Annotated in this window: 55 protein-coding genes (2 of these 55 cut by a window edge); 28 read left to right on the forward strand and 27 right to left on the reverse strand. The window is 61.1% G+C overall.

Going from position 1 to position 57334, the window contains the following annotated elements:
* The 3 genes in view from HS101_14005 to HS101_14015 are tightly spaced (at most 11 nt apart) and all read right to left on the reverse strand, a layout consistent with a single transcriptional unit that may run on beyond the window.
* A protein-coding gene (locus HS101_14005; GenBank protein ID MBE7507379.1) for a hypothetical protein crosses the window boundary here: on the reverse strand, nucleotides 1-149 show its 5' portion. Its footprint begins 556 nt before the window's first position; 149 of the gene's 705 nt are visible here — the first part of the coding sequence; the start codon lies at nucleotides 147-149; its stop codon lies beyond the left edge, outside the window.
* A complete protein-coding gene (locus tag HS101_14010) occupies nucleotides 109-810 on the reverse strand; it encodes a hypothetical protein (protein MBE7507380.1) in 702 nt (233 codons plus the stop codon). Before HS101_14010 ends, HS101_14005 begins: the two co-directional genes overlap by 41 nt.
* Before the next feature lie 11 nt (nucleotides 811-821).
* A complete protein-coding gene (locus tag HS101_14015; protein ID MBE7507381.1) occupies nucleotides 822-1331 on the reverse strand; it encodes a DUF2752 domain-containing protein in 510 nt (169 codons plus the stop codon).
* Nucleotides 1332-1414: 83 nt separating this feature from the next.
* On the opposite strand from HS101_14015, the gene HS101_14020 reads away from it, so the two are divergent.
* The gene (locus tag HS101_14020; protein ID MBE7507382.1) at nucleotides 1415-1723 is read left to right on the forward strand and encodes a DUF962 domain-containing protein; all 309 of its coding nucleotides are present in this window, start codon (nucleotides 1415-1417) and stop codon (nucleotides 1721-1723) included.
* The gene (locus HS101_14025; GenBank protein ID MBE7507383.1) at nucleotides 1720-2796 is read left to right on the forward strand and encodes a site-specific DNA-methyltransferase; all 1077 of its coding nucleotides are present in this window, start codon (nucleotides 1720-1722) and stop codon (nucleotides 2794-2796) included. Before HS101_14020 ends, HS101_14025 begins: the two co-directional genes overlap by 4 nt.
* A gap of 113 nt (nucleotides 2797-2909) precedes the next feature.
* On the opposite strand, the gene HS101_14030 is transcribed toward HS101_14025, so the two are convergent.
* Nucleotides 2910-3503 (reverse strand): hypothetical protein, encoded by a 594-nt coding sequence (locus HS101_14030; protein MBE7507384.1) that lies wholly within the window; start codon nucleotides 3501-3503, stop codon nucleotides 2910-2912.
* A gap of 88 nt (nucleotides 3504-3591) precedes the next feature.
* On the opposite strand from HS101_14030, the gene HS101_14035 reads away from it, so the two are divergent.
* Nucleotides 3592-3963, forward strand: coding sequence for a transposase (locus HS101_14035; GenBank protein MBE7507385.1), 372 nt, complete (start codon nucleotides 3592-3594; stop codon nucleotides 3961-3963).
* Complete coding sequence (locus HS101_14040) at nucleotides 3960-4541, forward strand: IS630 family transposase (protein MBE7507386.1); 582 nt, start codon at nucleotides 3960-3962, stop codon at nucleotides 4539-4541. The genes HS101_14035 and HS101_14040 overlap by 4 nt, the downstream gene beginning before the upstream one ends.
* Here the strand turns inward: HS101_14040 and HS101_14045 are convergent.
* The 3 genes from HS101_14045 to HS101_14055 form a co-directional block, all read right to left on the reverse strand.
* Nucleotides 4516-5169 (reverse strand): hypothetical protein, encoded by a 654-nt coding sequence (locus HS101_14045; protein ID MBE7507387.1) that lies wholly within the window; start codon nucleotides 5167-5169, stop codon nucleotides 4516-4518. The two genes, HS101_14040 and HS101_14045, sit on opposite strands and share 26 nt — an antisense overlap.
* Nucleotides 5170-6010: 841 nt before the next feature.
* Entirely contained in the window at nucleotides 6011-7399 is a 1389-nt protein-coding gene (locus HS101_14050) for an APC family permease (GenBank protein MBE7507388.1), read from the reverse strand.
* Between the two features lie 44 nt (nucleotides 7400-7443).
* Entirely contained in the window at nucleotides 7444-8349 is a 906-nt protein-coding gene (locus HS101_14055) for a phosphoribosylaminoimidazolesuccinocarboxamide synthase (GenBank protein ID MBE7507389.1), read from the reverse strand.
* Nucleotides 8350-8590: 241 nt separating this feature from the next.
* Here HS101_14055 and HS101_14060 point away from each other — a divergent pair, with 241 nt between their 5' ends.
* Nucleotides 8591-8902, forward strand: a complete 312-nt coding sequence (locus HS101_14060) for an HU family DNA-binding protein (protein MBE7507390.1) — start codon at nucleotides 8591-8593, stop codon at nucleotides 8900-8902.
* 283 nt (nucleotides 8903-9185) lie between these two features.
* Nucleotides 9186-9806 (forward strand): TraR/DksA C4-type zinc finger protein, encoded by a 621-nt coding sequence (locus HS101_14065; protein ID MBE7507391.1) that lies wholly within the window; start codon nucleotides 9186-9188, stop codon nucleotides 9804-9806.
* A 47-nt stretch (nucleotides 9807-9853) separates the two neighbouring features.
* Here HS101_14065 and HS101_14070 read toward each other — a convergent pair whose 3' ends face one another.
* On the reverse strand, nucleotides 9854-10210 hold the full coding sequence (locus HS101_14070; protein ID MBE7507392.1) for a hypothetical protein: 357 nt from the start codon (nucleotides 10208-10210) through the stop codon (nucleotides 9854-9856).
* Nucleotides 10211-10491: 281 nt separating this feature from the next.
* On the opposite strand from HS101_14070, the gene infA reads away from it, so the two are divergent.
* Nucleotides 10492-10716, forward strand: a complete 225-nt coding sequence (gene infA, locus HS101_14075) for a translation initiation factor IF-1 (GenBank protein ID MBE7507393.1) — start codon at nucleotides 10492-10494, stop codon at nucleotides 10714-10716.
* A gap of 33 nt (nucleotides 10717-10749) precedes the next feature.
* On the opposite strand, the gene HS101_14080 is transcribed toward infA, so the two are convergent.
* The 4 genes from HS101_14080 to recA form a co-directional block, all read right to left on the reverse strand.
* Entirely contained in the window at nucleotides 10750-11607 is an 858-nt protein-coding gene (locus HS101_14080; protein MBE7507394.1) for a PhoH family protein, read from the reverse strand.
* A gap of 134 nt (nucleotides 11608-11741) precedes the next feature.
* A complete protein-coding gene (locus tag HS101_14085; protein ID MBE7507395.1) occupies nucleotides 11742-12653 on the reverse strand; it encodes a phosphatidate cytidylyltransferase in 912 nt (303 codons plus the stop codon).
* Nucleotides 12654-12691: 38 nt separating this feature from the next.
* A complete protein-coding gene (locus HS101_14090) occupies nucleotides 12692-14002 on the reverse strand; it encodes a hypothetical protein (protein ID MBE7507396.1) in 1311 nt (436 codons plus the stop codon).
* Entirely contained in the window at nucleotides 13999-15165 is a 1167-nt protein-coding gene (gene recA, locus HS101_14095; GenBank protein ID MBE7507397.1) for a recombinase RecA, read from the reverse strand. Before recA ends, HS101_14090 begins: the two co-directional genes overlap by 4 nt.
* Nucleotides 15166-15480: 315 nt before the next feature.
* Here recA and HS101_14100 point away from each other — a divergent pair, with 315 nt between their 5' ends.
* Nucleotides 15481-16572, forward strand: a complete 1092-nt coding sequence (locus HS101_14100) for an NAD-binding protein (GenBank protein ID MBE7507398.1) — start codon at nucleotides 15481-15483, stop codon at nucleotides 16570-16572.
* Nucleotides 16573-16591: 19 nt separating this feature from the next.
* On the opposite strand, the gene HS101_14105 is transcribed toward HS101_14100, so the two are convergent.
* Genes HS101_14105 through HS101_14115 form a run of 3 tightly spaced genes read right to left on the reverse strand, consistent with a single transcriptional unit; the run spans nucleotide 16592 to nucleotide 18695 of the window.
* Entirely contained in the window at nucleotides 16592-17599 is a 1008-nt protein-coding gene (locus tag HS101_14105; GenBank protein ID MBE7507399.1) for a hypothetical protein, read from the reverse strand.
* Nucleotides 17600-17601: 2 nt separating this feature from the next.
* The gene (locus tag HS101_14110) at nucleotides 17602-18168 is read right to left on the reverse strand and encodes a zf-HC2 domain-containing protein (GenBank protein MBE7507400.1); all 567 of its coding nucleotides are present in this window, start codon (nucleotides 18166-18168) and stop codon (nucleotides 17602-17604) included.
* On the reverse strand, nucleotides 18165-18695 hold the full coding sequence (locus HS101_14115) for a sigma-70 family RNA polymerase sigma factor (protein ID MBE7507401.1): 531 nt from the start codon (nucleotides 18693-18695) through the stop codon (nucleotides 18165-18167). The genes HS101_14110 and HS101_14115 overlap by 4 nt, the downstream gene beginning before the upstream one ends.
* 263 nt (nucleotides 18696-18958) lie before the next feature.
* Between HS101_14115 and HS101_14120 the strand changes: the two genes are divergently transcribed.
* A complete protein-coding gene (locus HS101_14120) occupies nucleotides 18959-19222 on the forward strand; it encodes a PEP-CTERM sorting domain-containing protein (protein ID MBE7507402.1) in 264 nt (87 codons plus the stop codon).
* Here HS101_14120 and HS101_14125 read toward each other — a convergent pair.
* Nucleotides 19207-20853 (reverse strand): hypothetical protein, encoded by a 1647-nt coding sequence (locus HS101_14125; GenBank protein MBE7507403.1) that lies wholly within the window; start codon nucleotides 20851-20853, stop codon nucleotides 19207-19209. The two genes, HS101_14120 and HS101_14125, sit on opposite strands and share 16 nt — an antisense overlap.
* On the reverse strand, nucleotides 20850-21701 hold the full coding sequence (locus HS101_14130; GenBank protein ID MBE7507404.1) for an NAD(+)/NADH kinase: 852 nt from the start codon (nucleotides 21699-21701) through the stop codon (nucleotides 20850-20852). The genes HS101_14125 and HS101_14130 overlap by 4 nt, the downstream gene beginning before the upstream one ends.
* Before the next feature lie 359 nt (nucleotides 21702-22060).
* Here HS101_14130 and HS101_14135 point away from each other — a divergent pair, with 359 nt between their 5' ends.
* The 9 genes from HS101_14135 (at nucleotide 22061) to cls (ending at nucleotide 33624) form a co-directional block, all read left to right on the forward strand.
* The gene (locus HS101_14135; GenBank protein MBE7507405.1) at nucleotides 22061-23356 is read left to right on the forward strand and encodes a type II secretion system F family protein; all 1296 of its coding nucleotides are present in this window, start codon (nucleotides 22061-22063) and stop codon (nucleotides 23354-23356) included.
* A 59-nt stretch (nucleotides 23357-23415) separates the two neighbouring features.
* Nucleotides 23416-24294 carry a type II secretion system protein gene (locus HS101_14140; protein ID MBE7507406.1) on the forward strand — a complete coding sequence of 293 codons (879 nt, stop codon included), beginning with the start codon at nucleotides 23416-23418 and terminating at the stop codon, nucleotides 24292-24294.
* The gene (locus HS101_14145; protein MBE7507407.1) at nucleotides 24291-25283 is read left to right on the forward strand and encodes a type II secretion system protein; all 993 of its coding nucleotides are present in this window, start codon (nucleotides 24291-24293) and stop codon (nucleotides 25281-25283) included. The genes HS101_14140 and HS101_14145 overlap by 4 nt, the downstream gene beginning before the upstream one ends.
* 1 nt (nucleotide 25284) lies before the next feature.
* Entirely contained in the window at nucleotides 25285-26484 is a 1200-nt protein-coding gene (locus HS101_14150; GenBank protein MBE7507408.1) for a hypothetical protein, read from the forward strand.
* On the forward strand, nucleotides 26481-27929 hold the full coding sequence (locus HS101_14155) for a hypothetical protein (protein ID MBE7507409.1): 1449 nt from the start codon (nucleotides 26481-26483) through the stop codon (nucleotides 27927-27929). Before HS101_14150 ends, HS101_14155 begins: the two co-directional genes overlap by 4 nt.
* 115 nt (nucleotides 27930-28044) lie before the next feature.
* Entirely contained in the window at nucleotides 28045-29418 is a 1374-nt protein-coding gene (locus HS101_14160) for a dipeptidase (GenBank protein ID MBE7507410.1), read from the forward strand.
* A gap of 177 nt (nucleotides 29419-29595) precedes the next feature.
* Complete coding sequence (locus tag HS101_14165) at nucleotides 29596-30675, forward strand: PEP-CTERM sorting domain-containing protein (protein MBE7507411.1); 1080 nt, start codon at nucleotides 29596-29598, stop codon at nucleotides 30673-30675.
* 247 nt (nucleotides 30676-30922) lie between these two features.
* Nucleotides 30923-32053, forward strand: a complete 1131-nt coding sequence (locus HS101_14170; GenBank protein ID MBE7507412.1) for an aminotransferase class V-fold PLP-dependent enzyme — start codon at nucleotides 30923-30925, stop codon at nucleotides 32051-32053.
* 122 nt (nucleotides 32054-32175) lie between these two features.
* Entirely contained in the window at nucleotides 32176-33624 is a 1449-nt protein-coding gene (gene cls, locus HS101_14175) for a cardiolipin synthase (GenBank protein MBE7507413.1), read from the forward strand.
* 1044 nt (nucleotides 33625-34668) lie between these two features.
* Here the strand turns inward: cls and HS101_14180 are convergent.
* Nucleotides 34669-35505 (reverse strand): FRG domain-containing protein, encoded by an 837-nt coding sequence (locus HS101_14180; GenBank protein ID MBE7507414.1) that lies wholly within the window; start codon nucleotides 35503-35505, stop codon nucleotides 34669-34671.
* A gap of 134 nt (nucleotides 35506-35639) precedes the next feature.
* On the opposite strand from HS101_14180, the gene moaC reads away from it, so the two are divergent.
* A complete protein-coding gene (moaC, locus tag HS101_14185; GenBank protein ID MBE7507415.1) occupies nucleotides 35640-36146 on the forward strand; it encodes a cyclic pyranopterin monophosphate synthase MoaC in 507 nt (168 codons plus the stop codon).
* On the opposite strand, the gene HS101_14190 is transcribed toward moaC, so the two are convergent.
* Together HS101_14190 and HS101_14195 are read right to left on the reverse strand one after the other, a co-directional pair.
* Entirely contained in the window at nucleotides 36143-37984 is a 1842-nt protein-coding gene (locus HS101_14190; GenBank protein MBE7507416.1) for a redoxin domain-containing protein, read from the reverse strand. The genes moaC and HS101_14190 overlap by 4 nt on opposite strands.
* A 129-nt stretch (nucleotides 37985-38113) precedes the next feature.
* Nucleotides 38114-38794: a DUF480 domain-containing protein gene (locus HS101_14195; protein MBE7507417.1), complete on the reverse strand. Its 681-nt coding sequence runs from the start codon at nucleotides 38792-38794 to the stop codon at nucleotides 38114-38116.
* 244 nt (nucleotides 38795-39038) lie between these two features.
* On the opposite strand from HS101_14195, the gene HS101_14200 reads away from it, so the two are divergent.
* Entirely contained in the window at nucleotides 39039-40127 is a 1089-nt protein-coding gene (locus HS101_14200) for a hypothetical protein (GenBank protein MBE7507418.1), read from the forward strand.
* 97 nt (nucleotides 40128-40224) lie between these two features.
* Nucleotides 40225-42426 (forward strand): GreA/GreB family elongation factor, encoded by a 2202-nt coding sequence (locus HS101_14205; protein ID MBE7507419.1) that lies wholly within the window; start codon nucleotides 40225-40227, stop codon nucleotides 42424-42426.
* A 23-nt stretch (nucleotides 42427-42449) separates the two neighbouring features.
* Here HS101_14205 and HS101_14210 read toward each other — a convergent pair whose 3' ends face one another.
* The gene (locus HS101_14210) at nucleotides 42450-43745 is read right to left on the reverse strand and encodes a hypothetical protein (GenBank protein MBE7507420.1); all 1296 of its coding nucleotides are present in this window, start codon (nucleotides 43743-43745) and stop codon (nucleotides 42450-42452) included.
* Between the two features lie 210 nt (nucleotides 43746-43955).
* Between HS101_14210 and HS101_14215 the strand changes: the two genes are divergently transcribed.
* The 3 genes from HS101_14215 (at nucleotide 43956) to HS101_14225 (ending at nucleotide 47754) form a co-directional block, all read left to right on the forward strand.
* A complete protein-coding gene (locus tag HS101_14215) occupies nucleotides 43956-45107 on the forward strand; it encodes a terpene cyclase/mutase family protein (protein MBE7507421.1) in 1152 nt (383 codons plus the stop codon).
* 253 nt (nucleotides 45108-45360) lie between these two features.
* Nucleotides 45361-46386, forward strand: a complete 1026-nt coding sequence (gene pip, locus HS101_14220) for a prolyl aminopeptidase (GenBank protein MBE7507422.1) — start codon at nucleotides 45361-45363, stop codon at nucleotides 46384-46386.
* A 33-nt stretch (nucleotides 46387-46419) separates the two neighbouring features.
* Nucleotides 46420-47754 (forward strand): tetratricopeptide repeat protein, encoded by a 1335-nt coding sequence (locus HS101_14225; GenBank protein ID MBE7507423.1) that lies wholly within the window; start codon nucleotides 46420-46422, stop codon nucleotides 47752-47754.
* Nucleotides 47755-47769: 15 nt separating this feature from the next.
* Here HS101_14225 and HS101_14230 read toward each other — a convergent pair whose 3' ends face one another.
* Both HS101_14230 and HS101_14235 read right to left on the reverse strand, forming a co-directional pair.
* Nucleotides 47770-49314 carry a hypothetical protein gene (locus HS101_14230; GenBank protein MBE7507424.1) on the reverse strand — a complete coding sequence of 515 codons (1545 nt, stop codon included), beginning with the start codon at nucleotides 49312-49314 and terminating at the stop codon, nucleotides 47770-47772.
* Nucleotides 49315-49328: 14 nt separating this feature from the next.
* Nucleotides 49329-50261, reverse strand: coding sequence for a murein L,D-transpeptidase (locus HS101_14235; GenBank protein MBE7507425.1), 933 nt, complete (start codon nucleotides 50259-50261; stop codon nucleotides 49329-49331).
* Nucleotides 50262-50345: 84 nt separating this feature from the next.
* Between HS101_14235 and HS101_14240 the strand changes: the two genes are divergently transcribed.
* Nucleotides 50346-51119 (forward strand): MBL fold metallo-hydrolase, encoded by a 774-nt coding sequence (locus tag HS101_14240; GenBank protein ID MBE7507426.1) that lies wholly within the window; start codon nucleotides 50346-50348, stop codon nucleotides 51117-51119.
* Nucleotides 51120-51565: 446 nt separating this feature from the next.
* On the opposite strand, the gene HS101_14245 is transcribed toward HS101_14240, so the two are convergent.
* Nucleotides 51566-52303 (reverse strand): IS3 family transposase, encoded by a 738-nt coding sequence (locus HS101_14245; GenBank protein ID MBE7507427.1) that lies wholly within the window; start codon nucleotides 52301-52303, stop codon nucleotides 51566-51568.
* Between HS101_14245 and HS101_14250 the strand changes: the two genes are divergently transcribed.
* Entirely contained in the window at nucleotides 52269-52577 is a 309-nt protein-coding gene (locus HS101_14250; GenBank protein MBE7507428.1) for a transposase, read from the forward strand. The genes HS101_14245 and HS101_14250 overlap by 35 nt on opposite strands.
* Nucleotides 52578-52848: 271 nt before the next feature.
* On the opposite strand, the gene HS101_14255 is transcribed toward HS101_14250, so the two are convergent.
* Together HS101_14255 and HS101_14260 are read right to left on the reverse strand one after the other, a co-directional pair.
* The gene (locus tag HS101_14255) at nucleotides 52849-53988 is read right to left on the reverse strand and encodes a DNA topoisomerase IV subunit A (protein MBE7507429.1); all 1140 of its coding nucleotides are present in this window, start codon (nucleotides 53986-53988) and stop codon (nucleotides 52849-52851) included.
* 70 nt (nucleotides 53989-54058) lie between these two features.
* On the reverse strand, nucleotides 54059-54748 hold the full coding sequence (locus tag HS101_14260) for a hypothetical protein (GenBank protein MBE7507430.1): 690 nt from the start codon (nucleotides 54746-54748) through the stop codon (nucleotides 54059-54061).
* A gap of 154 nt (nucleotides 54749-54902) precedes the next feature.
* Between HS101_14260 and HS101_14265 the strand changes: the two genes are divergently transcribed.
* Together HS101_14265 and HS101_14270 are read left to right on the forward strand one after the other, a co-directional pair.
* Complete coding sequence (locus HS101_14265) at nucleotides 54903-56036, forward strand: alanine--glyoxylate aminotransferase family protein (GenBank protein MBE7507431.1); 1134 nt, start codon at nucleotides 54903-54905, stop codon at nucleotides 56034-56036.
* An 85-nt stretch (nucleotides 56037-56121) separates the two neighbouring features.
* The gene (locus HS101_14270; GenBank protein ID MBE7507432.1) at nucleotides 56122-56949 is read left to right on the forward strand and encodes a hypothetical protein; all 828 of its coding nucleotides are present in this window, start codon (nucleotides 56122-56124) and stop codon (nucleotides 56947-56949) included.
* Nucleotides 56950-57250: 301 nt separating this feature from the next.
* On the opposite strand, the gene HS101_14275 is transcribed toward HS101_14270, so the two are convergent.
* On the reverse strand, nucleotides 57251-57334 hold the 3' portion of the coding sequence (locus tag HS101_14275; GenBank protein ID MBE7507433.1) for an IS256 family transposase. Its footprint extends 1203 nt past the window's final position; only the last 84 of its 1287 coding nucleotides appear in the window; its start codon lies off the right edge, out of view — the gene reads right to left on this strand; it ends in the stop codon at nucleotides 57251-57253.

The raw sequence follows: 57334 nt of genomic DNA on the forward strand, positions 1-57334 counted from the left end.
GCCATGTTCGCGCAGGAGGCGCAGGCGAACATCAGAAGGACGCACCCGACGCTTGCCGAGACTTGCCGCAGCCGGACCGCCCGATGCCTGATGCCGATCTGTCCAAAACTAACGAGCATCTCGGCCTCGCAGTGATTCCTTGTGATCATAAAACTTCTTCGCGACCGCCTGCCCAAACTGCTCGATGGCCGCACGGAGCAGGTCATACTCATCCATATCGGTGATGCTCGCCTCGCCGCTGGGCGGGAAGGTGGCGGAAATGTCTGTGGTGTACAACGAATCGGGCCGGGCCGCGTCGGAGCCGTCGTAAAGGCTCACCGATCCGTGCACGCGGCCCTTGCGCAGCTCCCGCGTGTCCGCTGCACGCGTCGTGTATTCCAGTAAGTCGATGCGCAGGACGAGGTCGCAGTTCAGTTCGCGGGCCACGTCGTGATGCGACATGCCCTGCCAGTCGAGCCCCGAATTTTCCTGGAAATCGGCAATCTTCTTACCCGAGATGAAGCGGGCGTCCGGCAGATTGCGCTTCATTTCGTAGATAACAGCATCGCACACGCGCCGCCGCGCCTTGGGGTCGACGTCCAGCGTGGCGTGATCGGCCCAGACGACGACGCCGACCGTGGCCTTGCCGATCTTGCCGTACTCCGCCTTGACGTCCTTCGTCTCATCGGGCGTCAAAAAATAGAGCGCCTGACAGCCGAAGGAAAACTGAATCACGGCCAGGAGCGAATAGAAAGTCAGCCGGCGCAAGATCGCCGGATTGCGAGTGCCGCGTGACACGCGGTTGGCCTTTTGGATTTCTGTGGTCGTCATGAGGGCTGAGCCTATCTTGCCGGGAGCGATCCCGCCAGCAGTCCGTGTGCCATTTTGAATCCCCATCCGGCGAACAGCATCAAGCCGAATCCCACCGTCAGCCGAATCGGCCCCAGCCGCTCCCAGTTCACCACCGGCGCGCGGCCGCGCACGAGAATGTAGAGCGACAGGATCAATCCGCCGATCGTCGCCAGGCACAGCACCTCGCCGGCCGGCTGCACGATAAACGCCTTGATCGGATGCCCGTGCATCAATTCGGCGAACGACGTCGTCATCCCGCAGGTCGGGCACGGCAATCCCGTGGTCAGGATGAACCCGCAGGGCCATGCCCCGAAGAGCGCCTCGTGCGTGCCGTAGCCGCGCGGGTCGGGCTTGAGCAGGACGGCGATCGTCAGCACCGCCAGGCAGCCCAGCGCCGTCAGGGCCGCGATGCCGCGCGTCCCGCGCCGCACCGGGATAAACGGCCCGAAGTACGGAAATTCAATCGGCCGGGCGATGGAAAGTTCGGTGGGTTGGTCCACGAATACATTGTTACGCCCTCCCCGGGAACTTCAATGCGGTTCGGCCCTTTTCCCGGCGGATGATTTCTCTACACTGGCGGCCTATGAAACCCACCTGGCTACAGAATTGGTTGGAGCGGCACCAGAACCGCACCTCCTTCATGCTGCACATGGTCGGCATTCCGCTGACCATCGCCGCGCTCGTGCTCGCCGGGGTGCAGCTTACCGAATCGCGATGGGACCTCTGGTGGCGGCCGGCCCTGCTCTTTGTCGCGGGGTATCTGCTCCAGTGGATCGGCCACCTCATCGAAGGCAACGACATGGGCGAGATCATCCTCGTCAAAAAAATGCTGGGCAAGCCGTACGTCGCTGTGTCCCCGCGATACGCCAAACCGGCAGGAGGCCGCTCATGAAGCCGAAGATCGGCAAGGTCAATCACGGTGACTGCATCGCCGGCATGGACGCCCTGCCGCGCGGCAGCGTCGATCTCGTCTTCGCCGATCCGCCGTTCAACATCGGCTACGACTACGATGAATACGACGACCGACAGGAGCACGCCGCCTACCTCGCATGGTCGCGCGACTGGATGGCTGCCGCCTGGCGCGCCCTGAAGCCCAGCGGGTCGTTCTGGCTGGCCATCGGCGACGAGTACGCGGCGGAGTTGAAGCTCATCGCCCAGGGCGATTACCCAACGCTGCCGCTCGTCGAGTCGGCGAAGAAGGCCCTCCCCGCTTCCTCCAAGACATCCAAGGCCACCAGAACTTCTACGAAGAAAGGCCGACCCGCGAAGGCCGACAAGATCGCCCCGCCGCCGGGCTTTACCTGTCGAAGCTGGGTCATCTGGTATTACACCTTCGGCGTCCATTGCAAGCGCAAGTTCACCCGCAGCCACGCCCACCTGTTTCACTTCGTCAAGGACCCCGACGACTTCACCTTCAACGTCGACGCCATTCGGGTGCCATCGGCGCGGCAGCTCGTCTATGCCGACAAGCGGGCCAACCCCACCGGCCGGATTCCGGACGACACGTGGATGATGCCCATCGGCACGCCGACGGCGGGCGGCTTCATCCTTCGGCCGCAGGACATCCCCACGGGTTTCACGCCGGAGAGCGACACGTGGTATTTCTCGCGCGTGGCCGGCACCTTCAAGGAGCGCGAGGGCTGGCACGGCTGCCAGATGCCGGAGCAGCTTCTGGGCCGGATCATCCGGGCCTGCTCGAACGAGGGCGACGTGGTGCTCGACCCCTTCGCCGGCAGCGGCACGACGCTGGCCGTGGCGAAAAAGCTCTCGCGGGAGCCGGTCGGCTTCGAGCTTTCGAAGCAATACTTCGACCAGGCCGCCGCCCGATTGAAGGCCGCCAAGGCCGGAACGGCGCTCGACGGAGTCGAGGACCCGCTGACCAGCGCCCCAAAGACCGGCACGCCGCGGAATGCGCCCAAGCGAAAAACCGCGACGAAGGAAGACGACCTCCTGTTCGCCGTCTGATCTGTTCGGCAAGCTTTCCGTCGCGCCTTTGGCCGCCATTGGGCCGTTAGTTTCAAGGTGACACAAGCGTTTGCGGACGCTTGCAACTCGCCGTGCCTCTGAGCGCTACCTTTTCAACCGCGGAATCGCTCTTTGAGAGAAACAATCTCTCCATTAATCACGCGTCCATGGCGCAAAGCATTCGCAAGGCCGCCAAATTGTGCATCAGCCAGACCGCCAAGTTGGGGGCCGTAGTGTGCAAAATAATCGCACATGATTGATGAAAATGTAGCAAAGTCCCCTTCGAAGGCGTGCACTCCCATTTTCCACCAAGAAACTGAGAATGCTGACGCAACCCGCTCCCACCAGGACTCTCTCGTGTCGGAATTGATAATGTAGATTCGATCGGGGCCGGTAGTGTCCCGAATTCCCTCCGCGAGAAGTCGGCTCATGAAGGCGTCGGTCTCTGGAAAGCTATAGCCAACAATAACTATCGCTCGTGCCTTTTTGATGTTGCGAATGGCCGATCGCCACTGCGCCTGAATGGCACTTTGCGAACTCGTCTTCTCAAGTGCAGGTGCAACGATGAGCGGTTCACTGCCTGCCTTTTCATTGGTGAAACTCGATTGCTGGCACTTCCATTCCGTAATGCTTGGCGGACTGCCGCGATAGCTACTCGGCCACCACATCAATTCGGCAGGCCCATCAGACGCGGTAAACCAATTCACCGATCCGTGAAGCTTAGAGCAGATTGCGCGTCCCTCTAGCGCCATAGTGCACTAGAGGTTAGGCTGGTTGCCGAAGGAGTACTTTGGCATGGAAGCCTATTCGATGGATCTGCGAAAACGGGTGCTGGCGGCGTGCGATGCCGGGCATGGGACCACGCGGGTTGCGAAGTCGTTCGAGGTGTCGCCGGCCTGGGTTCGGCGACTGAAGCAGCGACGGCGTGAGCTCGGCACCATCGCGCCGTTGCCGCATCGGGCCGGACCGATCCCGAAGCTCAACGACGCTCGAAAGGCGCGGCTCCGCAGGCTGGTGGAGACCCAGCCCGATGCGACCCTGGCCGAACTGCGCGACCGGCTGGGTCTGGAGGTCACCCTGGGCCACCTTTGCCGCACGCTCCACAAGATGAAGCTGTCGCTAAAAAAAAGTCGCTCTTTGCGGATGAGCAGAACCGTCCGGACGTGAAGGCGGCGCGGCAGCGCTGGCAGGCGGCGCTGGGCGGCCTCGATCCGGATCGCCTTGTTTTTATTGATGAGAGCTCGGCCAAGACCAACCTGACGCGGCTGCGGGGCCGCGCCCCGCGCGGGCAGCGGGTCAAGGCCCATGCGCCCAATGGCCGTTGGCAGACCACGACGATGCTCTGCGGACTGCGGCTGAGCGGACCCACCGCGCCGATGCTGTTGCCCGGGGCGATCGATGGCGCGGCCTTCACGGCCTATGTCCGCCAGGTTCTCGCGCCCACCCTCAAGCCGGACGACATCGTGGTGATGGACAACCTGGCCTCGCACCACGCCCCGGGCGCGATGGAGGCCATCGCTCAAGTCGGCGCCACCGCTTTGTTCCTGCCGCCGTACTCGCCCGACTTCAATCCGATTGAACCGATGTGGTCAAAGGTGAAGCAGTACCTGCGAAGTGCGGCGGCGCGAAGCTTCGAGCCGTTGTGCAAGGCGATGGGCCGCGCGATTGCCGCCGTGACGCCCGGCGATGCCATCGGCTACTTTACGCACTGCGGAATCGCTACAGAAATGCGCAAACCGCTCTAATAACTTCGACCGCTTGGGGCCCGTCTTCATGCTGAGAGTTTCGGAATTTGGCGTTGTGAATAAAAACCTCCCCCAGCGGCGTTTCAATTCCCGGATAGTGAATCAATAGGGGATTGCCCTCCGCAACCGACCTGAGGTCCGCGATCGCGCTCTCTAGATTGAGATCGTAATTCGTCGTGATAATCACGGGACGCGGGCATTCGCTACGCTGGCTTCCAATAATCAGAGATTGGAGTGCCAAGCGGAAAGTCAGATATCCGCAAGGGCGCTTGCTCCGCGTCCTTCTGCATACATCCCAGATCACCCTAGAAATGGCTTTGGAAGTTCCGCGCTCGAAGTCTTCCTCGGCAATCTCCATTATTTGTGCCTGAGTCATAAGCTGCTCTACATCATCCCACCAGCGATCGAAGATTCGAGATATCGACGCACAGCTGTTGCGAAACTCAAAGGTCCGTTCGTAGTCCCTCCGGATCTTGTCAGATGCTGTGCGCATTCTCGATCTGGCGACTTCCAAAAAGCGAGCCATGACCGGCACCTCACAGTCGGCCGAGCAGCCCGCTCCGAGAAGGAACACAATGGTTCCGCGCTCACTATCAAGTGTCTCGAATCTACTTTCAGACTCGTCCATTTGTTTGCCTCCTTCGTGCCTCCAAGTCGTAGGACCGCATTAATCCTACCGCGCGTGCAACCCATTTGCTCATCCGCGCCAAGCACGGGACGACTTGAACCGCCGCAAATTCGAAGGCAGGAATAGAAACACGAATAAGGCGACTTTTCCCTTCTATGACTCACTCCGGGGCACATCAGGCGGGGTACATCAGGGGCATTCGATTCTTCTTTGACTTTCGCGCCGTCATTCGAACGCGGTCCTCGTCAGGCCGTTTCAACGGCCTTTCCCGAAGGGCCATTAGGCCGGGGCTTGAGCCCCGGTCGACCGAGCCCGACGCCATAGGCCCGCCCCGCTCTCCCACCCCCCGCCGATGCCGCGTTCGTGATGATTCGATGATTGACGACTTGCGGCATCGGCGGGGGGTGGGAGAGCGCTTCCTTCTCAACCGATCCCGGCCCTAAAGGACCAGTCTAATAGCCCTTCGGGAAAGCCCCGTGAACGGGACTCAATTCGAGGCCGCCGGCTCGATCCGAACTTCTCCCTGTTCGCTGCAAACCAACTCAAACCGCGCGAACGGCGAGCAAGGGTAGACATGCGGGAGGCGATACCGTCATGATTGGCACGCAATCAACGAACTCAAGAAAAGCCGATTCCGGTTTTCACGCGCACTTTCCAAAAAACCACCTAAAAGTCGCACCGCCCCAACTCGTGACCGCCACATGTGTTGGCACAATTCCCGTGAGGCTTGTGTCACCTTATGTCACCTTCGATTTTGCTCGACTTGCGCGCGATCGGCGCGCTGGTCTTCACCCTCGACACCTTGGCCCCTCGATCCCTTGGCCCCTTTTTTCGCCTATTGTCACCTTGGATCTTGGCCGATTCGGCCGCCTCCATGGGCCCACCGCCAGACCACGTAGAGCAGGGCCAGCCCCACCAGCAGAGCGATGGTCCACAGACTATCCCGGCTCCCGGTTTGAAGATCATCCACCACGATGCTCACCGCGAGGGCCAACTCAATCCCGATCAGAAGGACGGCCACGAATGGGCCGGCCGGTGTGTAAAATACGTCGGGCCGTTCGGCATTGCCTGCCATTCTCTCCCGCCGGCGGAAAACCAGCAGACTTGCATAGGTGAGCCCGAAGAGGACCGTGCTGCCGAGAAAATAAATTCGCAAAATGCCCGCGAAGTCCCGGTATAGAACAAACGAGCAGGCAAGTGCGCCGCCGACAAGAATCGATCCGATCGGCGCCTGGTTCCGGCTCATCCTTCCGAGGACCTTGAATGTGAGCCCGTCGCGTGCCAGGGCGTATGTCACCCGCACGTTGGCAAGAAAGACGGAGCTGATCGCCCCGAGGCAGATCAGCGCGCTGGCCGCCAGAATCAACTCGTCCGCCCCCCAACCGGTCTTGCGCGCGAAGATCAGCGAGGGCACGCTCGTTCGCCCCGCCATCTCGCCCGGCGTCACCGCACAGAGGAGGGCATAGTTATAGAAGCAATAGACGACCGTGAGCGTGCCGACCGTCGTGAGCAGGGCCAGCGGCAGGGCCCGGCGCACATCGCGCGTTTCCTCCGCCAGCTTGGCCGCGTCCGTGGCCCCGCTGTAGGCCCAGTAGGCCGGAATCAGCGCCAGCAGGAAACCGTTCAGCGAAGAGTGCCCGACGATCCCCGAGTCAGCCGGCGGGGTCGCGGGAGTCACCCGGCCGGCCATCAGCATGGCCCCGACGGCAATCGCCAAAAGCGCGAGGGTCTTCAGGAAGGTGAGAATGTTCTGCGTGACCGCGCCGCTGCGCAGGCCGAGGCCGTTGACGATCATCACCGCGATGATGGCCGCGCAGCCGAGCCTGGGCTCCGCCCAGGTCTGCTCCATCATCAGCAATTGCGCGAGAAAGGTACCGAATGCCGCGGCGATGGTGCCCGCCCCACCGCCGACGATGAAGACCGTGAACGACCAACCGAAGAAAAACGCCGCGAACTCGCCATACGCCTCTTTGAGAAATTGATACTCGCCACCGGCCTTCGGCAATCGTGTCGCCAGTTCCGCCGTCACCATGCTCTGAAGCAATGTGATGACGCCCGCCGCCAGCCACACCCCAAGAATGACCCACGGCGAACTGAGGTGCTTGGCCGCTTCCCCCGGCGTGGCGAATATGCCCGATCCGATGGCTCCGCCGATCCCGACGCACGCGACGCTGACAGGTCCGAGCAGACGACGCAGCGCGGTTTGCGTTGCCGGACCGACTTGCGACATGCTGGCCCTCGCCGATGCTCAGTAAGAATAAACTCGCGCGGCCGTCATGCCTCAAATGTTTCGCCGGTCAGACGCTCGTACGCCTCGATGTATCGCGCGCTCGTCGCGGCGATGACGTCCTCCGGCAGTCTCGGCGCCGGGTCGGTCTTGTCCCACTTCCCCGCGTCGCAAAGGCCCTGGAGAAAATTGCGGACGAATTGCTTGTCGAAGCTCTCCTGGTCGCGGCCCGGTTCGTACTTGTCGGCCGGCCAGAATCGGCTGGAGTCCGGCGTCAGCACTTCGTCGATCAGCAGAATCCCATCGGACGACTGGCCGAATTCAAACTTTGTATCCGCGAGGATGATCCCCTGTTTCCGCGCATGTTCCGACGCCCGGGCATACAGTGACAGGGTCTTGTCACGCAGCTCCCGCATCACGCCCTCGCCGACGATGCCGCAGGCCTGCTCGAAGCTGATGTTCTGGTCGTGCCCGGACTCCTCCTTGGTCGCCGGGGTGAAGATGGGCTCCGGCAGTTTGTCGCATTGCCGCAGCCCCGCCGGCAGCGCGATGCCGCAGACGGTGCCGTTGGCGAGATACTCCTTCCATCCGCTGCCCGAAAGGTATCCGCGCGCCACGCACTCAATCGGGACGACCTGCGTCTTGCGGCAGACCATCGTGCGATGGGCGAGTTGGTCGGCGAAAGCCTCGAACCCTTTCGGTGCTTGGGTGCCGATCACCTCGATCAGATGGTGTGGGTATTCTGACCCCACCAGGTCAAACCAGAACTTCGACAGGGCCGTCAGGACCCGCCCCTTATTGGGGATGGGGTCGGGCAGCACGCAGTCAAAAGCGCTGATGCGATCGGTCGCCACCAGGAGCAGCCGGTCGCCCAGGTCGTAGATGTCGCGGACTTTGCCGCGTCGAACCTTAACCTCGGGGATGTGAGTCTGCCGGACGACGGTGCAGGCCATGGGTTCCTCCGTGATTGAACAATGGCAACGATCCCGGTCAGGACAAGCCCGCACACTAGACGTCTCTCCGAGGGGATGTCAAGCCCACCCCGCCCCCTCGAGTCAAACGCGGGCCGGCTCGTCAGAAGATAGGGATTGATCTACAGTGCCCGCCTCGCTAACTTGAGCATCCCAATCGGCTGCGGGCTGCAGACCGATTGCAGATGGGTTCATAAACCAGGAATTCTGCCAAGGAGCAAATATGGCTGCCGCAATGAGCAAGAGCGCGTTGATCCGACACCTCGCCGAGCAAAATGAACTGACCCGTGCACAAGTCGTCCAGTTCGTGGACACGCTTGTCGCCACTGCCTACAAGGAGGCCAAGAACGGCTTCATGCTGCCCGGCCTCGGCAAGCTGGTGCTGGTCCAGCGAAAGGCCCGAATGGGACGGAACCCCGCGACCGGCGAGGCCATCAAGATTCCCGCGAAAAAGGTCGTCAAGTTCCGCGTGGCCAAGGCCGCCAAGGATGCGATCCTCGGCACGAGCGGGACCAAGAAGAAGGGCCGAAAGTAGCCCTTCGGCGTTTTGCCAATCGTGCCTGGTTGTGGCCGGGCCGCGATGCAATGCCCTTGCTCGCAGGGCATGGGGCCGGATCGTGCCTGCGCGGTCGCAAAGCCGGTTTCCCGGAAATCCGGCATCCTCGAACATAGAATCGTCGACTTGGCCCAGGTTCGGTGGCACACGGGCACTTGACATAGACTCGGATCAACACGATCCTTCTTGCCCCGCGTTCGATCCGGCCAATTTTTCGGCCGGTGGCGCGGCGTGGAAAACCGCGGCGGAGAATCGATTTTTGATGGCCACATCCAAGAAGACATCGAAAAAGGCCGGTGGCTCCAAGACGGCGGGCGCAAAGACGAAGCCCAAGTCCGCCGCCAAGGCCAAGCCTGCCGCCGCGACGAAGGCCTCGGCGAAGTCGAAAGCCAAGTCCAAGTCTCGGGCGGAGGCCGTCGCCCATGAATCCGCATCTTCATCGATGTCTCCCGCCAAGACCGTCGTTGAGCGACCCGCCAAGCCGGCGAAGCCCGCCGTTGATGCGCAGTGGCAGGCTGATATGCGCGAGGCTCTGGCAGCGCAGCGCCAGCGGCTGCTGACCGTCGTGCAGACGACTCAGGCGCAGATGGCCCAGAAGTCCGGCGACCTGGCCGACGTCAGCGACCGGGCATCCGAAGGGTTCGAAGATGAACTCGACATGGGTCTCATGGCCATCGAGGCGGCCCAACTCGATGACATCGAAGCTGCCATCAAGCGAATCGACGACGGCACGTACGGCATCTGCCTGACCTGCGCCAAGGCCGTGCCTCGCAAGCGACTTGAAGTGTTGCCGTTCGCCCGGCGCTGCCTGCCCTGTGAAGGCGAGCACGAACGCCGCGCGAAGAACATCGAGCCGAGCGACGAAGAGGAAGATTGGGACTAACCGTTCCGCTTCGGGCCTCTGACCGCGGCACCGCACTTCAGGCTTGATTATTTCTTCTTGAGTGTCTGCTTGTCTTTTCCATCGCGGATCTCAAGCGTCTGCCCCATCATCATGTAAGTAGCGCCGTACTTCCGCTCGGGCTTTCCGGGATTCTTTAGCTTCAATTCGACACCATTGAAGTCGTAGGTCCCCGCGAGCCGAACATTCTCTTCGCCCTCCTTGGCCGAGGCGACATAGGTTCCGTTGTCATTGAAAGTCGCGTTGGTAATGAAGAACTTGGCATCATCGGCCTTGCCCGTGTTCTCCCATGTGCCGACCAGGGCGTTACTGCACCCGGCAGTGACGAATCCCAGCCCCAGGAGGCAAAACAGTCTCAATTTGGCGACCAATCCGTTTGGTTTCATGGTGATTCCTTTCGATACATCCGCGGCCATACATCTCGGCCGCTTAGGCGCAAGCTAAATCTCCAAAGCGTCACTGTCAACGCTGGTATGGCCGTCCCTTGGCCCGGCGTGTTGTTCTTAGCACGGAAGTCCGCTAGAATAGCGGGGCTAGTCCCGATGGTCCCGACATGGACGGGACGACTGCCCGGTGACACGACTCCGCGGGCGGGCAATTCCGGATCAAACCGGATGGTCAATCTGACCGATAGATTTCAGCGTGCGGAGTCGCTTTAGAAGGTTGTATGGCGAACACAGAAGCAATTGAAGTCGAAGCGGAAGTCCTGCAGGCCCTGCCGAATACCATGTTTCGCTGCGAGTTTGAACTCGCCGGCAAGAAGCAGCTCGTCCTCGGTCACATCTCCGGCAGGCTCCGCAAGAACTTCATTCGCATTCTGCCCGGCGACAAGGTCCGCGTCGAGCTCTCACCCTACGACCTCACCCGCGGCCGCATCACCCGTCGCCTGTAATTCGCGGCGCCCCCCGTTGATCTCCCCCCGAAGTCAGATCCCCGATTTCTTCGTTCGATCGCCGTACGCCTGGACGATCCGCGTCACCAGTTTATGACGGACGATGTCCAGCTCGCTGAGCCGGACCACCGCAATGCCTTCCACATTGGAGAGGCGGCGCACCGCGTCGGCCAGGCCGCTGGCACTCTTGCTCTCCAGATCGGACTGGCTGTCGTCGCCGGTGATGATCATCTTGCTGTGCTCGCCCATGCGCGTCAGAAACATCAGCATTTGCGGAATGGTCGCGTTCTGCGCCTCGTCGAGGATGATCGCCGCGTTATTCAGCGTACGGCCCCGCATGAAGGCCAGCGGAATCACTTCAATGGCATCGTTCAGCATGAATCGCTTGATCTGCTCGAACTCCATCATGTCGTGCATCGCGTCGAAGAGCGGACGCAGGTATGGATTCACCTTCGCCTGCATGTCTCCGGGCAGGTAGCCGAGCTTTTCGCCCGCCTCCACCGCGGGTCGTGCGAGGACGATTCGCTTGAGCCGGCCGACTTTGAGCAGCGACAGCGCCATCGCAACTGCCAGATAGGTCTTGCCCGTACCCGCCGGACCCAAGCAAAAGCAAAGGTCGTTTTCGGCGATCGCTCGGACATACGCCGCTTGTCCGGCGGTCATCGGCCGAATGGCGGCCGAATGGCGATAGACGTGAATCGCGCCGGTGTCGTGCCGCGATTGCTGCGCCGCCAGCGACTCGAGCGCTTTCGCGACCGCGTCCTTTTCCAATCGACCCTTGTGCTTGAGCGTTTCCTGAAGTGACTCGATCAACGTGGCCGTCTTGGTGACGGCATCGGCGTCACCGACGAGCTTCAGTGTCGAGTCCCGCGCGAAAATCTTGACGCCCATTGCCTCGCGGATGGCGCGCAGGTTGCTGTCAGCCGGCCCGAACAATTCAATCCGTCGGTCAACCGGGGCGTCGAGTGTGATGACCAATTCCAAGTGGCCAGCGGCTCCTTACGCGGCGATCTGCGCCGCGAGCGTTAATGTATCAGAATCCACCATGCCACGGGAGCCGTCAGCAGCACGGAATCGAGAATGTCCAGCACGCCGCCGAAGGCCGGAATCGCCTGGGCCGAGTCCTTGGCCTGTGCGTCGCGTTTGATCAGCGATTCGAGCAAGTCGCCGGTCTGCCCGATCACCGCCATCAGAAACCCGAAAATCGCGGCCCGCCCGACGGTGAGAAAGGCCGGGGGAAATGCCGCAGCCTGGCTCCCGTCGATCCATTTCGCCACGCCGACCGCCAGCACAATCGAAGCGACAACGCCCCCGCAAAGACCCTCCCAGGTCTTCTTGGGCGACAGCCAGATGATGAGCTTGTGCCGACCGATGGCCCGGCCGGTGAAGTAGGCCCCAATGTCACAGATCTTCACGGTGGCGATGAAAAAGAGAACGATGGCGATGCCGTGCGGCGAACCGTCCAACCGAATTGAAACGATGAATTGCGGGAGCAACCCCAGGTACAGCACGGGCCAGATGGACACGGCCATGTCGCCGATCGCTCGGTCAGTCCTCCGTCGAAGCGCGACGAGAAAAAAGACGCCGAACAGGGCCGTGAGCAATGCGCCAACGGTTAACTGGGCAGGGGAGAGCTTCGCCAAGCCCCAATTCCCTGTAAGCCCGCTCTTGCAGAGAAACGGAATGGAAGCAATGAGTGAACTGACGATCGAAGGCCAGAGGGTCAGCGGCTGGTGACCGGCGCCGCGAAAGAGTCGAGTGATTTCCAGCCCGCCCAGGAAAACGAGAACGGCGACGGTGCCAGTCAAGATCGCCCCGTCGAACCTGAATTCCGCCGCATCCTGACTCACCCACGCAGCCAGTCGGCTATCCGCGTAAAGCAGACCGACCAGCACAGCAATGAGAATCGCGCCGAAGAGGAGTCGTTGCCAAAGCATCGGAGAAGATTACCGTGCCGGCGCTGTTTGCAGAAGCTTCAGTTTCCAGCGGCCTGAACAGACCGGCTTTGAAGGAGGTCCGCGAGGTCGATTGACACGACGGGGCAATGCGGAGCCGATTTGCCATCCCGGGAGATCGCCACGTGCATTCGCCGGGCATTTGGCTCGAAAACCACGCTGTGATAGGTTAAGAGGCCGCGCTTGCCCGGCGGCGTTTCCTGAGCCACGCTTACCAAGAGCTTCCACGCCCCATCGACATCGAGCCGCTTCGATTCCTTCGACACCGCACTAAGCTGCTCATTGAGCCGTGCATACCGGTCACATGGCTCCGGCTCGGCACGCTTGCGGTAGTGATTCGTGGCGATCTGAAAGCCGGGATCGGCTTTCTTCTTTCCGGCGACCGCTGCCGCCCGAACCGTAACGCCGGATGAATCAAACATGCTTCCGTCATACTCAAAGACAATCGACGGACGACTTCGCCCTGTCAGATAGGGCGCGGACAAGACGACGTTGTTGCCGACCCTGCTCAAGCACTTCGAGAGAATGTCTCGTCCGTCCATCGCCGCCGTCTCGGCATGGGCTGACTCGATCACCTGCCGCAACGAGAGACCGCGCGGGGTAAATCCGATGGGCATGGATGGCCCGTCGGTATGCACGTCGTGCATGCACACGCTGACGCCCTCGGCATTCATCCCTGTCAGACAGCCGATGAACCCCGGCCACGTGACGGAAACCCAGGGTATCTGCTTTTCGCTCGCGTCGGGAATTTGTACGATGAGAATCTGTCCGCCTTCGAGGGCTCGCAGACTGTGCCAGTCGAGATTTCGCCCGCTGATCGTGTCTCCATCCTTCGTCAGCGGTCCCCAGGCCGCGAATGACGAACAAGCCACCCGGGAAATTTCCGGAATGCAATTGATCGTGACCAGATCGTCGAACTCAATCGCCCGACCCAGCCGAGACAAGTACCCGCCATCCGGAAGCTTTGCCCGGATACCTGAGAGCATGCCTTCAAGCTCCTCCTTGAATCGCGGCGCGACGGCCATCGTCCGGAGCATGGCCCGCGCCTTTTGCTCGTAGAGCTTCGCGCCCTCTTCGCCCGGTGTGATCTCCTCCAGATAGCCGTTCAGGAGGCGAACGATCTCATCGCCGAGGAAGTAGCCGTGAGCGTAACCCCGCTCCTTCGCCGTCCCCCAGATGCGGAGCACGCGAAGCGACCCGACCTCGCGGATTTCCCCGTGAGCGCGCGCTTCAGTCCCGGCGTCGCCGCGCGCGAGCGACCCGGGAACCAGTACGCACGCTGCGATCAGCGCGATCGCCGCCGTGCGAATGAGCGGCCTGTGTATTTTCACCTTGCCCCTACCGCCGTCTTACGCCCGACCGCGCCGGGTCGGCCCTTTACCGCGGGAACGGACTTGCTCACCGGCGCTTCGACTTTTCCCGCGGGTTCCGCCTTGCTCGTTGCCTGGGCCTCTTTGGCCTCTTTGGCATCCTTCTCGGCCTCCGGCTTCGCTCCGCCGAGCAGCCCGTTCACCTCGAGAATCTTGATCCGAATCTCCTCGAAGAGCTGCGGATTGTCCTTGAGGAAGACCTTGGCGTTTTCCTTGCCCTGTCCAAGCTGAACGTCGCCGTATCGCAGCCACGCCCCCTGTCGCTCGATGAGCGTATGTTTGATGCCCAGTTCGATGAGATCGCCCTCCCGGCTGATGCCGGAGTCGAACATGATGTCGAACAGGGTCTCGCGAAAGGGCGGAGCGACCTTGTTCTTGACCACGCGGGCCTTCACCTGGCTGCCGGTGACCTTGTCGCCCTCCTTGATCGAGGCGATGCGTCGCACGTCGATGCGGATCGAACTGTAGAACTTCAGGGCCCTACCGCCCGGCGTCGTCTCAGGACTGCCGAACATCACACCGATTTTCTCGCGAATCTGGTTGATGAAGATGACGATCGATCGACTTTTGGCGATGCCCGCCGTCAGTTTTCGCATGCCTTGGCTCATCAGCCGGGCCTGCACGCCGACCGAGGCCTGCCCCATCTCGCCCTCCAACTCGCTCTTGGGTGTCAGGGCGGCGACCGAGTCCACGACGATCACGTCGACCGCGTTCGATCGGACGAGCATGTCGGTAATCTCCAGCGCCTGCTCGCCGCAGTCCGGCTGGCTCACCAGGAGCGTCTCGGGGTTCACGCCGCAGCGCTTCATCCAGGCGGGGTCCAGTGCGTGTTCCGCGTCGACAAAGGCCGCCACCCCGTCGGCCCGCTGCGCCGCGGCGATGACGTGCAGCGCCAGCGTCGTCTTGCCGCTCGACTCGGGACCGAAGATCTCGACGATTCTCCCCCGCGGCAGGCCCGCTCCGCCGAGGGCCAGGTCCAGCGAAAGGGCTCCCGTGCTGATGCCGTCCTTGGCCGCGGAGAGATTCGCGTCCAATTGCATGATGGCGCCTTTGCCATAGGTCTTCTCGATTTGTTGCAGGGCCCGATCCAGTGCCTGCTGCCGTTTGCCGTCACCACTAGACATAGATATTTCTCCCGTCGGTCCAGTTTTCGTGAGGCGACGCACCCTCGGCGGCTCCTTCCGCCGGCGCATCGCACATCTGTTATCATGCCACCATATCGGGCGGGAGGCAAGCACATTTTTAGGAAAATGTTAGGTACACCCGAATAGGGGGTTTTGGCGGACCGGACGTCCGCCCTTCGCGGCGGTTTCTCGCCGACCCATCTGCCCCATGTGGGACTCGGCCGGCTTGTACGCTCGGCGCCCGCGGATTAGGTTCCGACGCCATGGGGGCGGTTGTCGAAGACAAGGGCCGTGTGCCAGCGGCCTTGCAGCCCCATGAACCAACTCCATATCGATCAGCTTCAGGCTCCGCAGTCCGGAAGGAGTCGGCTTAAGATTCGCCTCTGGCGAGAGTGGTGCTTCTATCGCGCTGCCCTGGGCCACCTGTGGAAGCGGCTCCTGCTGATGCTGGCCATACTCCTGGCCGGCGGCTTCGCCTTTCGGGCTATGGAGCCGGAAAAGCAACTCTCCCTTCCCAAGGCCACCTATTACACCTTCAGCCTGATCTTCGGCGAGCCGCCCGAGGAGTTCCCGGAATCCGTTCTGCTACAGGTAATGTTCTTCCTCGTGCCCATCCTGGGCCTCACCGTCATCATCGAGGGAATCGTCGATCTGGCCGTGCTGGTGGGAGACCGTCGGCGATTTGAAAGGAGCTGGTGTGCGACCATGGCGGCATCATTGACCAACCACATCATTCTCATCGGGCTCGGTAAGCTCGGCTATCGCACTTATCGCCTCCTGCACCGCCTCGGCGAGCCGATCGTGGTCATCGAGCGCGATGCTCAGTGCCAGTTTCTCGACACGATTCGCCGAAACGGCACGCCGCTGCTCATCGGCGACGCCCGCCGCAATGCCCTGCTGGAAGACGCGAATATCCGCCACGCCAAGAGCATCGTCCTCGCGGCCGACGATGACCTTGCCAATCTGGAAATCGCCCTGGATGCTCGCGGCATGAAGCCGGACATCCGCGTGGTCTTGCGCATGTTCGACCAGAACATGGCCGACAAGATCCGCCAGGGGTTCGACATTCACATTGCCATGAGCCAGTCAGCGATCAGCGCGCCGGCCTTCGCCGTCGCCGCGATCGAGTCCTCCATCGTCGGCAGCTTCATCGTCGGCGAGCAGCTCATCGTCATGCAGCGATGGGACGTCCGCGAGGAAGGCCCCTTCGCCAGCAAGACCGTCGGGCAGATCATGACGCAGTTCGGCGTCGGCGTGACTCAGCATTCCCCGGCAGGCGGTGGGGAGATTCGCCTGTTTCCGCCGCCCGACACGGTCATTCAGCCCGGAGACGTTCTTCTGCTGCAGGCGCCCTATCACACGATTCAGGGGCTAAGGTCGCGTGTGACGGCTCATTCCCACGCATGATAGTTCACTACGTTTCAAGCTACGGGGTGGCCCGCACGGCAAGCATGACCGACTGCCCTTCCGCCAAGCCCGCCGGTGAGCCGCCGACGACGATGCACTGACCGGGGGTCAACACGATTTCCGTCTTTAATTCGAAAGTACCGGTAGCCCGACTGGTTGAGAAACCACTGGTGACACTTGGCACAGTAGTGACTTGTTCGATCCTCACGTTTGCCTCTACCTCCAAACGGACCGGTTCGCCTTTCGCGGCGTCCTGGACCCGACCTTGAACATTGACAGACACCGTATCAGCGACGCGTCCCTCGACTTTGAATTTTCCCCCCTCCGTGGCATCCGCAAACAACCGACCCAGAAGCTTGACGCGGCCGAATCGGGACAGTTCGTTGGCCACCTCTTGTAAGTCCTCCGGCATTACGGGCTTTTCATCGGCAGATTTCAGATCAGCGTGGAAGAAGACGAACTCCAGCGCAACACGCTCGGCGGGTCGGTCGAGTTTTTCGACAATCGTCTTCACTGCGGCGAGTACCTTGTTCGAACGGCTCAGAACGATAATGCTCGACCGCGCGTCGTCGGCGGAGAGCCTCAGGATCGACTCGGAAGTTCCGGAGAACACTTGGCGAATATTTGACAAGACGTCGTTTGCCCGCCGATGCTGAATCGGGATGATCGCCAGTTCCGGCTCGGAACCGGTGTCCATGTCCGGGATGTCGAGTTCCTTGAGAAGTTCCGCCACCTGCTCGATCTCGCGCGGCGTTCCCATGAACAGGAGCTTCCCCGTCGCGGGCATGTCCACCACGCGACCTCGCCCGTAGAGTTGGCCGATGTAGTCCGCCAGTTTCGTCGGATGCGCACGGGTAACGGTGAAACACTTCACCTCCGATCCGTCCTGTTCCGAGGCTTGTGCGACCGTGCCGCGACCGCCACGGCCGCGTCCGCCGACATCACCATCCTGCTGCGCAAACGCAATCGGCGAGAAGGCCCACGTTGAAAGCTGTGCAACCGACAGAATGAGAATTCGCATCCACATGATCAAAGTCTCCTTGCGGGATTGAGTTTGGTATCAGTTTCGTCCTTCACCGGAGTCGCCGGGCTCTGGCATTCCCCGTACAGCCACACGATCTGGATTTTCGGATTGGAGGTCTGCACGTTGACCGCGACGCACTCCGGGCCTCCCTTGATGCTGATTTGGGTTGCATCGATTCGGCTGACCATCAGGTCGCCCAGTGGAAGAGGCTGTTCGCTCGCGGCGACGGTCAGGACAGGACTCTCAACACTTCCCGGCTCTTGCGCGATCCTCCATGAACGCGCGAAGTGCGTCCCGGCCCAGACCAACATCACCGCGGCGGCTGCCGTCACGGCGACACGGCCGACGCGCCAACTTCGACTCGACGCTATCCGGGACTCGCCCGTCGCGATTCGATCCGCAAGGACCCCAAGCTCGACCAGGTCGCCCTGCAAATCGACATGCCGCTTGAACCGCGCCCGGCACTCGTCGCAAAAGGCCAGATGATCGTTGACCTCGCCGCGCGCCGATTCATCGAGCAGGCCGTCCAGCCAGTCGTCGAGGCGAATCCGAGTCTTTTCGCAGCCCATCATGATCCAATTCCCTCAAACAATTCTGAGAGCTTCTTCCGCGCCAGATGCACGTGACCCCTCACCGCCGCTTCCGACAATTCCATGACCACGGCAATCTCCGCGTAGCTAATCTGCTCCATGCTCCGAAGCGTGATTACCAACCGTTGTTGCGCCGGCAGCCGCGAGATCTCCAGTCGAATCCGCTCCAGTCGCTCGCGATGCTGGGCGATGTCTGACGGTGTCTCGGTTGTCTTTGCATCAATCCACGGCCCCAGCGGTTCAGCGCGCCGCCTCCGACGAAGATTCAGACACAAGTTGCCGACCGTCCGAAGCATCCACGGTTCGAATCTCTCCTCATCGAATCCCAAGCCCGACGACACCGCGATGCGGAAGGCCTCCTGCACGAGTTCGTCCGCGTCCGCGGTATTCCAGACGAGCTTGACCGCGAGCCGGGTCGCGCGCTGCCTCAGGGCGTCGATGCGCAGAGACGTCACCGAGTCCGCAGCCGATGCCGGCGCCTGTCTCGATTGATTTGGGACGTCCGGCATTCCCTGTGTCCGTTCTCTCACGGGCCATCCATGACATACTGTTATGAGCCGCTGATTCGTTTGACTTGTACCGTGGTTTTTTTCTCGGTCGCAGTGTCTCTCGAACCCGACGGCCCCTGCTCAACGCGCCGCAAACCCCGACCGCAGCGGAGTATATGAGACGTAGGCACCTTTCTGAATTTTTCGTTTTCTCGATGACCCGAATCGTAAAATAATCTTGGAGTGGTCGCCTTCCAGCGCGAACTCCATTGGGGGAACAGGGGATGACAACAACAGATTCCAAGACAACAGATGGCACAACACGTTGCCGCCTGCTCGCGCCGCTGGCCCTGCTCGTTGGGGCCTCACTGTGCCTTACAGTAATCCTGTGGGCAACACCGGTTCGCGGTGACATCGAACAGAAATCCGAGTTCGATTCCCGCGCCGTCGTCGTTCCGGAGCCGGCAACACTCGCCTACGTCGCCGTCACGGCCGTAGCGCTCTTCCGCCGTCGTCGCCCCAAGACCATCCATCAGGGTCGCAGGTAATAGACACCCAACACCGGGTCCTTCTCCGCCGCGGGGTTCGGCGGATAGCACTCATCCGGCGACTCAGGCAGCGGCGTCGGACTAATCTTCTTGAACGCCCACACTTTCAACGGCGTCTGCCACTGGCTTCGAAACTCGGCTAATAGTTCGTAGTGCGCGGCATCGCGCAGTCGGTCCAACTCAATTCGGTGATAATCACTTCCGCTGTATTCCGAGTCCCACAAGACAACTGTTCCCACCGGCATCGAAGCGAGAAGCGTCGGGCCTTTGTGCGCCCGGGGATTCTCAATCAGATCGAGGTGCAACGAGAACCACGGATTCGTCGCAAAGAACGGGCCATCTGAGTACCCCTGCTTCTGCAGCCATCTGGCGATGTCGCGGGTGAAGCGCTGCGCCCCCCGCTCGCGCAGCGGCGTGACAATCACGATCCACTGAGCCAGCACGGTCAGGCCCAGCACCCCCAGTCCCGCGCGCCGGGCCCACGCCGATCGGGCAGCGCGTCCGAGCCAAAGCGCCAGCACCACAATCGCCAGGACGCAAATTCTCAGTGACCAGATGAGTCGATCGTCCATAACGAAGCGGCCCGACGTTCGCTGTTGCTCGATCGCCGCGAGCCCGATGAGCCACACCGCCGCAATGACCACCCACGGCCCGTATGAACGGCGGCCGCTCCCGGAGAATGCCCTCAATTCCTCAAGGCCCGCCGTCGCGAGAATGGCGGCCAGCGGCGCGACCGTCACCATGAATCGCCCATAGCCGCCGCTCGCGAACACGCCGAACCATCGAACGAGGATGTGCGTTAACAGAAATGTGCCCGCCAGCGCAGGCGTCAGCCACTCGCCGCGCCGCCACAATGCCGCCCCACCGATGATCGCCAGCGCCAGGATCAGCGGCGTCATCGCGTAGAGCGCATCCGGCACATAGCCAAGCGGCCCGGCGGGAAGATACTCCGTCGATCCGGTGGCGTGCCTGAAGATGGAGAACGGCCAAGTCCCGAACGTCGCGAAGAACGTGACATTGTGCGCGATCGGTGCAAGCGCCGTGGCGAATGCCGCCGCGAAAAACCTTGCCGTGCCGCCGCCCGCCATCCAGACGCCGACCATCCAAACCGGCAGCAATGCCGCCGCTTCATGCCGCGTCACCAAAAGCAAGGAGAACATCACTGAACCGCTGACGACCCGCTTCGTTTGGAGCAGCGCCGCCGCAGCGACGAGATAGAGTCCCGCGAAGTTCTCCGTCAGCGTCGTCGTGGCCAACACACTGGCAAGCGGCTGCGCATAACAAAGCACCACCACCAGCCACGGTCGCGCCACACCCAGTCGCATTGCCAGCCGCGCGGCGATCAGTGCCGATGCCGCGGTCGCAACCGCCGACAGCAAACGCGCGCCATGCCATGCCGTATCAATATCCGGCAGCCACGACACCGCGAATAGCGGGATCGTCAATCCCGGCCTTCCCCAAACGTGCAGCAGATATGAAGGAAACCACCCCGCCCATCGAGCAAAGAGAAAGTGCGTCAGGTCGTCATCCTGATATACGCCCCTTGATGCAAGCCCCAGGGCCGCCGTCAGCAGGAAGAACGCGCCGAGCGTCAGCGCGAGCCATCGCCCCGGTTCGGCCGGCCTTGTCACGTCAGCGCCTGGCCCCACTTGAGCTTCTGAACCAGCGTGTCCCAGCTCTTGCGCTGCGGATTGCGCACGAGAAGGAAGCTGCTCGATGAACGCCGCAGTTCAATCCGCGTCCCACCTGGAATCGGGCACACATACTGTCCGTCCAGGACCATCGCCGCGCCTTCGCTCGTCATCCGAACCGCGATCGAAACAACCGACTGCGGCCCCACCACCACCGGCCGATGCGTCATCGAGTGGGGGCACAACGGAGTCAGAATAATCGCCTCAACATCCGGCTGAACAATCGGCCCTCCGCACGACATATTGTGTGCCGTCGAGCCCGTCGGCGTCGCGATGATGAGCCCGTCGCTCACAATCGTCGTCACCGGATGATCGTCAATGTCCACCGACAGCCCCACCGTTCGAAACGGCTCGGCCACGCGAATGACGCAATCGTTCAGCGCGACGCCCGCAAGGCGCTTGTCCTTGGAATCGGTCAGCCAGACATCGAGCATCATGCGCTGCGTGACGAGTTCCGGGTCGCTCAGAACCTGATCGAAGTGGATCAGCAATTCGTCAGCAGTGAAGTTGGCGAGGTAGCCGAGCTTCCCCATGTTGACGCCGACGATCGGCACCTGCTTATGCTGCATCGCCTGACCCACGGAAAGGATCGTCCCATCGCCGCCCAGCGCGATCACCATGTCCGGCCCGGCTTTCATGATCTCCCCGAGCTTGCAGTCGAGGTCCGAACCCACCAGCAGACCCTTCGATTCGAGCATGCCACGCAAACGGGAAAATGTCTCAGGCACCCCCGGCTTGGCCGCATTCCCGATAAGAAATATCCGTTTAATCTGAGGGTTCTTCGTCATCCTGGGCTCCAGCCCCTTCGAGCTATGCCGCGAATTATTCGGCGACCACCATTAACCACGAGTCGGCCCTTCATGGCAACTGCGCGCCTCAAATACCCACAAAGCATTGTATGGCCAATATTTACGACCGCAACCCGCCGACCTTCCACCATCCCTCCAACAGCGCCGAGATTGGGCAGACACCTTGCGATCCACAACAATGAAGCAGGATCGCAGGGCTGGGTCGCGGCGGCGGACTTTCTCCGCTAAGCGCGTTTGACGCCGTGGCTTACCTTCTGAACCGCGCTTCGATGGGCTCGTTGAACCGGCCATCGGCGACGGTCGCGATCCCTTGTGGACATTCAGGCGGAGTCGTTGCCATGGCCAAATTCCAGTACGAAGCGATGAACGCGGCGGGTCAGGAAGTCAAAGACGAGATCGACGCGCCGACATCCGAAGACGCGATCGCCAAGATTCGCGGCCTTGGATATTTCCCGACCAAGGTCAAGCAGAAAGGCGGCGCGAAGAAGGCCGCCGCGGCCGGCGCCGGGGGAATGCCCAAGCGCCGAAAAGCGGCACTCGGCAAAGTCTCCACCAAACAGCTCACCCAGTTTACTCGCCAGCTCTCCACGCTCATGGACGCCGGTCTGCCGATTCTTCGCTCGATTCGCATTCTCGAACAGCAGCAAAAGCCCGGCACCCTGCGCGTCGCCCTTCGCTATGTCGGCGAAGACGTGGAAGGCGGCGCGACGCTCTCCGAGGCGATGGCCCGCCACCCCAAGGTCTTCGACCGCTTGTACTCAAACATGATCGCCGCCGGCGAGGCGGGCGGTGTGCTCGACGTCATTCTCCAGCGCCTGGCCGACTTCATGGAAAAGGCCCAGAAGCTCAAGCGAAAAGTCATCGGCGCCATGATCTACCCCGTCTGCGTCATCGGCTTCGCCTTCATGATCGTGGCCGGCATCATGTACTTCGTCGTCCCGAAGTTTAAGACCATCTTCGCCGACTTCGACACCGCCCTGCCCGGCATCACCCAGCTCCTCCTCGATATGTCCGACTGGATGGTCGGCGACACCTTGGACGCCAGCGGGCAACCGGCCAAGATGCTCATCCCCGGGTGGGCTTATATCCTCGTATCCCCATTCTTAATGCTCATTACCTACAAGACAGTCATGCGCTTCCAGGGAGGGCGCATGTTCCTCGACATCGTGAAACTCAAAATCCCCATCCTCGGAACGATCCTCAGTAAGTCCGGCGTCGCCAGATTCACCCGTACCCTCGGCACCCTGGTCGCCGCGGGCGTCCCCATCCTTGAGGCGCTCAACATCACCAAAGACACCTCCGGCAACGAGGTGTATGCCCGAGCCTTGGGCAAGGTTCACGACTCCATCCGCGAGGGCGAGTCATTCGCCGGTCCGCTGAAGGCCACCAAGGTCGTCGACAACCTCGTCGTCAATATGATCGACGTCGGCGAAGAAACCGGAGACCTCGACAAGATGCTCATCAAGGTCGCCGACAACTACGACGACGAAGTCGAGACCCTCGTCGCCGGCCTGGTCAGCCTCCTCGAGCCGGTCATGGTCATCGTCCTCGGCGGCATCGTCGGCTTTATCGTCATCGCCCTGTTTCTCCCGATGGTCAGCTTGGTAAACAGCCTGACCGGCGGCGGCGGATGATCGCCTGCGATGGCACTGAGGAGTTCTCGTGTAATGGTTTGCCTGTCAGGACGACAATGATGCGGCTTCAATTGACATCCCGATCGACCCGCTCGCGGCGCCCGGCATGGTCGCTGGCGGAGATTCTGGTCACAACTGGAATCATCGGCGTCCTCGGCGGCGCCCTCGTCGTCGGCAGCCGCGTCGTGAGCGCATCGCGAAAAACCGCGTCCGCGAAGCTGCAACTCCGGCTCATCGCCGAGGCCGCCGACCGCTACGCAGAGTACTGGCCCAAATGGAAAATCGGTTCCGTCACCATTGCCGACAAGGGCTGGCCCGACGCGTTTCCAGGCCGCGTCTTCGCGACGTGCAACAGCACTTTCGGCCCGTTTGAAGAAGTCATGAACTTCAATGACACAATCGATTTGTCCACGCCCGCCGACTGGATTGCTCAGTCAGGTCACATTGTCAATTCAAACGTATGCCTTGCCTATCAACTTCGCGCTTCGGCCGGCAATGGCCCTTTCATTGGCGAACCGCGCGGCGTGAACCTTGTCACCAGCGAGACGGTCGTCGGCGTCGGATCACCCGCTGTTCTCGTCCCGAGTTTCGATACGAGTTGCGTCCCCTCCGGCGGCGCGGCCAAACCCGCCGAAGTCTTTCTCGATCCCTGGGGCACGCCGCTTCGCTATTTCTGGGTATATCGCGACGCCACGCGCACATCCCATCGAGGATTTCTTCCCGTGGACTTCGCGCCGCTCGCAAATGACTCGAGCGCCTATGGCGTCTTCAACATGGCCTTCAACCAGCCCGCGGCGGCGACCGCGACGCAGGTGGCCTCAGGCTACGTCCTGGAGTCCGCCGGTCCCGACAAGAAATTCGGAAACGTCTGGAAGATCAACCCATCCGTACAGGAAATCGCCGACGCGGACGACAATCCGGTCGTCATGCACCCATGAACACGATGCGCTTCGACATTTCGACCGCCTGCCAGACACGCAGCGACCACGCCAGCGCCGCCGCGCCCTCATGCGCGGGTGACTCAGCGCCTTTCTCCCGGGTTGTCCCGCGGAGCGCCTTTACCCTCATCGAAATGCTCGTGACCGTGGCCGTCGTCTCCGTCGCCCTGTCGTTCAGTGCCTTCGCCTTCAACAAGGCGACCGAGGCGAACATTCTCGCCCAGGCGAAGAACGCCGTCCTCACCTATGCCAAGCTCGCCCGAAGCTACGCCATCGCCAACCAGATCGAAACCATGCTGGTCGTAAACCCCTACAACGGCCGCTTCGAAATCTGGCATCTCAATCCGCCGTCCGGAGGCGGGCCCTTCGACGTGTTCTCATCCGGCTCGCCCCCGGCCCCCGTCACCGGCCCGACAAACATGGACAGCTATGCGTTCGCCCCGGTCCTCGACTCCGGCGCCCGCCTGCCGTTCGACCGAAACGGTCGCCCGCTGGCCATCGTCAATCCCATCGATTTCGACGACGACCTGCGCCGTCCCTTCTCCGGCGACACCGACCAGCAGTTGGACAATCTGACATGGGCCGCGTTCTGTTTCAATCGATCGGGCGAACTCGTCATCCGCACGCGCCGGATCGCGACGCGATCCTACACGCTGCGAGACGGCTCGCTTCGTCCGGCCAGCCAGCGCAACCGGCTCATCGATGAAACACCGGACCTGGCGATCTTCATGGACCCGTCCCTGTCTGCCACTGATCGATTCCTGGTCTTCGGCGGCCCCACTGGCGACACGCCGATTACATCGACGCGCGGTTTTGTCATCTCCGAGGGACCGAAGCTCCGGCAGGTAGTGCCTGCAACTACGGAGACCTCCTCTCGCGTCGTCGGGCTCTGGCTGTCCGAGGCCCTGCCCGGCGGGCTCTACGCCGATTTCGCGTCGACCGTCATCCTGAACCGCTACTCCGGCGAAGAACTTACGGGGGACCGCTGATATGACCACGCTCTCCCGACAGTCTGAGGTCATTCGTCGAAGCGGCGTCGCGCCAACGGGTGACAATCCGCGCGCGATGCGAAGGCGTCCCGGCGGTTCGCGTTCGGCATTCTCCCTCCTCGAAACCACCATCGCCCTCAGCATCCTCGGCGTCGGACTCATCATGGTTGCCGCTGTCTTCCCTGTTGCGCTGACCGAACACCGCCAGAGCACCGAGCAATTCCGCGCGATGGAGCTGTTCTCCAAGGCAGAGGCCATGATCGCGGCCAAGGTCAACACCGCCGATCTCTGGGTGGATCCCGTCTATCTCCCGGGTGGTCTACTCGTAGGCCGGGACTCACCGTGGTACCTGCTCCCGACGTCCAATGTCGCCCTCGGCAACGATTGCTGGGACGCGATGATCCAGGGCCTCGCCCCCGATGACGAACTCTATGCCAATTTGGCCAACGGCTATCTGCCCGGCGTCACCGTGACGCCGCCATTCCCGAATCGTCTCACTCTGCTCGGCCTCGATATCCTCAGTGACAAGCTCGCCCCCTTCACGAACCTGCGCAACAGCTCACCGTGCATGGCGATGGGCTCGGGTGTTCTGCCTCCGTCCGCATCGCCCTTCACCGATGCCGAGCTCATGACCACGCCTAATCGCATCGTGTGGTACGGCTTCTATCGCCGTCTCGCCGCAGGCACGTTCGAATTCGCCGCGGCAGCCTGCAAGCAGCGCCGAAGGCAGTTCTTCGCCGAGCAGGACTTGACTATTCCCGCGTTTGCATCCGATCTTGGAGCTTTTCGTACCGATAGGCGATTGCCCGTACCGTGGCGTGTGCTGGTTGCGTGGGATGGTAGAAACGTTATCTCCAACGGCGTTGTCGTCGTACCTCCGCCGCCCCATGCAGTCGAATTGAAAAAACTGGCGAGACTCGCGCCAATTGGCACAAAGCTCATGGTTCGCGGAGGGGTCGATGGACCTTCTCCAGTGCCGCCGATCAGCGCCGGGACGATCTTGACCGTATCCGACATCATCGACGACTACTCGGTCGAAATCGTTGGCGAAACAAGCGGTCTGGTGCCTTATGACCCTGATTTTCCGACTTCTCCGGGCCCACCGTTTTACGCGTTCGATGTCTGGGTCTTCCCCCCCGCTTTTGAATCAGGCTTTCTCGGTCGCGAGTCGCCGGTGCTCGATTGGAGGGTGCCGCTATGATGGTACGCTCCAAATCGCCGATGCGCCCTGCGCGCCGCGCCTTCACCCTCCTCGAAGTCTCCGTGTCGATCGGTCTGCTCCTGATCGCCATGATCACCGTCGCCGGTGTCCTCCACCTCAGTTCCGATGCCGCCGGCCGAACCGCCGCACACGCCCGGGTGATCGAGGCCTCCACGGCCCTTCAACATGAGCTGTCCGACAAGCTCGAAAAGATCGTCCCCGGTCTTCTCATCATCGAAAGCCCGCCGGCCACGCTCGCCCGCGTCGAAGCAAAGGGCGGCTCGCGCTATTTCCGACTTCGTCGCGACAGGCTCGTCTTCATCGCGGCACACGGCGGCGAAAGCGCCTTTGAATCCTTCACCGACCCCACGCGCGGCACCCCTTCCAATCCAGCATTCGCTCCCGCTTCCGGCGACGAAGCGCTGATGTACTTCGGACCGGGCATTCCCGTCGTCGCCGATGGTACGCCCGGTGGCAGACAGCGAGGAATCGAATTCGGCTCCGATGACCCCGATCTCATGGCATCAGAATGGATGTTTCTCCAAAGAGCCTTGATCTTCCTGCAGACCAATCCGCCCGTGCCCGGTTGGTTTCCGCCGGATATGAGCATCTTTTCCGGCGGCGCAGGAATGCTGGATGGCGCCGATCTCGACACCGCCCCATCGCTCATGCCGATTTTCAATAATCGTATGGACGCCGTTGTTTCGGAGCCGTCCCCTGGACTGGCGGCCGGTGGCGCGAATCTGATCAGACACCTCAATGATCGCGTCGCCTTCCCCGGCGCCTTCGCGGCCCTCTTCCACGGCCCGTTGCCTTCGGCCCGTGCATTGTGGCAGGCCAGTCTCGCCCCCGCTTCGGTCAGCTACACCGACGAAAACGAAATTGATTACTACACTCGCTCCGGCTCCACCTTTTCCACGCGCCTCGCCGATTTCAGCATCGAATGGACCGACGGCGGCCGAGTGGACCCCTTGGGGCCTGACAACACACCGAACACCGGCGATGAGGATTTTCGCACCCGTTGGTTCGGCCTCGCCCCCGACGTGACCGATACCTTTGACACCGCCAATCCGGACAATCTCAAGTTTCAGGCACGATTGAGGGGAACTGCGAATATCATCAATCCGTCGAATCCGAACCCCGCGAATCCTGACAATGACCCCGCCGCGACGACCGCCTTCTTCAATCGAATTGAATGGTCGCCGACCGGCGTCTTGCGAGATGCAGACGCCCGTTACCGGGCAGTTTGGCTCGGCGCCGACTACGGTCTTCATCCCAAGGCCCTGCGATTCACCTATCGAATCTTCGACGCGAACAATCGCCTGACCGAAGACACAACCATCGATCTCAACGAGGACGGAATCCCCGATCCCGATGCCGCGTCGACGCCGTTTCTCGTGCGCCGCTGGGGCCGCCAGTTTTCCATCGTGATCCCGCTCTCCTGATCGCCCTGCCCGGTTGAATTCCTCATCGCGCCTTCCTACAGTCCAGCGCCATTTGACCCGCCCCGGACAGCACCCGACAATACCGGCCTAAACACTTTCAATCAGCGAGGGCGAAATGAAGAACGAAGCCATCAACGCCGCGATTTCCTACCTTGATCAACACAAGGACCGCTTCCAGGCCGAGCTGTTCGACCTTTTGAAAATCCCAAGCATCTCCGCACAGAAGGACCATGCCACGGATATGCGCCGTGCCGCCCAATGGGTCCTCGACCGATGCAAGGCCGCCGGTCTTCGCGCCGAAATCGTCGAGACCGAAGGCTGGCCCGCCGTCCTCGCCGAAGGCCCGCTGCATCCCGGCCGCCCTACCCTGCTCGTCTACGGTCACTACGATGTACAGCCCGAAGGCGATTTGTCGCTCTGGCACACCGGCCCGTTCGTCCCCGTCATTCAGGAAGGCAAGATCGTCTGCCGCGGCGCCGCCGATGACAAAGGCCAGATGTTCTGCGCCATCCTCGCGGCCGAAGCGTGGCTAAAGACGGCTCGCGACATCCCCGTCAATGTCAAGTTCTGCATCGAGGGCGAGGAAGAAGTCGGCTCGCCCAATCTCGCCAAGCTCATCAAGTCACACAAGGAAAAACTGGCCTGCGACTATGTCGTCATCCACGACACCGCCCAGTTCGGCGAAGGCATTCCCGCCGTCACCGCCGCGACCAAGGGGCTCGTCTACAAAGAGATCATCATTCGCGGGCCGAAGAAGGATCTGCACAGCGGAACCTTCGGCGGCTCCGTCGCCAATCCGGCGAATGTCCTCGCCAAGCTGATCGCCTCGTTCCACGATGCCGAAGGCCGCGTCAACATCCCCGGCTTCTACGATTCCGTGCAGGAAATGTCGGATGATGAAGTGAAAATGATGAACTCACTTCCCTTCGACGAATCAGCCTTCCTCAAAGACCTCGGCAGTCCCAAAGGTTGGGGCGAGCAGGGCTACAGCATCCTTCACCGACGCTGGGCACGGCCGACGCTTGACGTAAACGGCATCTACGGCGGCTACATGAAGGAAGGCTCAAGCACCATCATTCCGTCCATGGCCGGTGCGAAAGTCTCCATGCGCCTCGTTCCGGATCAAAGCGCCGAGGAAATCGAACGCCTCTTCGAAGAAACCGTCCGCGCCCGCGTACCCGACACCGTCACGCTCGAGATCAAGACCCACGCCAGTTGCGACCCCTATCTCGCCGATCTCCGTTCCGCCGGGATGAAGGCCGCGCGCCAGGCCGTCGCCCTCGGTTTCGGAAAAGAGCCCGTCTTGATTCGTGAAGGCGGCAGCCTGCCGATTCTGCCGATGCTTCGGCAAGTCCTGGGCGCCGACAGCCTCATGCTTGGCTACTGCATGCCCAACTGCAACGCCCACTCCCCCAACGAATTCTTCCATCTCCGCGACTTCGAAGCTGGCATGCGAACGTCCGCCGCGTTATTCGGGCTGATAGTCTGACCTGCGCCGCAGTTGCCCTCGTTAGCGGACGTCGCCCGCCCCTTTTCAGAATCAGTCATATCCGTCGCTGATCCATCCCGAGACTTATGGCCCGCCCTCAGGCCGCCGATATCTCCGTGAGGCCTTGCAACGCGCCGAGACGCGCGATTTCGCTTTCACCGCCGGGAGGTTACTGCCATGCAGCTTCGAAAAACGCTCGTCTTCATCATCATCCTCTCAACCGGGTTCATCGCGCCCACCGCCGAGGCCCAGTTCAGCAGCTTGCAGCAGTTTCTCTTCCAGTCATTCCGCCAGGTCGGCGATCGCACCGCAAGCATCTTCCCGGGGGGCGGCCCGCTCTTTGACAACAACATTTTCGATCAGGCCATTCGCTACAACCGAACCGGCGACGGCTGGACCTACGAGGAATTCCGCTTTTTTGGGCCCGATAGTTTCAACAACCCGAATTCGCTCGACCTGGGCCCGCTCAAGATTCAACTCGGTGCCGACGCGACACTTCTTGGCAACCCGCAGCCGGTCGGCATTCACAACAGCGTAGGTTACACGACCGCGCTCATTCCCGAAGTTTCCTTCAGGTCCCAAACCGGCCAGCGTGCATTCAACGTGTTCAGCGGACAGACCAACTTCTCGCCGGTGCCCATCAACTACGAAGTGACCATGAATACCGGGATTCAGGATTATCAATGGTCCGGCAACATCCTCGTCGACGCCAACGGCCGGATGAACGCCTTGGGCTTCTATGACCTCGACATGCGCGTCATGAACGTCGGCCAATCGACCGCCGACGGCCTTGTCGTCCATGATGAGCAGGTTACCGACTTCGATACCGGGCCGATCAACATTTCCGGCAACATCATGTTCGACGCCCTGGCCAGCCTCGCCCAGGGACTCGGCCAGACCGAGGCCGCCGCCTTTCCGCGTGCTATCTCCGGCGCCTCGGGTGACATCAACTCATCGAAAGCAAAGGTCGAGGAAATCATGGCCCGCATCCGGGCCGGCGAGCCCGTCAGCGACGAGGACATGTCCTTCATCATGCAGCAAATGTTCGTCACTGCATTCCTGAACGACCCGCTCGGCTTCATGCAAAACGGCCTGCCGGACGTGATCCCCGGCTTTGAAGGTCTCGAATTGGCCGTCTCCGAAGAACAGCCCGAACCCGCGACCAATACCAACGTCCCGGAGCCCGGTACCCTCATCCTCTTGGGGTCCGCCGCCGCTATAACCAGCTTCATCAAGCGACGACGCAAAGTGGTGTAAGCCTCCAAGCACTCGCAATCCAGCCATTAAACGGGCCCGGTTGGTCGAAAGATCACGGGCCCGTTTTTTTTGCGCCGCCTCTCCCGGTCAGCGAATCATTTTCGGAACCAGATTCCCCGCGCCGATTCTCCCTGACCCGATGGAAAATTCTCCGCACCGCGAATTCTCGTATATATAATAGACAGGGGCGGCCGATCCGTTTCATCCTCTGACCACCAGAAATCTGGCCGGCCCCGGAGCGAGGACCATGCTCGAGATCAGCGCCATCCGTGCCGAAATGCCGATCACGCGGCAATACAATTACCTCGATCACGCCGCCGTTGCGCCGATCTCCGGCCGCGCTGCCGCCGCAATGGCCCGCTTCATTGAAGAGGCACAAAGTCATTCCTACGCCCGCGGCGGCCTGTACCCCGAGTCCAAGCGCGTTCGCCAGCTCGCCGCCAAGCTGCTCAACTGCCACACCGAGGAAGTCACCTTCGTCAAGAACACCGGCGAGGGTCTCAGCTACGTCGCCAACGGCCTGTCCTTTTCCAAGGGCGACAACATCGTCACCGCCGGATGCGAGTTCCCCGCCAACATCTATCCCTGGATGAACCTCCGCTCCGCCGGCGTCCAGCTCAAGATGGTCCCGGAGGACAAAGGCCGCGTCCCGCTGGAGCGCCTCGTCGAATTAATCGACGACCGCACCCGTGTCGTGGCCATCTCCGCTGTCCAGTTTGCCAGCGGTTTTCGAACCGACCTCGCCAAGCTCGGCGCCATCTGCCAGGAGCGCGGCGTCCTCTTCTGCGTCGATGCCATTCAGGCGCTCGGCTGCGTTCCCATCGATGTCCGCGCCATGAAGATCGACTTCCTCAGCGCCGACGGCCACAAGTGGCTCCTCGGTCCCGAAGGCGCCGGCATCTTCTACTGCCGCCATGAGCTGCTCGGCCTTCTCCGGCCCTCCACCGTCGGGTGGCTCTCCGTCAAGAATCCGCTCAACTTCTCCGACTATCGCCTCGACTTCCGCGATGACGCCCGCCGATTCGACGGCGGCAGCTACAACCTCGCCGGAATCTGGGGTCTCGGCGCCTCCATCGAGTGGCTCCTCGAACTCGGCGTCGACAAGATCTGGGAGCGCGTCCAGTTGCTCACCGATCGTCTCGTCGAGGGCGTCCGCGAAAAGGGCTACCGCCTCGTCAGCTCCCGCTTGCCCGGCGAGTCCAGCGGCATCGTCGCCTTTGTCTCATCCACCCACGATCACGCCCGCATCGTTTCCCACCTTCGCCAGGAATACCGCACCGTTATCGCCGCCCGCGAGGGTCGCCTCCGCGCCAGCCCCCATTTCTACAACACCGAGGACGAGATCGACCAGCTCGTCGAGCATCTCCCCGGCCACTAGTGGACCAACTTGTCTGTCTCCCTGGGTAGCATGAGCCGCCGGCTCGTGCGTTTTCATCCGGCCCGCCCTCGACCGGTCTCTCTGTTGCCATCGGCGAATTGCTCGGTTAGCACTAGTGCCCGATGAACGCCGCCGCCTGGACCATCCTGTCCATCCTGCATTACTCCGCGACGATCGTCGTCATCGAAAACCTGCTGCGCAAAAAGCACGACCCGCGCGGCACGCTCGCCTGGATCTTCGCCCTTCTCCTTCTGCCTTTTTTCAGTCTTGCCCTCTACCTGCTCATCGGAAATGTCCCCATCCAGCGCAAGGTCCGCCGTCGTCATCACCACCGCAGGATGATCGAGCCAAACCTCCGCCGCAAAACCACCGAGGCCGTTGCCTCGCACGACGCTCGCGACGAACCCGGCCTCGACCCCGCCCAGCGCTCGCTCATCCGCATGGCCGTGCGCATCGGCGAGTCCATCGTCACCCGCGGCAACGATGTCTCCATCCATCACGACGCCGAAGCCGTCTTTCTCTCCATGAGCCTCGCCCTCGAGGCCGCTCAGTCCCACATTCACATGCAGTATTACATTTTCGCCAACGATGAAACCGGCCGCGCCGTCGGCGACCTCCTCATGAAGAAGGCGCGCGAAGGCTTGGAGGTGCGCCTTCTCCTCGACGCCATGGGCTCCTGGCGATTGCCGCGCTCCTATGTCCGCACCCTTCGCCGCAGTGGCGTAAAGGTTGCGTTCTTTCTGCCGTGGGGACTCATCAGCCGTCGATTCCACCTCAACTGTCGCAACCACCGCAAGGCGGTCATCATCGATGGCCGCATCGGCTTTTGCGGCAGCCAGAACATCGGCGACGAATACCTCGGCCGTCGGCGCAGGTTCGGCCCCTGGCGCGATACCCATCTCCGCATCCGCGGGCCCGCCGTCGCCCAGCTTCAGGAGGTCTTCATCGAGGACTGGCACTTCGCCGCCCACGAGGACCTTTCAGCAAGCGATCGTTACTTCCCCGAGCCCCAGCTTCCCGGCTCGCAGATGGTGCAGATCATCGCCAGCGGGCCCGATCGCCGGCCGAACATGCTGCATCAACTCCTCAACGCGGCCGTCTCCGACGCCGATCATTTCGTCTCGCTGGTCACGCCGTACTTCGTGCCCGATCGGGCCATGATACTGGCACTGGCGTCGGCGGCCTTTCGCGGCGTGCGCGTGCGTCTGATGCTGCCGGCCCGGTCGGATCACCGCATCGTCCTGTGGGCGGCACGGAGCTATTACGAGGAATTGCTCGAGTCCGGCGTGGAGATTTACGAATACTCCGAGGGCATGCTCCACGCCAAGACCGTCGTGGTCGACCGCCGCTGGGCGATGGTCGGCTCGGCCAACATGGACGAGCGGAGCTTCCGCATCAACTTCGAGCTGACCAGCCTGCTCTACGACGCCGGCCTGGCCCAGGACCTCCACGCCGACTTCGACGCCCTGCGCGAGCGCGCCGTCCGCATCACGCCGGAGTATTTGCAGAAGTGGACCTACCTCCAAAACCTCACCATGGGCGCCGCCCGCCTGGCGACCCCGCTGCTGTAAAGCGGAAGGATTCCGCTCGTGCGTGAATCCCTTCTCGCACGGCCAACGATGGGAATCCCTTCCCATGTTCTCGTCCCCCGCCGGCCGTTTTCCCGCGCCAAAAGCGTACAAATCCAAGGTGACATAAGGTGAAAAAAAGGGGCCGAGGGATCGAGGGGCAGAGGGATCCTGGGTGAAGACCAGCGGGCTGATCGCGCGTAAGTCCTGCAAAGTCGAAGGTGACATACGGTGACACACGCGATTTTTTTCGTTTGCAAGTGTTGTGGCGGGCACGTGTTGGGGCGCTTCGCGTTTTGGGTGGTTTTTGGTGGAAACGTCGAAAAATCGAAACTTCGAAATGCGAAGAGCCGGAGGGCGGACGCGTGTCGCACCGTAGCGCCACCTCTTGTGGGTGGCGTTTCTCGAATGACGAAGGGACCGACGTTGCTGCCCGAGTAGGGTGCGCCCCCGTAGCGCCACCTCTTGTGGGTGGCGTGCTTGGGAACCGTCGCGGACTCCAAAATCGAAGGTGACAATAGGTGAAAAAAGGGGCCGAGGGATCGAGGGGCAGAGTGGTCCAGGGTGAAGGCAATCGCGCGGATCGCGCACAACTCCTGCAAAATCGCAGGTGACATATAGTGACACAGCAGATTTTTTTCGATTGCAACTCTTGCGGCGGGCACATGTTGGGGCGGTTCGCAAATCCGGCGGTTTTTGAGTGATATTGACCTGACCCGAGCCGGGGCCAAGAGTTCGAACGGCGAATGGTGTGAGTGGATTGGATTTCGCATCGTGCGCCTCCTTGCCGGACTGGGTGGATTGATCTCTATTGATCAACACTTGCTCAGTGTCCGCGCCTTGGGTCGGGAGGTTGGATCGCTTGATCCATCTTGAGACATGAATGGCGTGGAGTCTTGGAGGCGAATGTTTGCTGCTTTAGGCCGAGCATGGGAGAGGTCTTCAATAAGGTAGCATGTCCCCGACGCCCTGCCGATGCCCATATACGCATCTTGATGCTACCGGATCCGGCTCTGTTGCGGATGGCACCAAGGAACTTTGATTTCGTCAATACCCAACGTACCCCAAGTCGTGAAAGCGACGTCTAATGAATTCGGCATCGGAGATTTCATTGGCGAGGTGCTCCAAATCTGGAAAGACATCTGACTCGCGAATTCCGAGCACCCTAAGTTCTGATCGAAGCTGTTTCTTGGCCTTCGCGGGAACGACAATCCTAGCGAGACTTGCTGAGCAGTTGACCTGCTCGACGGAACCATATTCAGCAATCTTGGTAAGACATTCGCCGCTTCGGTGAATCGTGAACATTGACTTTTGGGCAATTATCCGACGATCAAATTCCTCAGGTGCGAATGCAAGCACGTTGTCAGCATTCGTTGTCGAACCGGAAGCCCGATCAAACGCGTGCCTGGCGATTTCAGACACCTTGGGATGTCCGGCGGTTAGCATACCCTTGATCCCACAGGTGGCATCGTTCAACCTGCCCGGTAGCAACACCCAGATATAGCCTTCCTTTTCCTCGTGTTCCTTAGTTTTCGAAATCGTTACACAGAAGTAGGCACCAATCAGCGGCGATTCCGTCCAGTCAAGAAGTCTGGTGGGCAGTCCATAATGGCGCATGAGCGAAAGCCAGCGAATGTGCTCATTGAGATCCGGCGTATGGGAATGGCGACTTGGCGCACGAAGTACGAAATCATTGCTCATGCTAGCTTCATGATTGGCCCAGTTAGGCTCGCGAAACACCTGGGGAGTAAGCTTTTCGAATGCGCTCTGCTCGCCACGGAACCACATTAGCGAGCTGCTGACATCCTGAAGAATCTCTACGAAATTCAGTAAGTCGTTACAGGAGTGTATTTCGCCTCGTTCAATTATCGCTGCAGAATCCAAGAATCGCACCCTAAATTCATCTAATTGCTCAGATCGTACCCCAGCCCATCCTAGTCTATGATATCAGGAGCGATGAGAAATGGAACTTGATAACGCATCGCAATTCTGTAGCAATTTGCAGATAATTGGTTGAGATGACGAGTAGATTATCAATTGCATTGTCCCACGTCGATGCCCGCGGCCGGGCGCGTATGGTTGACGTCTCCGCCAAGAAGGTCACGCGGCGACGTGCGGTCGCGAGTGCACAGGTGAAGCTCCGGCCCGCGACGCTCAAGCTTATTCACGACGGCAAAATTCCCAAGGGCGATGTGTTCGCGGTGGCCCGGCTCGCCGGGATTCAGGCGGCGAAGGAGACGTCGCGGCTTATTCCGCTCTGCCACCCGCTCCCACTGGATCATGTCGAACTGGAAATCTCCGCGAAGCGACCGGACCGGGTCATCATTCGCGCGGAGGCGGCGGTGGGGGGGAAGACCGGCGTGGAGATGGAGGCGCTTGTCGCGGCCTCCGTCGCCGCGATGACCATCTACGACATGTGCAAGGCGGTGGACAGGGGCATCGAGATCGGCCCCATTCGCCTGGAGGAAAAATCCGGCGGACGATCGGGTACCTGGAAGCGTACGGGCAAAAACAAGAAAGCCTAGGACGCGCCCGACTTGTCATCCTTGCCTGCCTTCGCGGCGGCGGCGGCCGTGTCCTTCTTGGCGGGCACCCAGTCGATGTAGCCGATCATCATTTCTTCCCAGGTCTGCTCGCCCCATTTGACCGGCTTGGTCGGGTCGGGGTTGTCGTAGTTCTTTTCCGAGTTGTCAAAAACACCGATGCACTCGATCTTCGTTCCCTTTTGCACCAGCATCGGCTGCTTGAGGATGTACGACTCCTGCCAATTGAAGTCGTAGTCCGTTACCGACAGGACCGTCTTCTGGGTGCCGTCGAGCTGATGGATCAGGAACTTCCACGACTTGCCGCGCGTGTGCATGTGCGGGAAGAAGGAGAGGACTTCGATGTCCTCGTTCGGCACGAACTCCGAACGCACCTCGTAATCGGCGGCCCCGGCGGGAATCTCGAAGCCCAGGTTGTAGATACCGCGCGTGGACACTTCGCGGTCGATCGGGTCCTTGGCAAACTTCAGGCCGATGCTCGAGCGATCGCGCTGGGCCTTTCCATTGGTGGTGTAGTGCATCTGGAAGATGAGCTTCGCGCCGGCCGGGAGCTTCTTCGCGCAGCCCTCGGGGAAGATCGACGGCGTATCTCCCGGAACCGTCGCACACAGGAACCCGTCCTCAAGGCCTAACTGACTCGGCTGGCGATTCCCATTCTTGGGATCGACAATGAACGCGAGGACGTGGTGCACGACCTCGGCCGCGCCTGGATGGGCCTCCATGGCCACGATCCATTTGTCTTCCTTGAAGTCGGTGGGAATCTCGAAGTACTTGTATTCGACCGTTCCCTCCTTCGGGACGAGGAACGACTCCTTCATCTGATAGATCTTGTCAGGCTTGCCGATTCGCCACTGCTTGGGGAACTTTTTCGGCTTGGGTTCCTTCTTGGGATTGCCGCGCGGCATTCCGCCGTCGAGCCAGGCGAGGAGCGTCGATTTTTCCTTCTTCGACAGCTTTCGCTCGTTGGCGAAATGGCCGTCGAATTCGTCATCGGCGTTCCAGGGAGGCATTCGACCATCGCGGACGACGAAGTCCATCATCGCCGCCCACCCGGTGACCTGTTCGTAGCTGGTCAGCGGAAAGGGCCCGACCTGTCCCGGCCGATGGCAGGAAACGCAATTGTTCTGAATGATCTTCGCCACATGCGAGGCGTAGGTGAACTTCGTCTTCGAGGCCTTGGTCTTTTTCTTCGACGCCGTTCGGGTGATAAGGCAGCCCGGGGCAGCGGTGCGCGTCTCTCGCGGGTCATTGCCCTTGAGGGCGGCGTCGATGGCCTTTTGGAGGTACTTCACCTTCGGCTTGTCGCGCTTCTCGCCGAGAGCATACTGATCGTCGATCATGCCGCGGTAGCGAATCAGGCCTTCCTTGTCGATGACGAAGACCTCGGTCGAGGTCTTCGCGTCGAGCTGTTCCGTTAAGGCGTGGTTCTTGTCCTGAAGCATGGGGAACTTGACGCCGCGAACCTTCGCCTCCTTGGCGATGGCCTTGAGCGAGTCCTGCGGATTGGCGTTGATCCCGACGAACTTCACCTTCTTGGGGCCGTACTTTTTCTCCAGCTCGGCGAGCCTCGGCATATAACGCTCGCTGATGGGACAGCCCAATCCGGTGTAGGCGACGACCAGCACCTTGCCCTTGTGGTAATCGAGGAGCTTGACCTCTTTGCCCTTCATGTCGCGGAGCTTGGCGTCCTTGAGCTTCTCGTGAATGCGGTCGTCAGGCGAACCATTGGCCTCTGACGCCGTCATGGAAACCATGAAAAGGGACAGGATGACGACCGGCAGGATAGACGAGCGCGCGGTGGCAGAGGTGATCTGACTCATGGACATTCGACTCCGTTGATCACGAACAGGCTCGCCGGAAAGTGAACGAACACCATTATAACGATCTGAACACCTGTTCCTACCCGAATCATGAGAGGGAGCCATCGGCTTAACGATTTGCAAACAATTCTACGACTGGACGCCTCGCTCGATCAGGCTCCGCAATTGAGCCAGTTGCGCTTTCAGGTCGGACACTTCGGCGGTCAACTGGTCGATTCTCGCCCCCAGGACTGTGTGGGCGTGCTCATCCTCGGGGCTGACCTCAGGCCGCGAAGTTTGTGCAGCAGGCGCGGAGAAATGGCTGACGTTCACCGGGCCGCCCAGAAGTTGAGCCCAGCGGGTCGTGGATTGGCCGGGCTGCCGGGGGAGTTCGCGGACCATCGGCGGCTCGGCCTTTTCAAATTCTCCCAGAAGCTCGGTCAGGTATGCGATATCGCCAGGTGGGATCATTCGCGAGACATGTGTTCGCAGTTCGCCGAGGGTTTGCGGCCCCCGGATCATCAATTCAGCCATGACGGCCCGCTGCACCGCGTTCCAGCCGAACCGCTGCTCCACCTCGTGCCGGAAACGGTTCGCCCGAGAGCCGCGCGGCGTATCGGCGAAGCTCACAAGCTGCCATTGCTGTAGCTCGTGAACGGCTGCGGCGACCTCCCCCTCGCTGAGGCTCAGGACCGGGTCGCGATTGGTCTTCTGATTGCAGCCCAGCGTCAGCGAATTCAGGGTCAGCGGGTACGTATCGGCGTTGGTCATCGACTTTTCGATGAGGACGCCGAGGACGCGAATCTCAAGGGGCTTCAATTCGATCGCCATGGTGGAATTATGACAGAATCGGCGGGGCCGGGGTAGGGCGGCAGGTGGGCGGGCCCGCAAATTATGCATTGAGGATGGGGAAAATGCCGCAGTGGCTGATTTCCCCCCAAATGACTGCAATACTCGGGATTGGATTCCGTTTCCAATAATAGGACGGTCGCGGACAGTCCGCGCCGGGATCGTTTCGATCAGGCCTGCGGATCGGTTAAAATAGAATGGTTGGTTCGCCGCTGAAAGGGTGCCCATGCTCGCTAGCACATTCATCACAATTGTCTGGCTGACGCCTTCCCTCGCGATGGCCCAAACGCCGCCGACTGAAAATGCCGGCGGTCGGGTTGAGGCGAACGAAGTTGATGAAGTGACCGCCGATCGTGAGGCCCGCAGAGAAGCTCGGCGCAACGAGCGCCGGCAGCGATGGGAGCGCTACAACAATGCCACCCCCGTCGAGCGATCCCAGATGCGCGTCGATCGCATGGTCGACATGACCAGCCGCATGTACGAACTGGACGAAGTGCAGAAAGTCATGGTTCGGCAGGAGATCTTGCAGGTCCAGGCCGAGCGCCGGGCGGCAATGGGTCCGGACGCGGAGGAACTCGACAAGCTCCGCCAGCAGATGGTTGAATTCTGGAGCACTCAGCGCGAAGGAGACTCAGCCGAAGGGGCTGCGCGATCGGGCAGGGACCGCCGCCGCGAGTTACGCGACAATCCTGAATTCCGCCAGTTGCGGGAAAAGATGCGCGCCATCGAAAACAAGTACCCCATGGACTGGGAAGCCGCCGCCCAGCGCGTCGAGGCGCTCCTTCCTCCCGAACAGGCTGAGCGAGGTCGTGCCCGCCGGGCGGAGCGCGAGGCTCGCTGGCGCGATCGACGCGGCGGCGAAGGACGTCGCGGCAATCGATCCGAGCGTCGTGCCGGCCAAAACGAGGGCAGGGTCGTTGCCGGTGATGCCGTCAATCAGGAAAGGTCCCGTCAGGATGCAAAAGTAGCGAGTCGTGCAGCGGGTGCTGAGGCGCCGGTGGTCGAGTCGTCGAAGCCCGCACCGGTTCATCCCTGGGAAGTCTATACGCACGACTTTATTAAGCGGCACCAGTTGGCTCCCACCCAGGCGAACGCGGCCCTGGCGATCCTTCAGGACTCGCGACAGCGCGGCGCCCGCATCGAGGCCTCGATTGCCGCTGAGCTTGCCGAGGCCGAGAAGATCGCCGACTCGGTCGGTCGGCAGAAGCGGTTGGCCGAGTTGCGTGCCCCGATCGACCGCCTTTTCGACGACCTGAAGGGCCGGCTAAGCGGCCTGCTGACCGCCGAACAACGAAAAAATGAAGCAGGACTGTAATCTGAACAGGTCCTTCTTCTCACATTGACGAAACTCGACAAATCGCCCATGAGGCGGCATAATGTTGGTTTTTCCCAACTGTCCGGGCAAAACCAATATGCAAACCGAAGCCGTCAGCCTCGAAGCACTCGCCAAATCAAACCGCTGGACCGATCTGGAGCGCGAATGGCTCGCCTCCATCGAACAATCTGACTCGAGTTTCGATGAACTCATGACGGTGATCGACATCGTCGTGAAGGCCGGTCAAGGCGAGTTGGCCGACACGCTCGGTTGGGCGTGGCTGACGCAACTGAAGACCGATCATTCTCCGCAGGAAGTGCTGGAGCGAGGTCGGCAATTGATCGTCCACCTCAGCGACGGCAATGAGCTGCGCGAAGAGATCCTGAACCTGTACCGCCAGACACACCAGGATCGGGCGGACATCGAAGAGTGGATCGACCGTTCCGGGCTCAAGTCGGGCAAATCAGTTCGCCGGGCCCTGCGCTTTCTCGACGTCGGGCTGGAACTGTCCGAGGGCTGCTACGTCATCCATCGTACCGACGAGGTGGCCGGGCAGATCACCCGCTTCGACTTCGACGCCGATGAGGCCCAGGTCAAGACGCCCCGTCGCACGCATACCCTCGACGTTGCCACGGTCATTGAAGAGTACGATCTCGCCGATCCGAACGACTTTCGCGTTCTGGAACAAGTGCGGCCTGATGAGATCGCCCATCTTGCGACCTCCGACCCCTGCGCTCTGGCCATCGGGATTCTTCGCGGTCACGGAAACAAGATGAACCGCGATTCGTTCAAACTCACGCTTTCGCCGCGCTATGTACCGGCGCCGGGCTGGTCGGATTGGTGGACCAAGCTCCGCAATGCCATCAAGAAGTCGCGAAATCTGCGCATTGAGGGGCGCTCGCCGATGTTTCTGGTTTTTGACGAGGTCGGCCAATCTCCCGAACAGGAGTTGATGGTCAACTTCGAAAAGGCCGAGACGCCCCGTGAGTGGCTCGAGCAGATTGAAGGCTACCTCCGCCTGTGCCGCGAAAGCAAACATGATCCCGACGTGAAGTTTCTCGATCGCGTGCAGGAGCAACTCGTGAGCTCCATCGAGCGGTTCTGGCGGCACAAGGAGCCGGCTCTGGCATTTGCAACGGCCCTGGTCATTGAGCGGCTGGCGATGGACGGCGTGCCTGTCTCCTCGGATGCGCACGGCACGGCCATTGAAAAGCTGCGGCAAAGTGCTGATCCCGTCAGAATCGTCGCCAGCATCTCCGATGCCCGGCTTTGGCCGTTGGCACTGACGATCGTCGAGCAGGCCCTTCCCGATAAGTGGCCCGAAGTCTTTGCCGAGTGCATACTTTATTCTCCCGCTGGACAGTGCGACGTGCTGGCCAAGAAGGTGGAAAGTGCCGGTAAGGGTGAGTTGCTCCCGGAGATCGCCAGTCGTGCCCTCTCCGAGCCGGGCCGATACACCGATGCCCTTATGTGGCTCTGGAAAGGGCCCTCGGTGCAGACGCCGCTCGGCCTGCCGCCTCTTTCAGAATTGCTGACTCTCGTCCTCGGCCTGGTCGGCCCTGCGCGCATGTCCGAAGGCAAGGTCGCCGGACAAACCGTCAACGAGATGCGCGCCAAGGTTCGCTCCGGCCTCTCCGCCAAGGACTACGAGACTTTTCGCCGGTCGATCAATGACCTCGACGACGCCATGGCGCAATCGACGCGCCGCCTCGTGGACCGCGCAGAGGGCCTGGGCCCGTCGGTTCAGGACGACATGAGCAACATTGTCCGGGCGAGATTCCCGCACCTGTACCTGCGGCCCAAGGTGACCATGTGGGATGACGACAGCGTTCTGTACTTCACGCCCGGCGGCCTGAAGTCGAAGCAGGATGAAGTCGCCGAGCTGGTCAACGTCAAGATGCGGGAGAATGCCAAGGCGATCGGCGAGGCCGCCGCCCACGGCGATCTAAGCGAGAACTCCGAATACAAGTTCGCCCTTGAAGAGCGGGACCTGCTGCGGGCGCGCGTGGCCAAGCTCAATCGCGAAATCTCAATGGCCAAGCTGCTCGAACGCTCCGACATCCCCTCCGATCATGTCAGCATCGGGCAGCGGCTGGTGCTGGAGCCGGTCAGCGGCGGCGCACCCTTCAACATCACGATTCTTGGCTACGACGAATCTGATATTTCCGAGAAGGTGTATTCTTACCACAGTCCGCTTGCCAGGGAACTTCTGGGCAAGCGAGTCGGCGACACTGCCTCGATCAATCTCGACGACGGAATAGTCGAGTATCGCATCGTCAAGATCGAGAGCTTTCTCTAAACTGATCTGATCGAGTGCGGCCGTCACACGACGGAAGCAGCCTCGTTCACGATCGGCGCCGCGGCGGCCCGGCGAACCATCGGCTCAACTTCCTGAGCTCCCGTCATCCACTGCTTCAGGCTTTCAAGCGTCGTCTGCCAGTCGGCGGCGGTCCGTCGTTCCAAAAACGCACGGAAGAGAAGATCGATTGTCGCTGACAAGTGACGGATCTGCTCGATCCGTTCCTCAAAGACCGCCCGTGGACCGGAGTCAATTTCCAGCTTCGGTAATACCGCACCCGAAACACCAAGCGTCTCGGCCTGCAGGACGAGTTCGTACTGCTCGCCCTGGCGGCTGATCATCAACCCCGCCTTACGCGGCAGCTTGCCCGCGCGAATGGCTCGCAAACTTTCCGGCAGGCTCGCCGGACCGGGTGCGGCCAGCGTCGCTTTACCCGACTCGGCCCAGGGACATTCGAGGACGAGCTGCTTGACGATGATCATCGCGGCCTCGGTCTTGTCCTCAAGAGCGATGGTGTCGCCCTGTGTGGCAAGCGTAAACCACAACCACAGGAGAAACTCGTTCCCGAGAAAATCGCGGGAGGCCGGATCGCGAGCCGTCCAGTAGATGTCGGTGTGGCCGTTACCGTTTTCGTGCTCGACATACTTGGCCGCCTGCATGGCTTCAATCCGGCGGGACAGGCCGTTGCCCTCGGCCCATCGGTAAGCCATTGTGCCGGAAGTAACCGGCTCCAGCTTCTTGTCGAAAGTGTCCTTGAATAGAGGAATGAGCCGCTCAAAGATCGCGGGCTGGGTGGCGCCGACGTAGAGGATATCCGTCGCCGTGTCCCAGAGAATCGGCACCTGTCGCATGACGGCGAAACGGCCCTGCCGAATTTCCTGCGCCGCGCGGTGCTTCGCCGCCTCCACCGCCTGCTTCTTCAGCTTGGCGAATCCCTTGACCTTCCCGGTCGCGGCCAGACTCTCAGCCATGTCCGATCCTTCGTCGGCACGAGCCGGCGCCGGCGGCTGATCCTTCAGCAGTGAATCCAGCTCCTGCTGGACATAGGCGTGCATGACATCCGGAGGAACCTTGGCCGAGTCGATCCTCATGCCAAAGTGAAGGCAGTCGAGCAGAATGTTCTTCTCGGCGTCGAATTCGCGGTCGAGAAGATGCCGTCCGCCGATCCAGCCGACTTCCTCGTCGTTCGAGGTGGGGTGTCGGCGCTTGCCGATGGCGTGTTCGCGGAACTTTTCGAGAAACTTTTCGTCCACTCGTTTGGGCGAGCCGCCGACCACATGAAATCGAGAGAACGCAACCGTGCCTGATAGAAAGGGCATTTCTGATCGCCTCGTATTTGGACCGCTAAGGATCGATTAACCGGATCGATTCACCGACCTGGACATGCCGATGATGCCGTCGCATGATAGAATTGCCTGTGGCCTGCGCCAACGCGAAATAGAGTGACAATTCGGTGCAAGTGATAAGCTTTGCATCTTCATTGCTTAATGATTCGAAGGCGCGAGAATTCACATTCGGAGTGCAAACAAATGACAGCCGGTTTTCTTCGACGACTCGTCCTCGCATTCATTTTTTCATCAAGTTTCGTCGCCCACGCAGGCGCGTTCGATCGGCCGCCCGCCGAGGGAAAGCTGCCCGTGGAGCTTCGAACGCGCGCGCAGCAGTCCGTTGATCGTGCGCTCGCGTTCCTGCGCAGCTCGCAGGGCAAGGATGGCGGTTGGACCGAGCAGTTTGGGCCCGCGGTGACCGCCATCATCGCTCAGGCCTTTGCCGCCGACCGCGACCACGGGCCAGATCACGCAGTCGTCAAGCGGGCAATCGAAAACATTCGCAGATTCGAGCAGGAAGACGGAGGCATCTACGAGCGCAAACAGAACCTGGCGAACTATCAGACCTCGGTCGTCCTCAGCTTTCTCGCTACCCTGCCGGGCGAGGAGCAAAAGTCCCGCATCGCCCGTGCACAGGCCTTTCTGACGAAGTTACAGTTCGATGAGGGCGAGAAGATCGAGAAGTCCGGCACCTGGTACGGCGGCGCCGGATACAACGAGACCAAGCGGCCCGACCTTTCCAACACTCAGATGATGCTTCAGGCGCTGCACGACAGCGGCCTGTCCAAGGGCGATCCTGTGTACCAGCGTGCCCTGGTCTTCATTTCGCGCTGCCAGATGAATTCATCAACCAACGATCAGCCGTTCTCAAAGGAGTACAGCGACGGCGGATTCATCTATACGGCCGCTGACGGTGGCGAGTCGAAGGCCGTCGAAAACCCGGGGGAGGTCAAGACATCGCTCCGATCCTACGGCTCCATGACCTACGCCGGGTTCAAGAGCATGTTGTATTGTGGACTGTCCAAAGAGGACCCGCGCGTCAAAGCTGCCTACGACTGGATTCGCCGGCACTACACGCTCGATTCGAACCCCGGCATGCCCGGCAAAGTCTCCAAACAGGGCCTCTACTACTACTACCATGTCTTCGCGAGGGCGCTTTCGGCCTACGGCGAGCCGGTCGTGATTGATTCGAAGAATGAATCGCACAACTGGCGCGTGGATGTCGTCAAGAAGCTCATCTCCCTCCAACGGCCCGACGGTAGCTGGGTGAATGAAGCCGATCGCTGGCTCGAGGGCGACGCCAACTATATTACGGGCCTGACCGTCCTGACCCTTCAAAACGCCATGGAATAAAACTGCGGCCGCGCCTGTTCATACCGGAAGTAACGGGATAAGCCCGGCAGATCTCCGGACCTCACATCCTTGAGTGCTTGACCGGCCGCACTGTTGGGTGCACGCTGTTGGCGTGTTCTTCCTTGGTTGTTCGGTGCCGCTCGTTCGCGGGTAGTGGGAGGAGTATTGCATGGTCGAGGTTGAGTTGATGGGCAGACGGGCCCGATCAGTCATTCGTCGCATTCGTTGCACAGTGACTCAGCGGGCAGTCCTGATGCTGTTGCCATGTTTGACCGTGCTCGGACAGGCGTCGGCGCAGGTAACTGATCCTGAGAAGCTTTACGACTACTATCCGCCCATCGAACCCTTTCGCACCGGGCACTTGAAGGTCGATGACACCCACGAGATCTATTACGAATTAAGCGGAAACCCGCTTGGCCATCCGGCCATGGTGCTCCACGGCGGGCCCGGCGGCGGAAGCTATCCGACCCTTCGCCAATATCACGACCCCAAGAAATACCAGATTATCCTCTTCGACCAGCGCGGCTGCGGTAAGAGCAAGCCGCTCCACAGCCTTGAGGGGAATACCACGCCGAATCTCGTCGAAGACATGGAAAAGCTCCGCGCGGAGCTGAAGATCGAAAAGATGCAGGTCGTCGGCGGCTCGTGGGGCTCCACCCTGGCACTTGCCTACGCGGAAAAGTACCCGTCGCGCGTCGACTCACTCGTACTGCGCGGTCTCTTTCTCGGCACAAAGGCGGAGATCGACCACTTCTATCATGGTGGCGTAGGTGAGTATTTCCCGGAAGTGTACGCCAGACTTCAGGCCGTCATTCCCAAGCCGAAGGAATTGAATTACCCGCAGCAGCTATTGAGCCTGCTCAAATCGGACGACGTAGAGACGAGAAAACTCGCTGCCCGCGCATGGTCCGCCTACGAAACCAAGGTGGGTGCGCTGCTCACGACCGATGAAGAAGTCGAATCCATCCTTAAGCAATTCGATACATATGCGTTCGCCCTGATCGAAAACCACTACATGGCCAACGACTGCTTTCTCGAGGAGGGCGAGCTCCTGAAGAACGCCTCAAGACTCTCCGGCATTCCCTGTGTCATCTGCCACGGTCGTTACGATGTGATCTGCACGCCGAGGGCAGCCTATCAGTTGCACAAAGCACTGTCGGACTCGGTATTGGTGATTGTCGAGGCGGCCGGACACAGCGGCAGCGCCCCGCTCATGAGGTCGGCCATCATTGCGGCGATCAGATCGCTTGAGCCGCGCGTACTGGGGTCCAAGAGTTAGGGCGACACGGACCATCCGCCCTCATCGTGCTGCATGCAAACGAGCAAAGATCAAGGCACCGGGACCGACGAAACGGCGCAGTCGCCGTTCTCGCCACAGCGAAGCGATCGCCGGGTCATGCGCACCCTGTGGATCGTGGTCACCTGTGGCATGTTTGTCATGCTCGTGGGCACGGCGTGGTTTGCGGGGGCGACCTATTGGGACAAGCTCGAGACTGACAGGGCCCTCAAGCTGTCGAAGTTGGAGCGCGAGGCCGAACGGAAGGAGCGCGTTCGGCTGGAGCAGATGGTCAGTGATACCCGGGACGACGCCAACAACTCTGAGGACCTGGCAAAGTTTGCCCTGGGGATCATCTCGGCGAAGGACGGCGCCGCGCCCGTCGATCGCGATCTGCGTCTCAGCGACATGCTGGCCCGCGCCGCGGCCCGGCTGGATGAGGGCGCGTTCACGAACCGTCCGGAGTTGGAGATGCGCCTTCGCCGCCTTGTCGGAGAAGCCTTCGAGTCACTGACGCTCTACAGTGATGCCGAGCCGCATTTTCGCATTGTCCTGGAAATGACCAAGTCCCTCAGGGGTGAACGCAACCCCGCGATGATCGAAAGCGAATGGGCGCTTGCCAGAGTATTGAAAAAGCTCGGAAAGTCCGAGGAGGGCGACGCCCTGGCCGCCGAAGCGCAGACTCTTTACGACGAGTGCATGAGTCAAGTGCCCTGGGGTCGCGTGCCGCGGCTGTACGGCATGGCCCAGCGGCAGGTGGAGGCGGGCTTGTATCTCGCGGCCGCGGGGCAGATTCGCTATGCAATCGCCGTGCTGGATCGCCAGTATGGCCCCGATCACCCGCTGATTTTTCAGGCGATGATCCGCAAGGCCGGCATTTTGAGTGAGGGGGAACAACTTGTCGCGGCCGAGGCGGATTACCGGCAGGCGATCGACCAGCTGCGCCAGCGACTTCCTCCGACACACCCACATATCGCCGATGCCCTGAGCGGTTACGCGAAGATGCTCACGAGAACCGTGCGAACGGATGAGGCGGAGGCCGTGGCCCGCGAGTGCTTGAGCATCCGCGAGGCATCCTTGCCCGAAGGTGATTGGCGCAGAGCCAGCGCCAAGTGTCTGGTAGGCGAGGCCCTTCTTGCTCAGAGGAAATTCGAACAAGCGGAGCCATTGTTGTTAGAGGGCCTGAAGGAACTCGACAGTCAAGACGATACACCGAGTGCCCGACTGGAGGATGTGCGAAACAGTCTGGTCTCTCTCTACGAGGCCTGGGAAAAGCCGGATAAGGCTGATGCTTTTCGATCGAAGCGTAGAGCGAAACCGACGACTTCCGCCCCAGGAATCGAACGCCGGCCTGGTAAGGCCATTGAGTGACACGACTCGCGAGCCTCAATCCCCGCGCATACGCCAAAGTTCCGCTCTAATCCGTTCGCTCGGGTGTTGATATCGCGGATCGATCCGATCCTTCATCGCCGCATCCGGGTCCGGCAGGTACGCCTTGTCCCACTCTAATTGATATCTCGCGGTGAGTTCCTCATCGAGTCTCTGCCAATTCGCGTCATCGCTGAAGCCGGCCGTCCGAATCACCAGCAATCGCTCGGGCGGCTTCGTCGCGAGCCGCGCTATCGTGGATTGCGGCGTAGCCGGCACGTCAGCATCAGCTTTGCCGGGATCACCCCCGTGTTCTCTCCACACGTCCGGCCGAATAAGCGTCGCATCGCCTCGCCGCTCGATGGCATGAAGCGCGAAATAGTATCTCGCGGACGGGTGGGTCATCACCCAGTCGTCCGGCGAAGTCGGACTGCGGGGGTTCTTCGCCGATTCTTCAATGACCAATTTGAAGGGGTCCAGCCATCGCAGGCTCGACCAGTTCATCTCGCGCGTCAGGTTCACGGCGCAGCCGCCCCACGCAAGGGCAAGCGCGATCGTCGCGGTGCGCCGTAGCGATCCCAGCCGTGACTTCGCGCCATCCTTCGATTCGCCAACCAGCAGTGCCGCCGCGAGCACGCAGGCCGGGCCGCTGAATGTCATCACATACTTGTCGATCATCGTCCGCGACAGGACGCCCGCGACGAAGCAACCTCCGACGACCAGCAGCAGCGACGCCACGATTCGCCGACCCGCCACCATCAAGGCTGCGAAACACACGCCGAAGATCGCCATCGGCGCCCAGACCCACCATGCTCCTGGCGATGCGAGATTTCCGGCGGACAGCGCCATGAGCGTGCGACCGGCGGTGCGTGCGCAGCCCTGCCATCCGTCGCCCAGTTGCGGGAACGCCGTCAACTGATGCCAGAACGGCGGCATCCACGGTGCGTACAGCAAGGCGGCCGCAAGAATCCCCGGAATCCAGATTCGCGCATCGCGCTTCTCGCGCACACCGGCGATCCAGCACAGCCCGACGACCACCGGTCCGAAGTAGTTGGCATAGCAGACCGCCGCAGCCGCGACGGCCCAGCCGACGGCCGACCAGATCGTAGGCGTGGCGGACTTGGCGATTCTCGCGGTCAGCCACAGCAGGATCGCCACCGCGCAGAACATCGCGCTGTACCATCGACCGGCGAATCCGAAGAAGAGATGCGCGGGGTGGATCGCCGCGATGACGAGCGTGGCCCGCGCGACGCGTTCACCATGCCAAAAGGCCGCAGCTTCTCTAAGAAATAAAAGGCCCACGAGGAACAGTGCGATCGACAGGCTGCGAAGCCCGACCGGCCCGACCCCGAAGACGCGCACCCACGAGTTCTGCAACAGGTAATAAAGCGGCGGGTCCGGCTCGACACCGTGCCAGAGTGCCGACACCATGTCACCCGCGGGCAGGACGTACCGCCGGCAACTGAAGGCCTCATCGTCAAAGACGGTGAAGTGCCCGGCCGCCCAGAACATCCACACGCCCACGGCGCCGAGGAGAATCAGATGATGTCGGCTTCGCTGCACAGTCGGCGATGATATCACGGCCGCGTGGCATACGAGACGGCCTCGTCAATAAACTCAACCGGCGTGCCCACCCGCACCATCCGGGACAGCCGAACCGCGTCCCAGTTCGCCAGCCGAAAACACCCGTGCGAGCCCGTCTTGCCGATCATCGCCGGTTCCGGCGTGCCGTGAATCCCGTATCCCGGCAGCGAAAGCCCGATCCACGCCAGCCCGACGGGGTTACGCGGGCCGGGGGGGATGCGCAGCTTCTTCTTCACGTCCTTCACCTCCGGCCACATCTTCGGGTCGAAGAGATAGTCCGGGTTCTTGCTCACCGTGACGACTCGCGCCTTGCCGCTGGGGCGCTTGGCCTTGTCCTTGGCGATCGAGCAGTGAAACAGGCCGATCACCTTCGACGACCGGTCGAGCACTTGAATCGTCTTGGCGGCGAGGTCCACCCGCAGCTTCGCGGCGCGCGGCGGCGACTGCGGCGACCAGACGCTGGGGAGCACGACCTGATCGCCCGCCTTCAGCGCATTGAGATTCACCCGCGGATTGAGCCGGGCCAACAGCGGCTGCGTGCAGTGCCCGCGCTCGCCGAGCAGATCGACCAGCGATCGGTAACCGAGTCGTGAGCGCTTCGCCTTGTCCTGCCACTTCACCGGCGGCGGCTGCACCATCTTCACATCGGCGGCGGTGATCTTGTACGCGATCGTCGGCGCGGTCTTGCTGATTCCCAGGGCCGTGGCGGTCTCGTCGTCCTGCTTGCCGGTGACTTTCAGGCCGCGCGCCGTTTGAAACGTCCGAATGGCAACCTCCAGCTTTCGGCCCGCCTGGCCATCAATGATCCCCGCCGAATAGCCCGCGCGGTCCAGGGCCGCCTGCCACGCGACCGTCTCGGTGGGGGGCGCACCGACCCCGCCGGCCCAAAGGCTCACCGTCGAAATCAGGACTAGTCCGGTCGGCATGCCGCTCCTTCCATTTCAGGCGATCGCCCCCGGCCGCCATGAGATTCATCGGCACACCGGCCACGGCCTGTATAATCCCCTGCGATGAGCGACCTCGGATTGAACGTAACCATCCTCGGGTCCGGCACTTCCCACGGGGTGCCGATGATCGCCTGCGACTGCGCCGTCTGCATCTCCACCGACCCGCGAGACAAGCGCACCCGGCCGAGCATCCTCATCCGCTATGACTCGACGAGCCTCCTCGTCGATACCTCGCCGGAACTGCGCCTCCAATGTCTGGCCAACGACATTCGCCGGGCCGACGCCGTGCTCTATACCCATCATCACATTGACCACGTTGCCGGGCTCGACGATCTTCGCCGCTTCAACTGGGTGCAGGATCAGGCGTTGCCCTGCTACGGTCAGGCCGAGACGCTCGAACGCCTGCGCAATATGTTCCCCTATGTCTTCGAGCAGGACGCGGACTACCCCTCGGCCAAGCCGCGCCTTGCCCTGCACGAGATCAACGGGCCCTTCGAGATCGGCGGGCGCACCATCACGCCGATCCCGCTGCTGCATGGGACCCTGCCGGTGCTGGGCTTTCGCGTCGGGAACTTTGCGTATTGCACCGACGTCGGCAAGATTCCCGAATCGTCGTGGCCGCTATTGGAGGGGCTCGACGTGCTGGTGCTCGACGCCCTGCGCAAACGGCCGCATCCAACGCACTTCAATCTGGACCAGGCGGTGGAGCACGCCCAGCGGATCGGCGCGAAGCGGACGTTCTTTACGCACATCGCCCACGAGCTTCCGCACGCGGAGACGAACCGGGAGCTGCCGGCCGGCATGGCCCTGGCCCACGACGGCTTGGTGATCGAGTAGGGGTTTTTACCGCGATTCCTAATCTTAATCCTGCTCCTAATCCTAATCTTCCATTTTTCTCGCATGCGCCCCGCGCTCTCGCCGCTCGTGCGTGAATCCTTTCTCGCACTCCTCCGGCGACACGGAATCGAGTTCGACGAGAATGAAGTCTTCCGGTGATCGTCGTCCGCCCTACCGGGCGGTGGGGAAAAAAAGAAGGGGGTGGTGGTTGGGCTCGTTGACCCGTGGCTAAAGCCACTTGCTACCATCGTGCGCCCTACCGGGCGGAAGGCGAGTTACATCTCTTGAGTTTTGGTCTGTGCGCCCTTGGCGCGGGAAGACGGTCGACGGAAGACAAAGGCATGGGAAGGGATTCCCATCGGGAGGCGTGCGAGAAGGGATTCACGCACGAGCGAGGGCAATCTCGTGGGCTTCCCCACATTAAGTGGACACGTGGCTAAGAGAACTCATGCCGCGGCCTCGTAGTCGGCCGGGCACCGGTAGCCCAGGCTCGAGTGCAGCCGCTGGCGATTGTAAAACACCTCGATCCATTCAAAGATGGCCTTTCGGGCCTCGTCCCGGGTCGCATAGCGCGCGGGGTGGACCAGTTCACCCTTGAGCGTCGCATAGAAGCTCTCCATCACCGCATTGTCGTAGACCTCGCCTTTTCGGCTCATGCTGCAGATCATCCCGTGTGCCGTGAGCATCCGCTGAAAATCGCTGCTGGCGTACTGGCTGCCGCGATCTGAATGATGCATCAATCCCTTCGGCGGGTTCCGCTGTGCAACGGCCATCTGCAGAGCGTCGATCACCAGATCGCGGGTCATCCGTTCATTCATGGACCACCCCACGATCCGCCGCGAGTACAGATCCAGAGTCGTGGCCAGGTACAACCAGCCTTCTCCCGTGGGGATATAGGTCATGTCACTGACCCACACCTGGTTCGGGGCGCTGCGAACGAAGTTGCGGGCCAGCAGGTTCTCGGCCACCGGCAGGGAATGCAACGAATCCGTGGTCGCCGTGGTTTTACGCCGTCGGCGCGCACAGAGCCCGTCTTCCCGCATGATCTTGGCCACCGTGTTCACACTGCAACGCACACCCTGAGCCGCCAGGGCCGCGTGAACCCGCGGGCTGCCATAGGTCTGCCGGCTGGCCGCGTAGGCCTCGTGGATCGCCGGCCGAAAGATTCGGCTGATCTGCGACAACGGAAGATTTCACCATACCCAGGCCGTCTACGAATGGCTGGCGGCCCACGCCGACCAGATCACCATCTACTGGCTGCCGCCGTACTGCCCGAGCCTCAATCTCATCGAACGGTTGTGGGGACATCTGAAACGGACGGTCATCGCCAATATCCTGTTTGCAACCGTCGATGATCTCATAGATGCGTTCCGCCTCGGCATCGCCCGTGTCAATGGCCACCGCGACAAAATGGGATTCATGTACGATCATGACGAAGTTTACAAAAAGGCAGCGTAAAGGATTCTGCGTTTCTACTTAGGAGGCGAAGCCTATCCCAGCTCCATGGTTGGCGAAGACCTCCTTGCGGACGCAACCGTGGAAACTTCACGCGCCGGTCCGCCCGGCGCCGCGCCGGGACCCGTATCGACTTGGCAGGGCATTACACACACGTCGCGTCCGTCTAACTCAACTTTGGCGGTCGGCCTGAATCACGTCGGCGTCGTGCCGGACGACCATACTTGGCCCTCGTCCTTTAGCAGGTTCATTCCGCCCCCCCTGCCTCACTTTCCTAGTCCAGCCACTTGCTTCGCTGCTTGAGCTTCTCCGGCACGTAGGTCTCCGTCACGAAGCTGATGCTCTTCGTCAGAAGCGACTCGACTTCCATCTTGAAGCCGTGCTTGAGCATCGCGTCCACTTCCTTGGCCCAGTCCTTCTTCCCTTTGAACCAGGGATACTCCATGATCTGCCTGGCGCGCTTGATGTCCTTGTCATCGACGGCGATCTTCACGTCGTCGGAAAGGTCGTAGTCTTCGTAGTCGTGGCTGCGCACACCGATCAGCTTCGCGTCCGGCACCGCCATACGCTCGCTCTCGAACGCCAGATTGATCGACCCCTGCTTGATGACGCTGTAGATGTAATACCCCCACGGATCGTTATCGAGCAGACAATAAACCGGCAGCTTCAGTTCCGTGTGCATCCGCTTGAGCAGCCGCCGCACGCCGCGCGGGGGCTGACCGCCGCCGTGGGTGAGAATGCAGTTGTGCTTCTGCCAGAATTTGTCCTCATTGAATCGGTTCCAGACGGTACCCTTTTCGACGTGCAGGATGAACTTCGCCTCGCACTTCCTGAACTGCATCACATCCGGTTCGACGATACTCGGGATGCTGAATCCCCCCGCGCCCATCCGCCGCAGGTCGATCTCGTCGCCGCGGCTGACAATGGTGAGATTGCCCGCGATGCTCCCGCGATTGTCGGCGAAGACGTGCAGCTCCTCGCGCAGCGACGCCATCGCCACCTCAAGGTCCTCAATAATCGGGTCGCTCTCACCCTGATCGTTGAACGTCTTCTCGCTCGTGCCGGGTATCGTGTGCTTCGTCAGGTAATATAGACCTCGGATGCTCACCGTCTTGTCTTCGTCGATCAGCTTCTTGCAGCCGCTGGCGATCAGCACGGTCTGCATGAAGTTCTTTGCCTGACCCATATTAAAGAATGTGCGCGTCTGCCGCTTGTCGCCCATCTCGATGATGCGCTTGTTCTTGTTGTACTTGGCGTTGGAAAGCGAGCGGATCGGAATGTCCACCGCCGGGTCGCGCTTTTTCGACGCCGCCGCGACGACCGACTCCGCCAGCGCGACGATCTTCCCCGCCGTGGCGTTATTACGCGCCTTGGCGCTGCCCGATGTGCTCTTCTTTGACTTCGTCTTAGCCATCCGTGGTCCCTCAGCTATTCGATCAACTCGTCCCTTAACCGGATTATTGATGATCTGCGGGCCCTTGTCACTAACCTGCGTTTCGAGCATCGATCTCCCGTCGTATCGGCGTTCCACACTCCGGGCAGATTCCGCTGACGTTGCCCGTCAGGTTGTAGCGGCAGGTTACGCAGAGGCCGTGCCGGATACGATACTCAAGAATGTGCCTGCGATAAATCCTCGCATAGAAACAAGGGAGCAGGACAAGAACTGCAGAAAGCCCTATGGCAAGTGAAAGAGTGTTATGTTCCATGAATCGGACATCAACGATGTAGAAGAACTCCTGGACCAGGAAATAGAAGAGCATCACGGTCACGGAATAAATCAGCCAAAACAGGATAAGATAGAGCTCAGGCCATTCCCAAAGTCGGCCTCGCCTTCGAAGCGCGTAAGTGGCCCCGATTGAGATCACCGTACAGAACCAAACCGGCACTTGAATGCTCGGAGGAATATCCACAGGGACCGTACCGGCCAGCGCCGGAAGCGTCCTCTTCAGTTTCCACCCTTTTTCCACCCGCCCATCGTGAAACATCCTCCGCCGAATCCACCCCCAACCATAGCCGTACTCGACATAGCCGTTGCCCACGTAGAGCGAGTAACCACTCGGCCCAACGTAGCAGACGTTCCAGACATGCCCGACAACGGTGAACACGAACAGAAAAGCGGACACCGTCACGCCGACAGCCACAAAAAACCGACAGGCCCGAGAGCGCTCCTTCATTGCCACATTCTACGCCTTCCCGCGCCCGCCCGGCGATCGTCCTTTTCCCCCAAATTGAGCACGCCCGCCCCGCGCGATATACTCCCGCATGCGCCCGCTGGCACGCCGTTTGCCGCGTGTCCCGGCGTCCATTCAACACCTGGAGGCACCTGCAATGATGAAGCTCCGACTCTTCACCCCCGGCCCGACGATGGTCAGCCCCGAAGCCCTTTTGGAGATGGCCTACCCCCTCGACCACCACCGCACCAGCGGCTTCAAAGAGATGTTCAAGGAGTGCACCGAGCTGCTCTCCTACGTCTATCAAACGAAATGTCAGCCGCTCGTCCTCACCGGCAGCGGGTCCGCCGCGATGGAAGGCGCCATCCTCGGCTGCTGCAAAAAGGACGCCAAGACCCTCGTCTGCCACTCCGGCAAATTCGGCGAACGCTGGGTGAAGATCCTCAAGCGCTTCGCCCTGCCGCACGTCGAGTACAAGCTCGAGTACGGCCACGGCTTCAAGGCCGAGGGCATCATGGACATGCTCAAGAAGAACGCCGACGTGAAGGCCGTCATCTTCGTCCACAGCGAGACCAGCACCTGCGCCCTCAGCGAGGCCCAGGGTATCGCCAAGGCCTGCCGCGATCACGGCGCGCTGTGCATTGTCGACGGCATCACCTCCATCGGCACTATGCCCTTTAAGATGGACGAGTGGGGCATCGACGTCGCCGTCACCGGTTCGCAGAAGGCCCTCATGCTCCCGCCGGGCCTGGCCTTCGCCGCCGTCAGCGATCGGGCATGGGAGGTCATCGAGTCGCACGACGCCCCCGCCTTCTACAACTGCTTCAAGGCCTATCGCAAGAGCCAGAAGGACAGCGACGTACCGTGGACGCCGAACAACCAACTGGTCAAGGGCCTTCGCTACACGCTGCGACAGATCAAGGCCGAAGGCATTGAAAATGTCTGGGCCCGCTCGGCCCGCCTTGCCAAAGCCACGCGTGCCGCCTCCAAGGCACTGGGCATGACCATCTTCGCCGCCGACCCCGCCGACAGCGTAACCGGCATCAACATTCCCGCAGGCGTCGAAGACGACAAGTGGCGCAAGACGATGCGGTCCAAGTACGGCATCCACGTCGCCGCCGGCCAGGGAGAGCTCAAGGGCAAGATGATCCGCCTGAACCACATGGGCTACGTGGACGAAGTCGACACCGTCGGCGCCATCGCCGCCATGGAATGGACCCTCGCCGAGCAGGGCTATAAGTTTGAAATGGGCGCCGGAGTAACGGCATTCATGAAAGCGCTGCAGAGCTGACAAAAAGCCGAAGCCGCTGCAATCGGGATCGATTCGAGAGTGTACAATCCGTAGACTCTTAATTTTATTCGATCGGAGCACTGTCATGGGCCGGACCTTGGTGTTTCTTGCTGCCGCGATGTACTTTGGCGGCGACAAGCCACCTGCATCTCAGCCGAGTGACCCGGGTAACCGTCCTCGTTTCACGGGAATTCGCGTTGATCCCATGGATCAATGGTCCGTCGAGGACGCGCGTCGAAAGGGAAGTCGTCGTGCAGAAATCGATTACGAGAACGGCAGACCCGAGATCGAGACATTTGGGCTCGTCTTGTTTCCCGCATATGTAGACGCCGAGACGGGGCTGCGAATCAAATCGCGCGGGTGCGTTTTCACGCCCAATCAACAGGCTGAATCGAGGGCCTACAACGATCGCGTTCGCGAGTTGGTGAAGGAAAAGGGATTTCCTGCGCGATGCGTCCAACTAAAAGAGAGATTCGAGAGGGCTAAGGAGCTGAGTGAATCTCCGCCTAAGCTAAAGTGGATAACGGTGCCACTGCTTCCTCGCGGCTCCAATGGCAAACCCATCAAAATTGGGAACCTGACAGTCACACGAAAAACCTATACCGATACTTTCCCTCACTCGAAGACCTTCGATGGTAAGAAGGGCCCCTTCACAGACTGTTCCAGTATTACTGTGAATCGTGAGTCCGACAAACTGGTTGCGATTTCGGTATCTTTCAGGGACCCGACGGCGATCGCGCTCCTAGAGAAAGAGGGATTCCTGATCGTCCGAGGAAGCGACTGGACGCAGCGAACCGTTGTATTCGATACCAAGCATGATCGAATACTTGTGGACGCGATGCCCGGGCTAATGGCTGCCCTAAAGAATCTCGAGGAGCCCTCGACACAGGACAAGCCCGAGCCGCACTTCTAACCGTTGGCAACCGGATAGATTTGCGAATGACAAACGCACTCCCGAACGATTCGCAATCCGACATGCAAATCGAGGATTCAAACTCCGCCGAAACGGTGTCGTTAGTCTTCACCAAGCATTGAGGATATGTTCAGTACAGCACGCCAAACCCATTGATCGTTCTCGCACTGGTCGTGGCGCTAGTGGCTGTCCTCGAATTTCTAATCAATCGATTCGGCATTTTGGTCAGTGTTCCGTTCGTCTTGCTCATAGTCGCTTCAGGAATCGGAGTAATGGTCAAATTTCGTTGATGACGCGGTAATCAGGCGGCGTTTCTCTCGGCCTTTTCTCCATTGACGAACTTCACACCGGCGATGACATCGGGAAGCAGCGTCGCGCCATTGAG

The organism is Planctomycetia bacterium (genome assembly GCA_015075745.1).
GTDB lineage: Bacteria > Planctomycetota > Phycisphaerae > UBA1845 > UTPLA1 > UTPLA1.

Bases quoted from the DNA above. Each gene is read 5' to 3' on its own strand.
- HS101_14130 (MBE7507404.1), bottom strand. From the start codon at position 21,701: ATGACGAAGAACCCTCAGATTAAACGGATATTTCTTATCGGGAATGCG.
- HS101_14200 (MBE7507418.1), top strand. From the start codon at position 39,039: ATGCTCGCTAGCACATTCATCACAATTGTCTGGCTGACGCCTTCCCTC.
- HS101_14195 (MBE7507417.1), bottom strand. From the start codon at position 38,794: ATGGCGATCGAATTGAAGCCCCTTGAGATTCGCGTCCTCGGCGTCCTC.
- moaC (MBE7507415.1), top strand. From the start codon at position 35,640: ATGACGAGTAGATTATCAATTGCATTGTCCCACGTCGATGCCCGCGGC.
- HS101_14045 (MBE7507387.1), bottom strand. From the start codon at position 5,169: ATGGACGAGTCTGAAAGTAGATTCGAGACACTTGATAGTGAGCGCGGA.
- HS101_14025 (MBE7507383.1), top strand. From the start codon at position 1,720: ATGAAGCCGAAGATCGGCAAGGTCAATCACGGTGACTGCATCGCCGGC.
- HS101_14120 (MBE7507402.1), top strand. From the start codon at position 18,959: ATGACAACAACAGATTCCAAGACAACAGATGGCACAACACGTTGCCGC.
- infA (MBE7507393.1), top strand. From the start codon at position 10,492: ATGGCGAACACAGAAGCAATTGAAGTCGAAGCGGAAGTCCTGCAGGCC.
- recA (MBE7507397.1), bottom strand. From the start codon at position 15,165: ATGTCTAGTGGTGACGGCAAACGGCAGCAGGCACTGGATCGGGCCCTG.
- HS101_14100 (MBE7507398.1), top strand. From the start codon at position 15,481: ATGAACCAACTCCATATCGATCAGCTTCAGGCTCCGCAGTCCGGAAGG.
- HS101_14135 (MBE7507405.1), top strand. From the start codon at position 22,061: ATGGCCAAATTCCAGTACGAAGCGATGAACGCGGCGGGTCAGGAAGTC.
- HS101_14210 (MBE7507420.1), bottom strand. From the start codon at position 43,745: ATGCCCTTTCTATCAGGCACGGTTGCGTTCTCTCGATTTCATGTGGTC.
- HS101_14170 (MBE7507412.1), top strand. From the start codon at position 30,923: ATGCTCGAGATCAGCGCCATCCGTGCCGAAATGCCGATCACGCGGCAA.
- HS101_14050 (MBE7507388.1), bottom strand. From the start codon at position 7,399: ATGTCGCAAGTCGGTCCGGCAACGCAAACCGCGCTGCGTCGTCTGCTC.
- HS101_14065 (MBE7507391.1), top strand. From the start codon at position 9,186: ATGGCCACATCCAAGAAGACATCGAAAAAGGCCGGTGGCTCCAAGACG.
- HS101_14110 (MBE7507400.1), bottom strand. From the start codon at position 18,168: ATGATGGGCTGCGAAAAGACTCGGATTCGCCTCGACGACTGGCTGGAC.
- HS101_14055 (MBE7507389.1), bottom strand. From the start codon at position 8,349: ATGGCCTGCACCGTCGTCCGGCAGACTCACATCCCCGAGGTTAAGGTT.
- HS101_14215 (MBE7507421.1), top strand. From the start codon at position 43,956: ATGACAGCCGGTTTTCTTCGACGACTCGTCCTCGCATTCATTTTTTCA.
- HS101_14140 (MBE7507406.1), top strand. From the start codon at position 23,416: ATGCGGCTTCAATTGACATCCCGATCGACCCGCTCGCGGCGCCCGGCA.
- HS101_14190 (MBE7507416.1), bottom strand. From the start codon at position 37,984: ATGAGTCAGATCACCTCTGCCACCGCGCGCTCGTCTATCCTGCCGGTC.
- HS101_14265 (MBE7507431.1), top strand. From the start codon at position 54,903: ATGATGAAGCTCCGACTCTTCACCCCCGGCCCGACGATGGTCAGCCCC.
- HS101_14225 (MBE7507423.1), top strand. From the start codon at position 46,420: ATGCAAACGAGCAAAGATCAAGGCACCGGGACCGACGAAACGGCGCAG.
- HS101_14115 (MBE7507401.1), bottom strand. From the start codon at position 18,695: ATGCCGGACGTCCCAAATCAATCGAGACAGGCGCCGGCATCGGCTGCG.
- HS101_14105 (MBE7507399.1), bottom strand. From the start codon at position 17,599: ATGTGGATGCGAATTCTCATTCTGTCGGTTGCACAGCTTTCAACGTGG.
- pip (MBE7507422.1), top strand. From the start codon at position 45,361: ATGCTGTTGCCATGTTTGACCGTGCTCGGACAGGCGTCGGCGCAGGTA.
- cls (MBE7507413.1), top strand. From the start codon at position 32,176: ATGAACGCCGCCGCCTGGACCATCCTGTCCATCCTGCATTACTCCGCG.
- HS101_14010 (MBE7507380.1), bottom strand. From the start codon at position 810: ATGACGACCACAGAAATCCAAAAGGCCAACCGCGTGTCACGCGGCACT.
- HS101_14165 (MBE7507411.1), top strand. From the start codon at position 29,596: ATGCAGCTTCGAAAAACGCTCGTCTTCATCATCATCCTCTCAACCGGG.
- HS101_14035 (MBE7507385.1), top strand. From the start codon at position 3,592: ATGGAAGCCTATTCGATGGATCTGCGAAAACGGGTGCTGGCGGCGTGC.
- HS101_14260 (MBE7507430.1), bottom strand. From the start codon at position 54,748: ATGAAGGAGCGCTCTCGGGCCTGTCGGTTTTTTGTGGCTGTCGGCGTG.
- HS101_14080 (MBE7507394.1), bottom strand. From the start codon at position 11,607: ATGGGCGTCAAGATTTTCGCGCGGGACTCGACACTGAAGCTCGTCGGT.
- HS101_14160 (MBE7507410.1), top strand. From the start codon at position 28,045: ATGAAGAACGAAGCCATCAACGCCGCGATTTCCTACCTTGATCAACAC.
- HS101_14085 (MBE7507395.1), bottom strand. From the start codon at position 12,653: ATGCTTTGGCAACGACTCCTCTTCGGCGCGATTCTCATTGCTGTGCTG.
- HS101_14145 (MBE7507407.1), top strand. From the start codon at position 24,291: ATGAACACGATGCGCTTCGACATTTCGACCGCCTGCCAGACACGCAGC.
- HS101_14020 (MBE7507382.1), top strand. From the start codon at position 1,415: ATGAAACCCACCTGGCTACAGAATTGGTTGGAGCGGCACCAGAACCGC.
- HS101_14235 (MBE7507425.1), bottom strand. From the start codon at position 50,261: ATGCCGACCGGACTAGTCCTGATTTCGACGGTGAGCCTTTGGGCCGGC.
- HS101_14070 (MBE7507392.1), bottom strand. From the start codon at position 10,210: ATGAAACCAAACGGATTGGTCGCCAAATTGAGACTGTTTTGCCTCCTG.
- HS101_14205 (MBE7507419.1), top strand. From the start codon at position 40,225: ATGCAAACCGAAGCCGTCAGCCTCGAAGCACTCGCCAAATCAAACCGC.
- HS101_14060 (MBE7507390.1), top strand. From the start codon at position 8,591: ATGGCTGCCGCAATGAGCAAGAGCGCGTTGATCCGACACCTCGCCGAG.
- HS101_14240 (MBE7507426.1), top strand. From the start codon at position 50,346: ATGAGCGACCTCGGATTGAACGTAACCATCCTCGGGTCCGGCACTTCC.
- HS101_14255 (MBE7507429.1), bottom strand. From the start codon at position 53,988: ATGGCTAAGACGAAGTCAAAGAAGAGCACATCGGGCAGCGCCAAGGCG.
- HS101_14270 (MBE7507432.1), top strand. From the start codon at position 56,122: ATGGGCCGGACCTTGGTGTTTCTTGCTGCCGCGATGTACTTTGGCGGC.
- HS101_14150 (MBE7507408.1), top strand. From the start codon at position 25,285: ATGACCACGCTCTCCCGACAGTCTGAGGTCATTCGTCGAAGCGGCGTC.
- HS101_14155 (MBE7507409.1), top strand. From the start codon at position 26,481: ATGATGGTACGCTCCAAATCGCCGATGCGCCCTGCGCGCCGCGCCTTC.